Origin of the sequence: Moorena sp. SIO4G3 (assembly GCF_010692305.1) — a bacterium.
Lineage (GTDB): Bacteria > Cyanobacteriota > Cyanobacteriia > Cyanobacteriales > Coleofasciculaceae > Moorena > Moorena producens_A.
Window position 1 is genome coordinate 1 of record NZ_JAAHIG010000032.1, and the last position, 57,671, is coordinate 57,671.

Sequence of the window (57,671 nt, forward strand, 5' to 3'; positions counted from 1 at the left end):
ACCGTAAGATAGTGGAGCCTTGTCTTGATGCAGTCGCTCATGGGGGAAACCCCCAAGACCGCGCTGCATCGCTATTAACAAATATTGAACCCTTTTCTGCATAACCTGCTAACTATAAAGGCTCCACTATCTAAGGTTTCGTCTCCGGGGGAACCCCCAAGACCGCGCTGCCTCCCCAAGACCGCGCTGCATCGCTGTTTTCAGGCTACGTTTTGAATAAATCCGGTAAAAAAAGCTAGAATAGTTGAACAAGTCGTGTGACGCATTCCCCCACCTCGTCCAGGTGGGGGTTAGTCCACGGCAATAACAATAGCCAAGAAAAGTGGGAAGATCAATGGGCGATTGTCGTCTAAAATTTTGTAGACTATAATATTAACTGTAGGAGGATTTGTTAGAAAGCGTGAAGAAGCCAGCTAAGGTGATCAGAACTGACAAGTGGCAGCTTAATCCAACTCCCGATCAGAAGTTATTATTTGGGGAGACGGTTAAGGTGTATCGCCGTGCTTGTCGGTATTTAGTTGGCATCATTTATGCTCACTGGTCTGAACTGGGAGAGTTAACAGCAGATCAGCTGACTCCGGCTGTCGAGAAACTTATGCATCAGACAGCTAAACGTCCTGATGTAAAATACCCCCAATTCAATAAATCCTTTTACAAATTCCCCAGCTATCTGCGACGCGCTGCGATGGCATTTTCTGCGGGGCTTGTCAGTAGCTTTGTTACTCGCTACCGAGAATGGCAATCGGGGAACAGAAACAAAAGAGATGCCAAACCTCCAAAACTAAACGCAGACACTGGTTGTTATCCCTCTTTGTATAAAGGTCAATGCTATAAATTACATGGCTTTGACCAAGTAGAAATTAAAGTTTTTAATGGCTCTGACTGGGTTTGGACAACTATCCAAATCACTGGACTCAGAGAGCGTCATTTGGTGGCAACCAATAAGATGATGTCTCCCTCATTGGTATTCAATGAGAAATGTTGTCACCTATCTGTTCCGTTTACTTGTAAACCAGAAAAAAGAAAACCAGAAGCTAACGTTACTGCGGTAGATCTGGGAATTAATACTACTGCAACAATAGCGGTTGTCACTCATAGCGGCACTGTAATCCACCGCGATTTTATTCATCCGGGGAGAGACATAGACCGTAGGGACAAACGACTGAAATCCGTATCTATGCGGGCATCATTGACCATGGGGAAAGGAGGAAAGCTCCATAAAGGTTTTTGCTCTAGAACCTATGAGAAATGCCGAAGAATCAACCATCAAATCGGCCATATCGTTTCTAAGCGAATTGTTGAGATTGCTGAGCAATTTAATTCTGAAGCTATCGTGTTCGAGAATCTCAAGGGCTGGAAGCCAAAAGGTGGGAAAAAACGATCTAACCTTCGGCAAAGATTCCACGGATGGCTTAAGGCAAAAATTCGCAATTTTACTGAAATGAAATGGGCTGAACTGGGAGGCAAAGTAATAGAGGTCGTAGCAGCTTACACCTCAAAACTTGCCTATGATGGTTCCGGCACGGTTAAGAGAAATTTAAAAAAATACTCCCTAGCGACCTTTCCCTCAGGTAAGCGTTTTAATGCCGATCTCAACGGCGCTTACAATATCGGTGCTAGAGGTGTGTTTAAACTCGTTGGCAGAAATGGCCATGAGGGTCGTTCCAGCAAAAGATCTGGACGACCGCCTAGAAGCTGGGCTTGCTTGTGTGACCTGTGGACTAGATTGGGTAGTTCAAGGTTAGCATAGGACACCACCACCTCGTTCAGGTGGTGGAAGCTTCATGTTTGCTAGAATACCTAACTTTTGCTGTTAAATATGAGCAATCATTGCTAATCACGTAATGGCTAAGCAAGTAACGGTTAAGCAAGTAACCTAATCAGCAACCGGGAAATAAGCGATGTGTTTGAACCGAGTACTCGCTAACCCAAAAAACTACCCGAACCATTACCGAAACAATTATTGATAAACGGCCAACAGCCCAAGCTTCACTTTGTGGCGTTTATGTTTCCAGGACAGGGAGCACAATATGTCAATATGGGGCTGGAACTAACCCATGACCTATCAACTCCTCCTGGGTCAGGAACTATCCTTACCAAGGATTAACGGGCCATCCCAATCGGTTATTTCCAGTCTTAGTGAAGCGAACGCGCCCCGCGTGACGATTCGCGTAGCGTGGCCCAAAGGCCAAGGTCAATCGCGAAGCGGTTCCTTTCCGGCATTGCCCGACGCTGCGCGAACGGAACATCGCATTATCGCGCGCCACACTCTCAGAAAGTGGTTGAGCAGCTGGTGCTCACGTTGGTACATCATCCAGGACAGGAGCAATCCGATCTAACCTTATTTCCCAGATTCTCCAGATTATCAAAACATCTTAGACGTTTAAAACCTCTGCACAACAGCGGCGGGGTTGAAAACAACTGACAGACTTGAGTCTGTCGTGTCTAATTGAGGGATTTTTAAGTTATCAATCCAATCTTCAATGAGTTGAGTGATGGTTTGAGCTGGAATTTCAGAAATTTTACGCAAGCATTTTTTTAAATCTGCTGATATTAATCTATAGTCATAGGTGGCCTATTTGTTTATGTTTTTATACAAAATCTTGACATTTTATTTATTCCTATCTATCTTGTAACTAGATAAATTGGAAAATTATTTCAAATTTAAATTAAAACTAAACGTTCCCTAGACTTTAAACTATTCTATAACTCATCAATAGTTATTAGAAAAAACAACTTATGAAAAAGTTCAAAACCGGTTTTAAGCGAATTGAGCAAGACCTACAGGAACTAGGAAGCCGTTTTTCAAACGTAGATCTAGTTGGGATAGACTTAGATGAGATTCAAAGCCAATTGGAAAGTATTGCCGAGACGGAAAAAAAACTAAAAGAATCTCTAGCAGAAGTCTCACAGTTAAAGTTAGAATCAAAGGAGATAATCAAGGAGATAACCGAAGCCCATAAAAAGTTTGAGCAGCGTTTTACAGAACCGATCAAGAGCCATGAGCGAGAACAGGAAAATTTGGAGTACTTCAAGTCAGAATCAAAGGAGATAATCAAGGGAATCACCCAATCACAGAAAAGTTTTGAGCAGCGTTTCACTGAGCTTACAAACAGCCATGAGCGAGAACAGCAAAATTTTGAGCAGCGTTTCACTGAGCTTAGAGATAATAATCACCTGCAAGTTGAAACCCTAAAGTTAGAACTATTGAAAGCCGAAACTCGATTAAACGTCTATGGTTATCAGATCGAAAAGTTTCAGGATTATATGACTAGTATCGAAACTAATTTTGCGGATATTAGAAATGATTTTCGTAGTTTACCCAACCAAATACAAACTTTAGTTGATCCAGGAGTAGTTCAAAGTCAACAAAAAACTATTAAAAAACTTAACAAACAAATCAGGATGATATGGTCTACTATGATAGGCATATTGATTTTATGCTTGTTTATTGCCGCTTGGGCTGGGTTTAAGTAGCCTCCTGAAGATATAGCGTCAGCTGTCAGCCTAATGCTGTCAGCCTAATGCTAACAACTTAAAATAAACCTTCCGTAGCATGCGCATCCCACAAACGGTCGAATTTAAGAGTTCGAGATTACGCTGTCGCGCATTTAAACCACCTTTGATTCAATCAGACTAAGTCTTGAAGAAATCCTGAAAAAAAGCTAAACCAGTTAAGTTTAATAACTAAAATTTAGTAGAATAGTAAACGTTTGCTGTGAAATATGGCAATCATGGCTAAGCACTTAATGGCTAAGCAAGTAACCCAATCAGCAACAGGGAAATCAGGGATGTGTTAGAACCGAGTACTCGCCAACCCAAACAACTACCAAAACAATTACCCAAACAACTATTCATAAATGGCCAACAGCCCAAGCTTCAGCCGGTGGCATTTATGTTTCCAGGACAGGGAGCACAATATGTCAATATGGGGCTGGAACTAACCCATGAAATATCAACATTTCGTGTACTGATTGATCGATGCTCAGAACTCCTCAAACCCCATCTGGGCATTGACCTGCGCCATGTACTCTACCCAAAGCAGGAACAGACTAATCAGGCCACAGAGCAACTGAAACAGACTAGTATTACCCAGCCAGCCCTGTTTGTGATCGAGTACGCCCTAGCTCAGTTATGGATGTCGTGGGGAGTCCGTCCCCAAGGGATGATCGGTCACAGTATTGGTGAATATGTGGCAGCCTGTGTAGCTGGGGTCTTCTCCTTAGAGGATGCATTATCTCTGGTTGCCCTTCGAGGGCAGATGATGCAACAACTGCCTGCTGGCTCCATGCTTGCTGTTCCTTTACCGGAAGAGGAGGTGCAATCCCTGCTCGGTCAGGAACTATCCTTAGCAGTGATTAACGGGCCATCCCAATCGGTGATTTCTGGTCCTACTGATGCGATCGCATTATTACAAAACCAATTGGATCAACAAGGGCTAGAGTACCGCAGGCTACATACCTCCCATGCCTTTCATTCCAAGATGATGGAACCGATCTTGGACTCTTTCACCGACCAGGTAAAACAGGTTAGTCTCAATCCCCCACAAATTCCCTACCTATCTAATGTTACTGGCACTTGGATTACAGCGGAGCAAGCAGTCAATCCACGCTATTGGGCACAGCATCTGCGGCAAACTGTCCGATTTTCTCAAGGTGTGCAACAGTTGTTGAAACAACCAGAGACCATCCTGCTAGAAGTAGGGCCTGGGCGAACCTTGAGCACATTAACGAAACGACACTCTCAGAAAGCGGTTGAGCAGCTGGTGCTAACGTCGGTACGTCATCCACGACAGCAGCAATCCGATCTAACCTTCTTGCTCACTACCGTAGAACAGCTCAGGGAAGCAGGGGTACCAGTAGATTGGGAGCGATGCAGTCGGCCAAAGGGGGTTTCCCCCATGAGCGACTGCATCAAGAATGGATGCCATAGTCAGACACCTGACCAGCAAGACATCCCAAGACACAAGGGCCAAGAAGATGATACCCAAAAAGACAACAGTACTCTGGAGTCAGAGTCATCCAAGACCTTTGTTGCTCCCCGAGATGACTTAGAACGTCAACTGACCAAGATTTGGGAAAACGTCTTAGGAATCAAATCTATCAGTGTTACAGATAACTTCTATGACCTAGGAGGAGACTCTCTCCTAGCGGTGCGCCTGTTTGCTGAGATTGAGAAGGTTTTCCATAAAAAACTGCCCTTAGCTTCTCTGCTAATGGCTCCCACTGTAGCGCAATTAGTAAACCAGCTGCGCCAAGACCAAGGAGCAGCACCTTGGTCCTCAGTAGTACCGATTCAGCCCAATGGTTCCAAACCGCCTCTATTTTGTATTCATGGAGCCGGTGGTAACATTCTTAGCTTTCGGGATTTGGCACGTTATTTGGGTTCGCAGCAACCCTTTTATGGACTCCAATCATTAGGTCTTGATGGCAAACAGACTCCCCTGACCACAGTTGAAGATATGGCTCGCTGCTACCTCAAGGAAATACGTAGTATTCAGCCCAAGGGTCCCTATTTTCTGTCAGGATACTGCTTTGGAAGTAAGATTGCTCTGGAGATTGCTCAGCTGCTCCGCTTAGACGGTGAGACAGTGGCTCTGCTAGCTCTGCTTGAACCTAGCCCTCTTGAATTCTCCACAAGTGAAAACCAAGTTCCCTATCAACGTAGCTATAGTGATCGATTAAAGGGACTGTTTCACCGATTGATTCATAGAGGTTTTCAAGATGTACTCAAGCAGCAATTCCTAAAGCTTGTTTCTAAGTTATATCAGTCCTTTGGGATTTCCTTACCGCAATCTCTCCAAATCATCAAAGTCCAAGAAGCTAACACCTTCGCGTCAAAAAATTATGTGGCCAAACGCTACTATCCAGACCCAGTAACAATGTTCTTGACCAGTGAGCGAATTGCCCAGTCTCCAGAACTCCAAAAAGGCTGGATAGAGTTAGTTACTGGAAACCTGGAAATCCAGGAAATCTCTGGTAAGCACTTAGATGACCAACCAGGAAGTTTTCTCAAAGACCCCCATGTAGAGCTACTTGCTGAAAAAATTAAGGCTTCTATAGATCAGGTAATTGTTAGTTAATTGTTAATTTCAACCTAAGCATATGCGCTACGCGCACGCTACGCGAACAGCCGTCAGCTGTCAGCGGTCAGCTTTGTGGCACAGGCTTCTAGCCTGTGACTTCACGTGGCCATTGGCCAAGGCAAATAGCTGATAGCTGATAGCTGATAGCTGATAGCTGATAGCTGATAGCTGATAGCTTAAGAATTGATAACTTCCTGATATAAACTCAACATTTGTTCACCGATTATCTCCCATGACCAATTCTCTGAGACTATCACTCGTCCTTTGAGTCCCATAGATATGCGTTTTTCCCCATTAATTGCTAACTGCAACAGTGCTTGATCTAAATCATTGATCACTTGGGATAGGTTATCCACAGGCACTTTAATTCCCCAGTCTTCTTGAACCATCAACGAGGGTCCACCAATATCGAGACAAACCACAGGTCTACCAGACGCCATTGCTTCCAACACCACCGTCGGCCAATGATCATGGAAGCTCGGATGCATTAACACGTCCACCTCTGCCATCCGTTGTAGCACCTGATCACGAGAAAGCTTTCCCCAAAAACGTACAGCATCACCGCATCCAAGCTCTTTAGCCAATTTCTGTAGTCCCTCCTTTTCAGGACCATCACCAATCAGCCAGTATTCACTAGTGGGGTGTTCACGATGGAACTGGGCAAAGGCACGGATGCCCAATGCAAACCCTTTCCAACCCAAAAATCTCCCGATACTAACTACTCGAAAGGGTTCGTCTTGGCGCTGGGGCAGTTGACCTAATCTCTCAATATCCTTTTGATTAAGACCAAAGGGAGGAAAAGCCTTAACTGGTAAATTGTCTGACCATTGGCTCGCTTCCCGAGATAGAATTAATTGGGCGCGAGAAGCAACAGACCACTGGGTAAAGCGACCTAGGGCATTCATCGACACCATCCGAATCCGTTCCATCATGGCCGATTGCAGGGATAATGTCTTCAAGAGTACCGAAGGAATTTTATCTTTAGCGCCACCATTCCAAATGAATGGTACATCTAGCCAGCCTATCGATGTTGGCAACCAGGAATTTTGATAGGTAACATGGTGAACCAAATCAAACCCAATTTCGTCCTGGAGTTTTTTGGCCACAAAAAATGCTCTAATCTGCCAGGCGATATAGTACAAATAATGGGACAATCCTGAATTGCGAGACCCTTCAGACATTGCGACAAAGATAAAGGTGACATTGTCTAAAGGTGAATTAGCCAATTCCTGTTCAATCTGAGACTGATCAGTTGTGTTAGTTAGCACCCAACACTTATGGCTATGATCCTTAGCTATTTGTTTTACGACATTCCAACCTATACCATATTCAGACCCTCTTACTGGGGAACAGCCATAAGCAGAAATCAGGATATTCATGATTTTTTTTCCCTGATTAATTCAGCTGATAATTAGTTATATTTTAACAGACTTAGGCGTATTACTAGGGAGCATGTTACTTTTGTAATTAGGTAAATTGATCCCCTCCCATAACAGGATAGACGATCCTGAAGCACCATAGACAGATCCAAGTGTGGGTCAGTGCTCACGAAAAACAGAGCTAGCCTTGATAACCTGATTGGGCTGTAATGGCTGTATGCCAGACTTGGGAACAGTGAGCGGAGATTAATCTAGGGGTGGTGGGAGTGGAGTTGAAGGAAGTAGATCGAAATTTGGTAGAAATTGATGCCACGATCGAGGGGATTTTGTGATTAGTTAGGGATGGATGGGTGCATGTCAGTTTTGTTAATCCCTGATTCAGATCCCCCATTATCCCCCTTAATAAGGGGGACTTTTCAATCTAATTCCCCCCTTTTTTAAGGGGGGTTAGGGGGGATCTATGTACCTAATTACAAATTTGACATGCTCCCGGGATGGATGCTCCTTAAATGTTTGTTTAGGTAAATCATAGACTATGAAAATCCTTACCATAAAAATCAAAAACTATCGTGTCTTTGAAAACCTGGAAATAAAAAAGATTCCCGCTTTTTTTGTTGTAGTTGGTGCAAACGGTACCGGAAAATCAACCCTGTTTGACATATTTGGCTTTATCCACGATGCCCTCACAAATAATATTCGTCAAGCTCTCCAAGTTCGTGGCGGTTTTAATGAAGTTATCACCCGAGGGAAAGAGCAAGAAGATATCGAAATAGAACTTCAGTTCCGTATGAAAATTCTAGATACTGAGCGCCTGGTTACCTATATTTTGATAATTGGACAGGAGAAGAGACGACCGTTCATAAAACGAGAAATTCTGCGTTATAAACGTGGTAAATACGGTAAACCTTTTCATTTCATAGACTTTGAAGAAGGAAAAGGATACGCTATCATCAACGAAGAAAACTTTGACCAACCTGACACAGAACTAAAACGGGAAGAACAAGAACTTGAATCCAGCGAAAATTTAGCCATAAAAGGCTTAGGGCAATTCCAACGCTTCAAAGCCGCCAGTGCCTTTCGTTCCCTGATCGAAAACTGGCATGTTTCCGACTTTGATATCAATAAAGCTAGAGGCAGCAAAGACGCACTCTATGCCGAACACCTCTCCCCCACAGGGGACAATATGGCAGTAGTAGCCCAATACATCTATGAAGAACATCCCGAAATATTCGAGCAAATTCTCCAGCGAATGCGAGAACGAGTCCCCGGCATTTCCAAAGTAGAAGCCAAAAATACTGAAGACGGCAGACTAATCCTAAAATTTCAAGATCAAGCCTTTAAAGACCCCTTTATCGATCGCTATGTTTCCGATGGCACCATGAAAATGTTTGCCTATTTAATATTGCTCTTCGATCCTAAGCCTCACCCCCTGCTCTGTGTCGAAGAACCCGAAAACCAACTTTACCTCAGCCTTTTACATGAACTTGCTGAAGAATTTGCCAGCTATGCCAATCGTGGTGGCCAGGTCTTTGTCTCTACCCACTCCCCTGACTTTTTAAATGCTGTTCCCCTAGAGAGCATCTTTTGGCTGACCAAAGAACATGGGATCACCAAATGCTCAAGGGCTAAAGATGACCCAACCCTTGTCAATCTAGTCAAAGCTGGAGACTTACCTGGCTATCTCTGGAGTCAAGGCTGGTTTGAAGGAGTTGCCCCTTTATGAATTATGACCTGATTTTTCTGCTAGAAGAACGCTCCATGAAAAATGTTTTAGAGCAACTCCTACCGAAAATTATTCCCGATGAAATAACCTATATTTGTATTCCCCACCAAGGCAAACAGGACTTATGGAAATCTATTCCCAAGAAAATTCAAGCCTTTCAACATAGTCCTGACACTAGATTCATTATCGTCCATGACCAAGACTCCAATGATTGCCAAAAACTCAAATCCGAATTATTAGAAATTTGTCAAACTGCCCGAAAAGACAATAATGTGATGATTCGGATCGTCTGCCATGAATTAGAATCCTGGTTCTTAGGAGAATTAGCCGCAGTCGAAAAAGCCTATAACATGAAACCTAATAGCCTCAGTAAACAACAAAGTAAAAAGAAATACCGTAACCCCGATCAGCTTAACTCTGCCAAAAAAGAGCTTAAAGGTTTAGTTAAGGAATACTATCCAGGAATCCATTCTAAAAAAATTGCACCTCATTTATCTTTAACTGACAATACATCCCACAGTTTTCAAGTCTTTATTAAAGGTATTAAACATCTCCTAGAAGTATCACCATGACTAAATCCGGTTGGGTGCATCTCCTAAAAGCTGTTTGACACTCCCTGCTCCCTGCTCCCTGCTCCCTGCTCCCTGCTCCCTGCTCCCTGCGCCCTAAAACCCAAGACCTTAATAGCAGGGTTACCATCTACAAGCGTCTGCGAATCGCTTCAACAATGTTTCGGGTTCGGTGAAGATTCATTAACAAGGCTAGGGTCAACTTAACCGGTAAAAATGCCCAGCTTAATGCTAACATCAAGGGGTTGGGCTGCATCGAAGCATAGGAGTAACCATGGTTGAGCATGTTAGTATAGGTTACTTGCTGGCAAATATGAATCTCTGTCACAGAAAGTCCCCCACGCCGCCATTTTCCCGTGGTATTGGGGTCAATTCCCCGACGTTTTGGTGTGATTTGCTTATGGGATGAGACACCGCCCTCATTTTGAGGAACGTCCAACATTTGTGATTGGAACTCCAGACCTAGAAACTGGCAAATTTCTGCCACGGTCTGCTCTGGATTTGTTACCAAATCTTCAAATCTCACCGTGCGACATCGGGGATGATTGGCAAATTTTTCAGCAGCGTTAATCGACGCATTCCAAAGTTTTGAGATGGTAAAGGGATGATAATTGCACCAAGACCGGAAGGCTTCTCGATAGGGAATATTCTTGGCACCCAGGAATTTGATTCGCCACTTATATTTTTGTGACAGCAGTACGTCTCGGGGGTCACGAACCATATTAATAATCCGGCTTTCGGGATAAAGTTCGAGGATTTCAGCTATGTATAAGACATTGCGCGGAGTTTGTTCACAAGGAATCTTCTTACCGTTTTTGGCAGCTTTGTATCCCAGAAATACCTTAAAGACATCCCCAGAGGTTAGCCTTTGCTCCGGAAGCTGAGCAATAATTACTTTGGCTTCTTCACTAAAGTCACTTGGATCCCCTGGACGCAGAACATCACTATGCTGAATTGATAAGAGGCGAGCGGCTAGCTGTTCTGCTTCTGCCTGAGTTAGGTAAGAGTCCCGATGCTCCTCGGACCATAACTGCCCAAAAAAATGGAGTTCCTCAAAGGTGAAAACCTCTGAATTTAATCCCAATATTAGACCCATCAGAGTAGTTCCACTACGGGAGTTTCCCACTACAAATATCTGTTCCACTCTGGGTTGATGATCAATCATGATGGGCTGATGGGGTGATAGGGTGATGGGGGAATTGGTAAAAGTATGATAAGTAGTATATCAGCACTAAGGATTAACCATAACAAAAAAATACTTGTTTTTCTTTTATACTGTTCCCTTTTGCCTTTTTCCTCTTGCCTTTTGCCTCTTGCCTCTTGCCTTTTGCCTACTCCCTATTCCCTATTCCCTATTTCCTTGTTGAACAGACCAGGAATTTACTACCAATCCAGCCAGTAACCAAAAATAAAAACTAAAGGGTCGCAGTTTAAATGTCCGTTCCACAAAGGTGTAAAAGAAAGAAACAATAATTATAGTACAAAGCATCACCCCAAGGGATTTGTATTCAAGAGATGAAGAGGATTTAATCAGAGATTGAGAGGTTTGGTAAAGCCGTAGTAATATAATCCAAAAAATTCCCAAACCAACAATTCCAAAATATCCCAAGAAGGCAAACCAGTAGGCATCTTCCAGGAGTTCCACATGCCAGGATAAATGCCGTTGTTCATCTGGGGAGAGAATCACGGAATTTTCTATTCCTCTTTGTAAGGCACCAGGCTCTGGACCAAAGCCAAACCAGCCTCCTGAATTCATTAAACCATTAACAATAGTCTTGGCTGCCCAACCCCGCTGAGCTTCTAAGTTGTGTTGCCAGTAATCTGGAGAAAAAATCGAGAAGAAATAGGAAGTAAGATCAGGTATTTCACCGTCTTCAGAGACTGAAGCGGCTGATGTTTGAAGATTGAGTAATGGGGAAATTAATACTACAGTTATCAAAATTGCTGTAGCAAACCAGAGGATGAGGGCAGTATCTCTTTTTCTATTCAGATGAACTAAGACTATAATAGGAATTAGTAGCGATATCATCAGTCCAGCTCGCTTTTTGGAAGCAAAGTTGGCGAAATAGAGCACTAAAATACTAGCGGAGTCTTTGAAGGTGGGAATAAGATGACTAGAGTGGGTGTAGACATGGCTAATAAATACTGAAATTGCTAACATCAGGAATCCTGAGAGGATGGCACTGTCGCCAAAGGTGCCAATGCTAGCATTTTTTGCAGCCATTGTGCCAGAGTGGATGACTTGCCTGGTGAAGAGTTTCTGACTGATACTGGCGGGTAAAAAGTATTGGATTGAGGCTATACCTGCCTGGATTAAACTGGCTAGTCTAATACTTTTTAATAATAAGGAAAGCTGTTGGATAGAAATGTCAATATTAACAACAGTATAGTAAACTGAGATATACCGAAAGTTAGTGCGTAAGTTTTTAATGCTCCCTGCAATTCCAGCATGATTAACAACAATGGAAATCATGCTACCAATGAAAAAGGCAATAATTAGGATATCTAGGGGGGTTTTTCGTATACCTTTACCAGAGGATAGCCGCAGGTAAATTACCCTTATCATTAGGAAGTAAAGGGTGATTTCGGGAACAAAACGGATTAAGGCGATTAACGGTGAGGGTAAGGGGAGCCAGTTGAGAACAAAGTCTTCAAAGGGTTGGTAGATGGTGAGGGTTAAAATTATCGCAAATGGTAGCTGCCCTGTTTGCATCGCCCATCGATACCAGGCAATTATTTTGTTCATTTGGGAGTAGGGAGTAGGAAGTAGGGAGTAGGAAGTTGAAAGTTGAAAGTTGAAAGTTGAAAGTAGGGAGTTAGGAGTTAGGAGTTAGGAGTTAGGAGTTAGGAGTTGTTATTTGGAAGTTAAAAGTTTTATAAATGTCTGTTACTTTATGGGTTTATTCAGTGGTATTATATCTAAGTTGGTAATTCTGCTAACATCTATAGGGTAAGTAAATGAATTAATTGTGAAAATTTTTGTCCCCGAGTCCTGACTCCCGATTCCCGATTCCCGATTCCCGATTCCCGATTCCCTGTTCTCTGTTTCCGGTGCTATAAACTATGTCTGTTGCCTTAATTGCTCATTATCTTGGTCCTCGCTTAGGGATTGGGCAGTATCTCAATCGATTACTACCACCTCTAGTTGAGGAACTGATCAGCCGAGGCACTAAGGTGAAAATCTTGGCTTCTCCTAATGCGTTTGAGAATACCCCTACCCTACAGGAGTTGGCAGATAGTGTTAATATCCTAGCACCGCTGGATTACTCCCCAGCAAAGCGGTATGGTTGGGTGGCTACTCGCTTTAATGGGTATTGTGCTCAAGCAGGAGTAGAGGCTCTAGTTTGGCTATCTAACCCGATTGTTCTGCCGTGGCATCCACCTACTATTGCAGTGCTTCATGATGTCAATGAATGGAAAGCCGCTAATAAGTATGGCGATCGCATAAAAACGGCTTTGCGATCGCTAATTTACCTGGATGCCTCGATTCGTTTTGCCCAGCAGATTATCGTGGTCAGCAAAGCTACCGAGAATGACCTGCTACACTTTCGCCCTAACCCAAGGCTTGAACAGAAGCTGAAAACTATTCCCAATGGAGTAGACTCACCCCTAGCTAAGTTACCGACCGTCTCGATTCCTGCTCCCACTGGACCATTCTTGTTATCCGTAGGTCGGATCGACCCAGCGGCTAAGCGTTTACCGGAAGCTGTGGCATTAACTACTCAACTTAGAGAGCTTAGTGGTGAACCTTGGGAATTGCATTTAGTGGGAGGGATGAATACTTCCACCCAAGCTAGCGGTGAAGCGTTCCTCAAGTCAATTGAGAGCTTGCCTTGGGTTCAGTATCATGGCCACATAAGCGATCGCATTCTGGCTCAATGGTATCGAGAGGCAACAGCGGTAGTGTTTCTGTCTGACCGGGAGGGATTTGGACTACCGATTGCCGAAGCGGCATCATTTGGTCGTTTCGTGGTGGTATCTCAAGGGAATCAAGCCGGTCTGGAAGCAGGGGGGTCTGCCATTATTACCGTTGATCCTGATCAGCCTAGGGAGGCAGCCGAGAAGGTAATGGGTGGTTTGAAAGAAAAACAACTAGCCGAAATTAGTAGTAATTTGCCCAAGTGGGAAACAGCAGCAATGGCTTATGCTGATGCGATTAATGAACTATAGGGCTGCCCGTAGCCCTATCAATTTTATAGAGATTTTCTATAGATTTACTGCGGAAGTCCTGCTTATTTCCAACTCAGCTGATCTGCCACGACTTGGGGGAACTTTTAACAATTGTTAATATTCTCTTGAGGTGAGTTGGTTTATACTAACTTCTAGTGCATCGAGCTAATCAAACTAATTGTTTAGCTACATTGAAAATTGCTGCTGTATTCTTTACATTTTGATGACAGCACAATTAACTATAGATTCAGGAAACCTATAGATTCAGGAAATCTGTTTAGGTATGTTTTACCAAATCAAACTCAGGGTGCTCGGAATCAACACTTGTCAAGGGATTCCACAGCTTTCAGCTCAGTCGCTACTTGCAGAATTCGGTGATACCGTCACATTCAAAAGAGGGGGAATACCACCCTCCAATTAACACCGATAAACTGGAAAGGTGCTCAATCAAGACATTGAAGTATAAATTTAGATCGTCTGGTTTTGGTAAAGCCCCCGTTGGTCCCCCAACCTTGGGGGACTTTAGAGAGTTTTGTTCCCCCCAAAATTGGGGGGCTAGGGGGGCGGAATCCTACCCAGATATCTGCCTTGCCAATCGTCTGGTTTTGGTAAAGCCCCCGTTGGTCCCCCAACCTTGGGGGACTTTAGAGAGTTTTGTTCCCCCCAAAATTGGGGGGCTAGGGGGGCGGAATCCTACCCAGATATCTGCCTTGCCAATCGTCTGGTTTTGGTAAAGCCCCCGTTGGTCCCCCAACTTTGGGGGACTTTAGAGAGTTTTGTTCCCCCCAAAATTGGGGGGCTAGGGGGGCGGAATCCTACCCAGATATCTGCCTTGCCACTGGAAAATAGTGGCCAATCGATAAGGCTTTTCCAAAAATATTCTTTTCCAAACATCTTCTTTTCCAAACCCATTCAGTCCAAAGCCATTGAAACAGCAGTAGGAGCGAAGCCGGTCAACCTGGATGCATCGCTCCCAATTAGCCAGGGCTTACAAATGCTGAGCTTAGGATTGATCTCATTTGGTTAATTGTTAATTGTTAATTATTAATTGGGTTAATTGGGTTAATTGCCTAATTGCCAATTTTAACTTGACAAACAGCCAAAAATGCTCACTATGGTTTGAAAAGTTGCCGTAAGCATATGCTTACAAGTTATCAAAGACTAATCAAAAAAAAATTGTCACTTATTTGGTGGGGTTTTGAGCTTTTATAGCCACACTCTAATCTGTTGTGGATTTGCCACTAGGTGATACTACGTTTGTTTAGTTTAAAGTAGGGTGGGCAAAGTAATTTAATCGTTAATACTGATTTGAACCAAACGGTTTTTGCCCACCCTACAGGCTGCTCTAATCATTAATACTGATTTGAACCAAACGGTTTTTGCCCACCCTACAGGCTGGTGTCAATTGCAACCGTGAACCGTTGGTTCCGTTCACGATCGAACAATACCAGGACTTACGCATTTGCCCCCTAAATCCCCCAATTCTGGGGGACTTTGACATCATTCCCCCCAAGCGAGCAATCCCTCGCTTGGGGGGCTAGGGGGGCGAAATCAAGTTAACCGCGTAAGTCATGAATACACACGAAGGAAATAATAGTTATGAACAACCAAAGTGTTTTTGATAATTTCATCTTTGATAATTTCCTCAAATCCTATGAGGACAAGACCTACAAGCATCCTACCCTGGTGCGCCATAAAGGCACGGTGATTGCCTTTGCCATGGACAATGAGCGACGTATCTATTACACAGTCCTCGACCTCAGCGACAGTGATGAAAATAAAGGGCCAATAGATGTAGAATACTGGTCTAAAAATCCCAGCCCCCTGCATTTTGCCAATGAAATAGCCCAGGTTGGTTATGGCTTGGTGGGGGCTACCAGAATGCCCACAGTCAAGAAAGGAACACGAACTGAAGACAAGCCAGAAAAATTAAACGCTGATGAAATTGACGACTTCCTCTCAAGCACAGCAAGACTAACAGCAGATGCCCCTTTCCAGGTACTTTCTGACGATCAGTATATCTACGTCTTTCGTCAGTCTATTGCTGATAGTGACTCAGATATAGTCTATAAACTCACCAGACTCTCTGGTGGTGGCTCATCTGGGGATAACACCAGAGATAACTCCGAATTTGTTCTTTCTGGAGGCAATAAAGTCCCCCTAGTCAACAATACTCTGCTATTAGACCGCTTTGTCCTTGCAGGTGCTCAACTGCAGCCCAAGATGGAAGTGCGTTATAAACGCAGCCGCAACAAAACCCAACCAGCTAATGCCAAGGATAGTCTGGGGGCTAAAGATATCGAAAGCAAACCTTTCTATGAGCCTACCCAAGAACTAGATTTCGTGCGCCAGCTTCAGGGAGGACGTTTCCAAGTTCTGTTGTTGCCGACCCAGATAGCTAATATTCAGCGCTGGCAAGTCTTTGCTTATAACAGTGCTACTAGCAAGATTGACTCCTTTAATATTGAGCGGGCTGGTGATGGCTTGTTTAATACTAAAGGCACTATCTATTACACTAGCCCTAACCCAGAATATCAGAATGCCGTTTTCCAACGTCGTAGTGGAGTAGACTCCTTTACGAATGAAGAGTTAGTACCAATTCTTAGTGCCCAGGGTGCAGCAGAATCAGCACTTAGTTTTGATGGTACTGATGATTATGTGGATTTAGGGAATCCCTCGGAATTACAGATTACAGGCAGTCAGACCATCGAAATGTGGGTCAAGCCCTTGTCTTTGGCCAACAGGCAAAGTCTTTTCTGTAAAGCCTATAACGGTGAAGGGGCAATTACCCTAGAAGTAGACGGCAAACTTTCCTATTACTACGGTACTGGTGGTAATAATCCTAGTGAGGCCAATATCAATCATGATACGTTTCAGGGAATTTTAAGTAGTTTTGGACTGCTGCGGGATGAATGGTCCCATATTGCGATCGTACGGGATTGCGAGAACCGAAAGCTGCGCTGGTACATTGATGGTGTAGAAGCGGGAGAGGAAGATCTGGTCTTTGCCGCTGCTACAGCAGGCACAGAGAATGTCTTGATTGGCAAGGGCTATGCAGATAATTTTAACGGTTCCATTGATGAGATTCGCGTCTGGAATCGGGCTCGTAGTACTAAGGAAATCAACGAGGATAGGCATCATCGCTTAGTGGGCAGAGAACCAGGATTGGTGGGTTACTGGCGTCTGGATGAAGGCACGGGTGATACAGTCTATGACCAAACCGATTCTGCCAACAACGGTACGGTTAACGGTGCAACTTGGGAAGTCTCTGATGCCCTCATTGGGGATCATCCAGGGATGAGTCGCGATAGTTTTTCTTTTGAGGGGCGCACGATTGAGTCGGGACTGACGGCGGTGCAATACTTCCAGCAGGAAGATGCTCAGGTGGGTAATGGCCAAGAAAGCAAGCCGATGAAAACTAATGCCCGCGTTATGTTAGCAGTAGCTACAGGTGGACCGGATTTGGATGGTGTGGCGACTGATAAGAAGTATATTGCCGGATTGGATTTTGCTGTTTCTCGTGAAGGGAAACTGGCGCAGGTGCCAGACCAAATAAATTTACCAATCTTGCAAGAGGGGACTAATGAGACGCTGGAGTTACTCCAAGAAAAGGAGAATGAAAGGAGTGGTATTACAGCACAAATTAATCAGCGTCAATTACAAGATTACCAGAAATTTCAGGAAGATGGATCTACTCTTGATCCACCAAAAATATATAACCCCTTTGGGTGGTCAGTATCTATCAATGGAGATACTGCTGTAGTTGGTGATTTTGCAGCTGCTCAAGGAAATAGCACTAACGTTGGCAGTGTAAGTATCTTTAAATTAGAAGAAAATAGCTGGGTAAAGAAGAATACAATTTATCCAGATTCTACTTATTCTTACTTTGGTTGGTCTGTTGCGGTTGCTCAAGATCGACTAATTGTTGGATCTCCTAACATGGATGACCCAAATTACGGTCTCTATGCCTATAAACTGACAGGAGGTGGCTCTCAATATGAGCGAGAATATTTAGAGATTCCTTCTTTTGATATATCTCACAGTGCAAATAATTTTTATGGTGCATCAGTTGCTATTAGTGGCGATCTGACTGTTGTTGGGGCTCCTGGTAAGCAAATATTGAGCGATATTTTCCCAGGATACAGAGCGAGTGGTGAGACGCCAGGTCGTGCCTACATTTTCAGATATATGGGAAGTAGCTGGTCTTATCTGGACAGTGCTAGCAGTGATGCCACATTGATTAGTTCGAGTCGAGCTAATTTTGGTTCCTCAGTTGCAATCAGTGGTAATAAAATTGTAGTTGGGGCTTATGGTGAAGGACTTGAAGCCGGTAGCGCTTATATTTTTCGACTAAACAACAACTTGTTGGAACACGAAGAAACACTTAGATTTTTCAATGTCACTTCCTATGAACGAGAGGGATTTAGAGAGGACATTTTTGAGGCGGCACCTGAGTGGAGCAAGGGTTATTTTGGCTATTCAGTTGCTATTAGTGGAGACCGAGTAATTGTGGGAGCGCCTAACAGTCATGATCGTAAAGGCAGCGTCCATATCTTTGAATTCGACGGTAACTCTTGGAATTACATTACACAACTTGATCAAATTGATAATGACCCATCTATTGAATGGTTTGGCTTGTCAGTTGCTACTAGTGAAAATAGAATTCTTGTTGGATCCACTCAGAAAGTCCATATTTATGAATTGGAGAATGGAGTTTGGAGCCAAACATCAAGCCAGCTCCAGGCTGATTCAGAACAAGATGTCCCCTATCACCGGTTTGGTAAGTCAATAGCTATCAGTGAAGGGAAAACCATTATTGGCTCTCCTGATCCTTATAGTGGCGTTGCTGCTGCCTATATTTTCGATCTAGACCTTTTCAAACTGCGGTTAGAGTTATCAAAGGTAGAATCTAAAATCAGCACTCTTAAAGAAGAAGTTGCTCAGGTAGCAAAACCCATGTCTACCTTGCACACAGACCAATACGGTTTGATAACAACTGGTGGATTACTTGGCTTTGCCGACACTAACGATACTCCGCAGCTCTTCGACAGTGCTACAGGTAAGCTAGCTCTCTACTTCCGAGGAGCTAACCAGCAGTTCTTAACTGCCTATTATGACACCAAAACTGCCCACGCCCAAAGGGAACTGACCATCGGTGAGCAAAAAGTTCGCTTTATTGCCCGTTCCGTTGGCGCGGATTCAAACTCTGCCACCATTACTATTAGTCCCAGTGATAGCACTGATACCTGTCAAGTAACCATCGCCAATCCTCAAACAGGAATGACTGAAACCTGGAAAAATGTGCCGCGAGACCCCCGGATGTTTAGCAAAGTTCTCAATGGACAGGCAAAGCCTCTCTATTTAGGACAAGTCGCAGCAACATCTGGCACAGTCACTGAACTGACTTTGGTGGAAGCAACAAACCGCCAGCTAGCAGCAGGTGCGGTGTTGAAAATTGGTGAGACCAAAGTTATTACCAGTGCGGAGGTTCCAGTCAACTCCAGCAGTATTCCTGTCAACAGTGCATCTCTAGATGTAGAAGAAGAGACTCCAGTTTATTTGGTTTTATACGATTACGCTTCCGATTATGCTGTCAATACTCCTGATGCATCTGCCAATACTTCTGTAACTCTCTCAGCACTGAGTTTTGATGGCTCAGGGGATTATATAGATTGCGGAAACATTGATTTTGGTCGCAACAATTACACTGTTGAAGCCTGGTTCAAGACCTCTGTCTCCTCTACACTAGACATTTTGGCTGGTACTATTTACCGCTATCACGGTATTTTGATTGAAGTCCGTCCTCAGGGAACCTTGCGCTACTTGCATCGCCAACCAACAGGAAGCAGTGGCGGAACTAGCCTTTTCACTACAAATACTTACACTGATGGTCAGTGGCATCATCTGGCAGCGGTTAAGAGCAGCACCAATATGTCACTGTATGTAGACGGTTCTCTACAAGTACAAGAATCTGCTCCAAGCGACTTTACCGACTCCCTAGAAGTTGTCATTGGCAGGCTAAGCAAAAGCAACAGTGCCAGATATTTCAATGGTGAACTTGATGAAGTCCGTATCTGGAATCGCGATCGCACCCTAGAAGAAATCAAAGCTGATATGAACCGCCGACTTAGCGGTAAAGAATCTGGATTATTAGGGTACTGGCATTTTGAAGAAGGTACAGCCAGGGACTATAGTGGCAATGGCCATGATGGAACTATATATGGTAATCCTCAAAATGTGTCATCTCCTCCAGCCTTAATAAACAATAGTGATCTACAACAAGAAAATCTACAACAAGAAAAGAGTTCCCGACAATTTCTGGTCTATTCGGAGGCAACCGCAGGCACAATTCCTAATGGCACAGTCACAAGTTTAGGGGATGCTCCTTCTTGTCGTTGGGTAGCTGATGCTCCTGGCTTGGCTTTAGACTTTGATGGACAAAGTCAATATCTAGCTATAGGTGAGGATGAAATACCTCAGATGGATGCTACTGCTAACCTAACTCTGGAGGCATGGGTTAAACCCAAAGTAGTCAGCACTGCAGCTCGAATAATAGTTTATAATGACAGATCCAAAAATAGTCAATATACTCTGGGGTTACTAGAGCAAGGCTCCTCAGCACTAGAGTTTGATGGCTCCAATGATTATGTAGACTGCGGTACCCAAATCCAAATTACTGAAGCCATTACCGTAGAGGCATGGGTAAACAAAATTAGCAATCAGGATGGTTTGATCCTCTATACAGGAGGTGGTTGGAGTGATTATGGATACAACCTATTCTGGTATCAAGGCAAGATACGTGTTGAGCTGCAAAGATCTGGTGAAAAAGTTACACTCGACAACAATCCTCCTAGTTATGATGAGTGGCATCACATTGCATATACTTGGGATAACACCTCAAATACAATAACTGTTTACATTGACGGTAACCTACAGCCTTCGACAAGAACATTTACAGGTCCGATTGGAACTCCGAACCAACCATTGAATATTGGTAGGAGCCAAACTAGAAATAACTACTTCCGAGGTGCAATTGACGATGTCCGCATCTGGGACTATGCCCGTACCGAAGAACAAATCCAAGCCGATATGAATCGCCGACTCAGTGGCAACGAATCTGGATTAGTAGGTTACTGGCACTTTGAAGGTGGAACAGCCCAAGACTATAGTGGCAATGGCAATGATGGAACGATACATGGCAGTCCTACTAATGTCTCTTCTCCCCTCCAGGAAGGCTACAAAGTCTTTGCCGGAGTAGGAGATCGCTACCTCAAAACTAAGGATGTCTTCCCCCTTGATAATTGGAATCATTTGGCTGTGAGTTATCACCAGTCTTATGCTCTAAATTTCGATGGTAACGACTATCTCGACTGCGGCAAAAACCGGGCACTCAATCTGTGTGAAGACTTGACCATAGAAACAGTAATACAGGTGAGTGACAGCAACTTACGGGGTATTCTCAGTAAAGGTCAGATAGGTTATGGGTTAGAAAAAGAAAGTGTACCCTATGCTTTGCAAGTAGAAGCAGGTCAACTGACTTTATCCTTTGAAGACAGTCAAGGCAGGATTCATAAATTAGAGTCTCCTGCAAACCAAATTCAGACCAATACAGTTCACAAAATCGCTGTTACTCGTCAAAAAGTTACTCAAACTACTGACAGTGGAGCAGACCCTGATGCTTGGGGCACTGGAGATGTAGCAGATATTGATGCCAAGACTGGTGATTTTACCTCTAGTGAAAATCAAAAAATTGACAAGGCAATGAAAGCTGATTACGTTGCCTCCAAAAAACGAGGTAAAAAACTCAAGCAAGGGTTGAGAGACCAGGATACTGCAACTACCTCCGAGCAACCCACATTCATCACTGGTCAAGGAACTGCTCAGTGGCTAGAACTGAAAATGTATATTGATGGTTTGCTGGTATGCAGTCGAGTGATTGAACCTGCTGTTAGTCCTGAAGGTAATAGTCAACCCCTAGAAATTGGCAGAACAGGTAACAGTTATTTTCAAGGTAAAATTTCGGAAGTTAAGCTTTGGAGTCGGGCACTAGAAAAAGGTGAAATTCACCAAAAGCTTACCGGCCAGGAAAAAGGTTTAGTTGCCTGGTGGCAGCTAGAAGAAAACGAAGGAAATCTAGCCAATGATTTCAAAGGAGGCAACCACGCTCAAATCAAAGGTGCCACTTGGTGTAAAAATCCAGATGTGGAAGCTTCCGAGTTTCTCCTCTATAGTAATGGTGTTGTCCTAGGAACAGAATCAGTAGAATCCAATGATGCTCTGATTTCCTGGGGAGATAATCAATTCACCCTTGGTGGTCGCCAAAATGGTGCAAGTTACCAAGACTATTTCAATGGCATTATGGAAGAAGTACGGGTTTGGAAAGTCGTACGTAGCCAAGAGCAGATTCTCGACAATCTCTTTACCCGCCTCAAAGGAGAAAAGCAAGACCTAATCGCTAATTACACCTTTGATGAAATTTTTGATAATGAGTTGAAAGACAGCAGTTTGATGGGAAATCATCTGCCTCTGGGGGCAGATGCTAACAAACCGACATCTGTTTTTTCTGATGCTCCGATCAGCAACGATATTCCTCAAGTGCGTTCAGCCTTAGCAGCAGTTGAAACCGTATTCAATGCCCAGATAGATAGTAGTCCTGCTGTCACCGAGTACGGGGATATGCAATATGACAGCCAGCAGAATTTAACTGGAGTCTTCAAACGCTGCTACACTTACATTAAAGATGGTAAATGGCGGTTAATTACTGGTTACAAAGTTGGTAATTTGATTACTGAATGGGTCAGTCAGGTACAGTTCGACCCTCAAATTATTGGTTACATCGAAGGCGCACCACCAATACCTGGTGAAAACATGACCGTCGGCCCCGTATCGCTTGGAGACACTGACACTTACAAACAAGCTAGCACAGTAGAATTAATTGAAGCAGAAGATGTCAATTATAACTTCTCCAGTTCCAAAGAAAATGGTTTTGACTCTTCCTTTGAAGCAGCAATGTCTACAGGTGTAGAGTTAGACCTACGGACTCTACTTGCTCCCCTTGGTTTTGGTGTCTCCTTCAAAGCTAAAGTAGAATTAAAGGTCTCAGGTAGTGGCAAGTTTCAATCCTCCGGCGGTTGGACTGATGAAAGCAGAATCACTAGTGGGCGAACAGTGACCAGAAATATGCGGGCAACTGCCGTAGGTTATTGGGAAGATAAAAATAATCTGCTCAATCCCCGCTTGGGGCAACGATATGTTCCTAATAATCAGGGATTTGCCTTGGTGCAATCAGAAACAGCCGACGTTTTTGCCTTGCGTTTAGCTCATAATAACGCTCTGATTTCCTATCGTTTTCAGCCCAACCCTGATATTCCCAAAGATTGGAACATTATCTCGTTCCCCATCAACCCCCGCTATACTAAACAGGGAACCCTAGATGGCAAAGTTGGTTATCAACCTGATGGCAGCGTTCAAACTGACCCAGATTATCCCCAAGCCACTCAGTATGGAGAATATAGCTACTTTAAGCCCATAGAAACCTATGCTCTGAAGCGACAAATTGAGAGGGAAGCAGCGGAGTTGAAAAATTATTATGATAACTACGATGCCTCACCCCTATCTAATAGCATTCTCAAAAATGTAATGAGCACCAATGCAGGACTTTTAGCCAGTGCTGCTGGAGCTATTCCTATTGGAGGAATAGGTTTAGGAGCTGCTAGCACCTTTGGCAGTCTTGCTGATGCCCTGACCAAAGACCAAAGCTTACCAGAAAAATTTGCTACTCGCAATATTGCCAATACCTATGTGTGGACAGCAGACGGGGGATTCTATGCTGAAACCACTAATACTATGGATGTCAGGCAAGAATCGAGTAGTGGTTCCTATTCTTTTAATACCAATTTTACTGGCGGTATTTCTGTAAATGTATCTGCTGCTGGCTCTTTTGGATTTGATTTGAATGGTAGTACAGGCGGTCATCTGAACATGACCCAATCTAAAAGTGCGGAAACGTCTGAATCTTTCCGAGTTGAAGTTCAGGTTAATCCCCAGAACAACTTGTACAAATATGAAGTTCCTGAAGATCAAAAAGATTGGGAGTCAACCTATGTAGATTACTTGCTCCAGTATGATACTGAGGGTAATCCGATTAAAGTTCCTGGCAAGGTCGATGCCTATCGGTTTATGACTTTCTACCTAGAGCCTAAAGCAGAAAACTTTGAAGACTTCTATGGTAAAGTAGTAGACCCGATCTGGATTGAGCAGAGCAACGACCCTAATGCCCAAGCCCTACGGGAAGCCAAGCAAACTGAGAAAAAACCAGCCTGCTGGCGGATTATGCACCGAGTTACTTTTGTCAGCCGTCTGCTACAAGATTTTAATGATGATGCTGCTTCTCAGTTAGCTAAAGATGCCAGGGCATTGAATATTGAAAGTAACTGGCAACTGATTAAAACATTGGAGCCTTTTGTGAAGAACAAAACAGATAATTTTGTGCAGTTTGCTGATGCAGTGCGGGATGCTTTAGAAGAGCATTTACCAGAATTGCAGCCCCACTCACCAGAAATTATCGCATACATGGCTCAATACTACGGTTTACCTGAGGATGCCTAATCCTCTTTAGGTTGGGTTTTGCCTCTTAACCCAACCTAACTGTGGCTTCAAGGGGTAGCCTCAGCTATTACTAGCAGGAATCTACACCTTGAAGCCCAACCTTATAAAAGCTATTTCTTTACTACCACAAATATTTAGGAAATAATCATCATGCCAACTGAAACAACTCAAATCGATATTTCTGATTTTGACCAATTTAAAAATTTGATGCAGACAGTTATCACCAAGTTAGACAATTTTCAACCAGGTGAACTGAATAAGATCAAAGCCCAAATTGCAGCAGAGGATAGACAGATTGTAGGGCTAGAATCAGAAATATCTGATTTAAGCTACAAACTATCCTATATCTCAACTGTACAACGATTAGACGACCTTGAGGGCGCAAGCGATCCAGACTCCATAGCTGAGAGATCAGAACTGAACACAGACGCTCAAGGACTTTTGACAGCACTAGGATTAACCAGAGATACATTACTCGATGGTAAAACCTTAGAGGAAGCGAAGGCTCAATTTGAACAGGAACAAGAGTCGAAAATCTCTCTTGTAAAGAAGTACAAAAATGACAGGCCAAAACTAGAAAAACAACAAGATAAATTAGTTTCAAAAATTAACCGAAAACTGCAAAAGTTCAACACAGTAAAACCAACAATTCAAACCCAATTGAACAGTCTGAGCAGTCCACCTACAGAAGAACAAAAAAAAGCTTTATACAAGTCTCTGCAAACTCTGTCTAAAACAGTTCCAGATAACACATATCAAAGAACTCTCACACTTTTAGACCTCAACGCCCGTGCTAGTTTATCAGAGAAAATAACTCAGCAAATACGGGAACAGCTAAACCAGCAATTTACCCCTCTTTTAAGCAAACCAGGAAATTCACAAAAAATTCAAGTTAACTTAAGTTTAGGAGCTGAGTTCGGTATCTTATCTGCTCTCACAGGTGGTGTCACCCTTGGTGGTGAATTATCTTACTCAATTACCGTCAACAACGATCGCCGTATCCAGGTAGAAAATAGCAAACTTGTCTCTTTAAGTTTAGGTGGAAACCTAGGGTCAGATGACGAAGAAACCTTATCTGCATCAGCAAAATTGACAGGAGACATACAATCTGGACAGAAACGTACTTATAACAGAATCGAGGATTTTGTACAGGCAGAAACTAGCCGTATTAGCACCGCTATGATACAATACAGTGCTAACAAAAATCCACTCAATCTAACTCCTTTCGAGAAATTATACCGTCAGAGGCAAGCTCTTAATCTCCGTGAGGAAGCACGTCAAAGGCAATCAGAACTGAATGACAATGCACAACTTCTAGGTTTGATAGATACAAGTGACAGTTTTACCATACCCCCAGAATCAACGGTTGACTACCGAACTACAAATTTTCGTGCAGTATCCGGTAGCAGTGAATTGGGTCTCAATACAGGTTTCCTAGAATTGGGTATCGGCAGAACGGATAAACTGAAGTTAGAGACCAGCTCCCGTACGATCAACTTTATCGACAATATGTTAGAGCACAGATCGCCTTCAGTAATTTATAGCATCAAAAAACCAGAGTATGTTAATTTTACTATTCAGGAAGGAGATACCGAAACTGTATATCAAGGCCGTGAGGGTGCTGAAAAACTTGAGAATTTACAGGTTGGTATTAATGCTCTGAAAACAGACATCAAGTCAAATCCCACTTTGGAAAACCAATACGCCCTCCGAGAATTGCGTCATGAACTCAAAGATGCCCTGCGTCATTTGTACTGGGAATATCAGGAATTTACCCAATTAGCGAACCGTAAGGATAGTCCAGATTCACCCCCGGAAGTTAAAGAACGACTAGAAAAATTCAAGAAAGACCGAGGTATATCTGTTAAAGCGAAAATATTTAAGGGTGATAACGTAGGTAGTCGTGCCGAGTATCTCAAAGCTATCAGTGTACAATATTCACAGTTAGCTAATTTGTATTATGACAGCTTTCCTGAGGGACAAACTCCTTTGAACTGGGATTATGAGTTTAATGATTATTTGCAGGATTTTAAAACGTTACTCAAAACTCCTCAATATTTTATTCCATCAGATGACCTTAATCAAGTATTTAATGCTAAACAAATTGCCCTAGGTAAAGAAATTTCTCAGGCAGCTTCCTTTACTGTCGGGGGGGATGTAATTTCCTCCATTGCTGGTTCTTTATCAGTAGAAGCAACCTATACCGAGATTCTCAAAGCTGATAACGAGTACACTGAAGGTAAGGGGATTTCAGTAGAAATTAAACTTTCAAGTACCGAATCTTTACAGGATACAATTAAAGGAGTTATTCAACAGCTGAACAGCAGGACAAACCTGAATATTGATGAGTCGATAGTAGACGCAACTATTGGCAACGATACAGTTCGATTAGAACCTAGTTTGGAAGATGGCGAAACTAACAAAATAGAGTTTAGTTTAGCCGAGAATGCTGGTTCATACTATCTTCAGTATATACGAATTTCTGATGAGTATACCCGCGACTTGAGTGCTGAAGTACCAATTGAGACTGGGCAAGGTGTTACCCTCAAAATAGGTGGCGGTGTAGGTCGGACCGCTACCCGTAACCGCTGGGAATTTATTGCTAATAACACAATTACCTATATACGTGATATCTATACTGGCTTCAAATTAGGAGAACGGAACGAAGACTGGGAAAAATTTAAGACAAAGGAAGAATCCTTTTTACGGAGGTTGTTTGACCAGTTGAGCAAAGAGAATACTAATGCAGCTCACGAAATGACTGACAATCTTAACAAAATTAACAAATCGGCAGTGACCCAAGCCTGGAATACAGCGTTGGCAAATTATCGCAGGGATCCACAAGGCAAATACGGAGAACTTGTGAGTGCTTTCGATCAAGTGATGAACGAGCGTTATCTAGTATTCAAACAAAACTCTGACGAACGCTTTGTCAACAACTTCAGAACTCGAGATTTGAAAGAATATGTGAACATGGTACTGTCTAGAGCAGCAACTGAGTTTGCCATAGAATACAGAGTCCCAGCAACAGTTAATCAAGATATCAATAGTTTGCGAACATGGGCAGAAGCAGAATATGCTAACAGACCAAGTCCAAATAAGCTTGACATTCTCAAGCAAGTCTATGCCCTAGATTATGCTAGCAATTCTTTAAATGACCTGCTGCAATCTCCGGATGAGATTAAGCGCAAAGGAACTACACTACAACTGCTCGATGATAATTACATTGATGAATGTCGCCGAAATCCCAAGGTTTACCTCCAGGATGGTGTAAGTGGCCAAATTGTGGTCAATCGACGAGACCCTCGCTTGATTTCCTTGGATGTCACCATAGGGAGTGATGTTACTAGGCAAGGAAATTACCAGCAACTAATGAACAATAAGTTCAGCAATATTACTGCCAATAATATCGCTGTACAAATGGGTAAAATCACAAGGGAAGGAGAATCAGACCAAGATAAATCTCAACTACCTGATAGTTATCCTAAAGTACTTGCTCAAATTCTTCAGAACTACGGACTGGGTAGTATCACTCGCAACGAAACTGTTAACAAGATAGCAGAAGGAAAAGCGACGGCAAATGAGCTCGACAGATATACTAATCAGATAGTAGAAGTTTTTCAAAATGCTCTCAGTAAAAAAGACCCATCAAATTACAGCGACAGTGATCTGGAAATTATTACTCGTCTGCTCCATGAAAATTCTACTCGCTTGCAACAAGCTTCGGATACTGAAACTTATATGAAGGTCATCTCCAAAGCCGAAATTGAAAATCTGCTCAAAAAAGAATCGGGAGACCCAACATTGACTGGGTTCAGTAATTTTAATCAGTATTCGGAAACATTACCTGCCAGCGATGTAATCAGACAATTTGGACTAGATTACCAATATCAAAATGATTCTGGAGAAATGATCAAACCTTATCTGATGTCAGCAGCTGGACAAGATCGAACACTTCCCTTCGTTTACTATGTCACCACACCCATGACAGAGGAGATCAAAAATAATGCCAAGATACCCCTCGACCGCAAAGTGAAAGCGAAACTAGAAGCGATCGCCAATGACCCCCGAAGAAGCGACGACGATGAAATCAAAACAATGGCAAAAGAACTCACTGCTGTAGGAGTTTATCATGAACTTACTCCTCAGTATACCTATGATCAACCCAGATATGGTACTCAAACTGATGGCAAAAGCTCCTATGCAGGTATGCTGCGAGCAACTTATTCCACTTCCAACTCTCAACTCTCACCAGGAGCTACGATTCGAGCCAAAGGACCTAACGGCGAAGATTTTAAAATAGCTGATTGGAATGGTTTGGCATGGACTGTATCTCCTCAAAGTTCAGTAGATTTACCAGATTGGCTCAAGGATCGGGGACGACCAGAAGACCAACTCAATGTTGAGGCAGAGTTAAAACCATGGAAGATAGTAGGTGACAATAGAGTTACACCACCAACCAATCTTCCAGAACCAGTAAGAGCCTTTATGGCGCACCATTTCCAAATGAGTTTAGATGATATCACCATCCAAAGAGTTAATAGTACAGATAATGATGATTCAACGGCTACATTAATTAAATTTAAGCCTGGAGAGTATAATGATACTTCAGAAGAAGGGTTGAATAAAATTGCTAACAAATTGGGTGATACACTGAAGCTTAAATTTACCAGTCATGACAATCAATCTAATATTCCCAGAGCCATAGCTGCAATCAATAGTGAGTTAACTACCAGGTCTGGACCTATGAAGACTGATGTAATGATGGGACGCCGACCAAAAGCTCCGGTTAAACCGAGGAAGAACAACAACTCTAAGCACTATACAGGTAAACCATCCCTTGGCTCTACACTAAGAAGAGGAACTCGCCCGAAATAAACCAAAGTTTGATCATAGCTTGTTAGGCTATCCTCAAACCACAGAAAATGTAGATTTCTGGAAATGGATATAGCATTCCTATATCCTGATCAAAGTCCAAAGCAATTTTAACTAGCTCAGGACTTACGCAAAGACACTATATCTAGTAGGCAAAAACTATAAGGTCACTAATTAGTGGTAGGCGTTGATGAGGGTTTTAATCGCCCATCATACGCCGCTAAATTGCTGATTGCTGATTACTGACAGCTATTCAATTAGGAGATTAAGAATTATGCCTGAAGCTAACGTTGCCAACAAGACAATTATTTCTCTGGAAAACTTTCTGGAAAAAATGACAGAGAAATATAAAAATGATTTTATTGATAAAGTTACAGAACACCCAGGTGGAAGTATAAATCAAACTAGAGCTGACGACTATTTTCGGACCTTTGTTAAAGCTTTATACAACAATCGAGTCGAAGGCATAGGACCAGGTTACGGTTATTTCTATGAAGGTGGAGCAGCAGGGGAAAAAGGAAGACAAAACTTAGTTGAAGCCTTTCACGCAGAAGTATCCGAGTTTATTCGAGCATTTGGTCCAGTAGCTGCTCAGGGTTCAACTCTATTGTGGAGTTCCTATGCCATTGGTCGGTTTGCTGCTGAAGACAAAGAAATTCTCAGAAGTGCTGGAGTTACGGATGAAAATGCCGAAACTCTCAATAAAACAAAAATTGGTGAACTTTGGGATAAACTGAAGATTACCACTGAAATGGATGAGCAAATTGGTTATATATGGGACAATCAATATCATGTCTGGGCTAGCGTGTCTAAAGAATTTGCTTCTAATGCTGAGGGTGAAGTCCATGTCTTTCTTCCGAAAAATATTGCTGCATCCACAGTTTTCTGGAACGTAGAATTACCTGAGCTGCGTCAGCGGATGCAACCTTTTACCAATGACCCTAAGGTTGATAAAATCACTATTCATCGCCTGACTGATCAAGCACTTGCAGACGTGAACGAGATCAATAATAGGCAATGGGAATGGCAAAAACAACTCAACGAAGCCACTGATGATAGTGAGAGGAACAAGTTTCAAGCAGAGATCGATAAGTGCAATGAAGAAAAGAAGCAAGTTATGCTCAAAACCGACAACACTAATAACTATATTAGTTGGCAAAATTTAGACTTTTCAGAAGCTACTTTAGAAGTACCGAAGTTTTCCGATAAACAAAATAAACTGTTAGAGGATTCCAATCCTTTATTGCTTGCCCGAATGGACAACTACGTCAGAAGTAATCACAAGAGTAGCGAAATTACTATTAATAAGCTTACTGAGATTGCTCGACGCTGGAAAGATAAAGCTAACACCCCGAGCACAGATATTGAGGTATATCGACAAATTGCGGACAAGTACGGTCACTTTGCATCTGTTCCCTTTGACACTGCTCAGAAGATAGCCAAAGGTCAAGGGACAAATAGTGAGATTAAACAATACGGTGACAAGTTAGTAAAAGCTTTTCAAAACGATCTCAGTACAAAGGAACCACAAAATTATAACGACAGTGATATAGAAATTATTACTCGTTTGCTTTATGACAATTATACTCGCTTGCAGCAAGCTTCGAGTATTGAAATGTCTACAAAAGTAATCTCCAAAACCGAACTCGCAAAGCTGGTCAGAACAGACCCTGGAGCTCTAACATTGGGTGGCTTCAGTAACTTTAATCAGTATTCTCAACAATTATCTGCCGGAGAAACCATCCAGCGATTTGGACTAAATTACCAATACCAAGATGCTTCAGGACAAACAGTTAAACCTTATTTAATGTCAGTAGGTGGTCGAGATCAAGCATTGCCCTTTGTTTACTATGTCACCACACCAATAACAAACGAGATCAAAGATAATGCCAAGATACCTCTCGATCCTACAGTGAAAGCCAAGCTAGAGGCGATCGCCAATGATGCCAACAGAGATGACAACGATGAACTCAAAAAAATGGCAAAAGAACTTACCACTCCTGGAGTTTATCATGAATTGACTCCTAATACTAATAACAATCTACCCAGATATGGTACTCAAACTGATGGCAAAAAATCCTATGCAGGTATGCTGCGCACAACTTATTCCCCAAGCAGCTCTGAACTCTCACCAGGAACAATGATTCGAGCAAGAGGGTTTAACGGCGAAGATTTTAAAATCGCCGATTGGAATGGTTTAACATGGACTCTATCTCCTCAAAGTGTAACAGATTTACCAAGTTGGATCCAAAATCAGGGAAGACCAGAAGATCGACTCAACTTTAATAACGATTTAGAACAATGGAAGATGATCGGTGAAAGTAAAATGATACCACCAACCAGGATTCCAGCACCAGTAAAAGGTTTTATGGCACATCATTTCCAAATGAATTTATCTGATATCACCATCCAAAAAGTTAACGCTACAGATAATGATGATTCAACGGCTACATTAATTAAATTTAAGCTAGGAGAGTATAACGATAGCACAGAAGCAGGGTTAACTAAAATTGCTAACAAGTTAGGTGATGCACTCAAGCTTAAATTTGCTAATAATGGCAATCAACCTGATATTTCCAAAGCCATAACTGAAATCAATAAAGAGTTACCTACGAAGTCTGTATCTATTAAGAATGATTTGATGATACTACGCCGGGTAAAAATGATCTCCGACAATGTTACTAAGAAATCAAAGCCTAAGTACCCTACAGGTAAAAACCCCTCTTCCTCTGTGTCACCGGGTACAAGAAGACCGGTCTCAAGACGATCCAGATGATGATCATGGGGTTTTGAAGAAATACGTGCAAAATTGAACAAGATGTAAACATTTGTAAGCAAGAGCAGATTAGATCAATAGAAACGTTGCCTAATTTGAGTTATTCTAGGCAAAGTTTCTCCCCTTTATAGGCTTTGTTCCATGAATCGATGTCGGGTTGACACGGCTGGGCATGTTGGCGGGGGGGAATGGTTGCCTTGGTCTGCGGTTGCTCAGCTGAAAAGTATTTCTAATCCTGACATGATATAGCAGAAGTCAGAAGTCAGAAGTCAGAAGTCAGAAGTCAAACTCTTGCGCTTATTTAGGTTTGAGACTTTTGTCATGTCCTAACTGCCCTGGCGACTGCTATATCAACTCTGATATCATGTCGGGATAATTACCCTTAATAAAAACCTCCCCCATCTCCCCATCTGGCCATCTCCCCATCGGGTGCATCTCATATTTGTAAAAAAGATCGGAAGTGTGGGGCCCTCACAGGGGTAGGTTTTTTACATTTGGGTAAAACATGGGACGACCTAGAGGGAGAGGAAAAGGAAAACAACGAAGAAGCGATGCATCGCTTTCTTATCCCCCACACCCCACACCCCACACCCCACACCCCACACCTGAGGTCAAAGTAAAAAACCTACCCTTATGAGGGGCGCGGGGCCCGGGCGCAGGGAGTGTGGGAATTTTCGCCCGAATTTTTGCCTAATTTCAAAAGCGATGCATCCCTTTGCGTCAATTCTTGTCCACTGTTCCGGTGATCCGCTGTTCCCTGTTCCCGACTTCTGCCAGAAGTCTAATGATGAAACCAAGAATCACTCAATTAAGCGCGTCTCAGTTTTGTGCGATACATCAGATAATAAAATGAAGTAAATAAAATCAGGGCAAACAATCCAGCCGAAACTACGGATGTCGTGAGCGGAATCAACAGTAAAGAAGTCAGCAATTCAATTACAATTAAACTAATCAAAATCCAAACCACCATTTGGCGTTTCATCAGACTACAAAGAATTGCTCCGGTTGGCGCACCCACTACCACAACCGGAACCGCCGCTAACCAATAATTACTGACTGGAGTGACAAAATCCCCCAGGATAAAGTTATGAATTAAAAAGCCTGTGATGGCATTAATTGCCATCAAAATCACCGAAGTTGGAGTGCTAATTTTCTCACACAAGCCAAACAGTAACACCATTACAGAGTAGGCAAAAACATCCATTCCACTCCCAACTAACCCACTAATCATACCGCCCATTAATCCGACGACTAGAGATAAACTTTTTTCTCGTTTCCCCCAGTGTTCAATCCTCAATTTCCGTTCAGTATTAGTTAAATTTAAGTGAATTAAAATGAGGGCAAAACTGCTCACCATCATTGTAAATGAAATTTTAATCACTTCGGGAGGAAGTAAAGGAGCCAGAAAAGCTGTTCCCATAAAAATACCTGGAATTCCCCCTAAACTCACCCAACGAATTAACTTCCATTCTACTGGAGTTTTCATAGCCACAATCGTAAAAGATGCCGCACTCATGCCAATACTTTGAATAGCTAAAGAAAAGAGTTTTGCATCGGGGGGAGAGACGTGAAGCCACTTTGTTAAAGCTGGAAAAGCAACTGCCCCTCCTCCCATACTTGTCGCTCCTGCAACCATGGAACCAAAGACCATTGTGAAGGCAAATTCCCAGTTAGCACACAAATTGGAAAGTGCTCGACTAGGTCCAATTGCAGTTAACCATACAGTCCATATAAAGATAGTGCATAGTAAACTAAAGCGGATGGAACGGCTCGAAAAAATAACCTTGGCAACCAGACAAAACAACTGGCAGATCAATTTGATTTGGTTCTTGATGTTGCTTTTTACGGTTCGTCGATTTCGTTTTTGCTCAAGCATACTCGGGCTACTCGGGGTTTAAGTCGTAGTGGAACAGTTGCGTAACATGAGTCAGAGAATGCTAGGGTTCTTCTCCTGTGCTTGTCACGGTTGGGGTTAGGTTTGGATTGCCAATGCTCCTGTCTCAGTAGAGTTGAGAGAATAAGAGGCGATTGTCAACGGTCCCTTTTGGCATTGCTGAGGGGCGGAATTAATATGAGTGGGGTGGGCATCCTGCCCGCCTGGGAATTGTAACGGGCAAGATGCCTGTTACACGGCAAGATACCCATCCCACCAAGATGCCCATTCCACCTCACTCTTAAAATCATTCCATTATTAAGCAACGCCTCTGTTTTAAGACGTTAGAATTTTTTGAGAATTGCTCACTGGGCATTCATCCCTTTTTGGGGATGAGTGCTCGATAAAGCTAAACAATACTGAAGTCAGTACTGGTAATGGTGCTAGCTTCTACCCCAGTCAAAATTGCCAATAATTCATTGCTGGTCGTGAGACTGACCAAAGTATCATTTGCAAGCTCGTGAGTGCCCTGAGTAATCTTCAGCTCCGCAAACCCTAGACCAGCGGAGAGTTCAATCAGATCCTGATCACTAGTAAAGTCAGTAATTGTGTCAGTCCCGGCTCCAGCGGCAAGCACAAAGCGATCGCGGCCACTGCCGCCTGTCAGGATATCGTTACCAGTACCGCCCCGAAGCAAATCGTCACCCCTGCCGCCTGTCAGGATATCGTTACCAGTACCGCCCCAAAGCAAATCGTCACCCCTGCCGCCTTTCAGGATATCATTACCAGTACCGCCCCGAAGCAAATCGTCACCCCTGCCGCCTTTCAGGATATCATTACCAGTACCGCCCCGAAGCAAATCGTCACCACTCAACCCTTTCAGTTTATCATTGCCACCCTGGCCGTTGATGACATCATTGGAGTCATTAAAGCCTTGGGTGTTATTGTCAAGGTCGTTGAGGAATGTGACCGAGTTTTTATTGAAAACTTTGCCCCTTTGTTGGTTCGCATTAAAGACATCAAAGCTATCTTCAACTTTAGTCTGTCCGTCAAACAGAATGTTGCCGATATCCTCCGACGCACCTGTAGCTTTAGTAAGGTTATCTAGGTTTTCCAGGGCAAAATCCTGCAGGATGACCCCAGTGTTCTCAACCCCTTCAAAGGTGATGATCAAATCATTTTCATCCTGATTCAGAAGCATGTTCTCTGCACTCAGCGATGGCCCCTCAAACTTCAGTGTATCGACTTCTGCAATCACGGCATCCGAGGGAGTAACTCCTGTGCCTACACCGCCGAAATCAGTGATGGTGTCTGTGCCTGCACCACGACGAACTATAAACGTGTCTTGATCACCACCTCCTGTGAGGGTATCATTCCCTTCGCGACCTGAGAGGAGATCGTCCCCCTCACCTCCATAGATTAGATCTCGACCAGTTCCGCCGATGATTGTGTCATTACCCTGCTCCCCATAAAATCGATCCTCACCATTTCTGCCGATGATGAGGTCACTACCTTCACTTCCGATCAGGATTTCACTCCTTTCATCTCCGTATAGAGTAATGCCGCCATCTTCAATGATAGGCTTACCAATCAGTGCAGCCTCTGGATAGAGTTCTAGACCGAAGTTGGGGGCAACTGCCACTACTTTTGGGATATTATCTACTGGTATATTCGACGGGTCTGAAACAGGCTGACCTGCTTGCCTGAAAAAGTTTTCAAGTCCTGCAGGAGCAGCGATTACCAACATTCTTGCTGGTTCCGTCCCCAGGTTTTTGAATGCGTGGACTTGACCTCTGGTATAGGGGATAAAGTCTCCGGCGGTTCCCGTAAAAACCTGGTTCCCCACCTGAAAGTTGATTTCCCCATCCACAACATAGAATACCTCATCTTCTCTGGTGTGTATATGGGGTGGAGGTCCAGCTTGGGGCGGAACCAGAAAATCGAATAGAGCGTACTGCCCGTAGGTATCTTCGCCAGTTGCAAGAAAAGTATACACACCCCCCGATATTGCGATTGACTCCAGGCTACTGTCTGGTGGTGTCTCTGGAGAAATCTGCTGTTGTTCAAATAATGCTTTGACTCTTTCAAGCCCTGCCGGACTCCTGACGTCAATCCCTGCCGGCTTATTGATGGTTTTTAAATCTTGATTGTTTTTCATTTTCCCTAATTTTATCTTGTTCTTTTAAGTCGCTCGGCAAATTTTTGATTGCATCTTTTTTTCTTGTGTGCACCGGAAAGCGGATCTGTGCTACGCGCAGGTCGCTGTTAAAACCACCTTCCCAAAGCCTGATTTTGACCTGATCTATTTGTATTTAGGACTTACGCAAATCCCTCAATTTAACTCTACCTGTAGGGTGGGCAAGGTTTTGCCCACCCTACCCATGGATTGTGTGCGTAAGTCCTGTGTATTAATTCAGAACTATCGATAATCAAGCTTTGGGAAAAAACCCAGCTATTTGGTGGTTTCAGAAATTACCGTAAATAAAATTACACCTCCGTCCATCCGCCATCGACCACTAGTTCCTCACCAAGCACGAATGACGATTCTTCGGACGCAAGGAATAGGACTGCCTTGGCAATTTCATCAGCTTCTCCGAACCGCTGCATTGGGATTTTCTGCTGAAGCTGAGTGGCAAACTCTTTAAGGTGCTCCTGCGGTACTCCGAGTTTGCTATAAATGGGCGTTTGAATTGGTCCTGGGCTAACCGCATTTACCCTGATGCCCTTCTCGATCAGTTCAGCAGCAAGAGTGCGGGCAAGGGATCGCAGTGCTGCCTTCGATGCCGCATAGATACTCGACCCAACCATTCCCATCTGGTTGTTGACCGAGGTATTGAGCACTATGCTGCCTGATTCACCCATAATCGGCGCAACTTTCTGCACGGTGAAGAAAGCACCTTTAAAGTTAATCTTGAATATCTCATCAATCAAAGCTTCGTCAACCTGCATCATCGGCTCAAGTTTCGCGATCCCCGCATTAACGAACAACACGTCAAGTCCTCCAAAGTGTTCCTTGACCTCAACTACCATGGCATCAATGTCAGCAACTTGACTCACATCGGCTCGAATCGCGAGCGTATCCGGGCCAATCCGAGTGCACGCTTCCGAGAGCCGACCCTCGTGCTGACCGATAATCGCAACTCGGGCACCTTCCTGAGTAAAGAGTTTTGCTGTTGCAAAGCCAATTCCGGTGCTTCCACCAGTAATCAGTGCTGTTTTTCCTTCTAGTCGTTTCATTGTTACCTCCATTTCATTCACTTTAAGTACAAAACCTTGACAATTCCATACAGTTTGGACATCCAGGATATCCTAAGCTCTGTATTGAAAGCTTTTTTACTCTGGCTTCCCTGGTTGGTGAGCTTAAATAGGGCTTGCTGATTAACTCTCAAAGCATTGACAGATAAAGGTTTTAGCATTTTCTGGTCGAAAAAAGTGCCAGCTTTTCGGTCCAAAAAGCTCAAAAAGTTAGGATTTTGGGCAGACAAGGGCAGAAAAATCAAGGGATAATTCTTCCTCCTACCTCCTATATAATTCCCATTTCTCCTAACTCCTGACTCCACACTCGCTGACTCCTACCAATACCAAAAGACTTTTTTAGCAAACCCTAAATATGCTCACCATTGATACGGTTGAACTGACTCAACCTGTCTACAAAACTGCCGCCTTTTGTGTCTCTGTTTGTGTCTGTGTATTAATTGATTCAAGAAAATCTTCTGGGGGTGTAAAGCTTGCTGGATCTGCAGCTTTGTAATGAGTATCTGGATAAATCGGGCAATCGTAAATGCGCTCAAAAGGCTGCTCGAAGGTATCCCATTCTTTTTTAGAACGTAGGTAGCTCAATACAGGCTGGTCTCGTTCAGCCCAGAAATCCCCGGCAAACGTTTGAAGTACAAAGCGGAAACCGCCGGGTAAGTTTAGACCCATCTTATTCATGTCTCTGTTGAATTCATAGTAGTAAGAGTAGACCACTCGGAAGTAGGAGTCGTACCCTGTTTTGCATAAGTTTTCAAAGTCTTGACATGCCTCCAAATCATCCTTACCCTCAAAAATTTCGTGTATTGCCTCAGCTGCTTTCAGTCCACAGAGCATGCTGAGAAAAACACCCCCAGAAAATACTGGATCTACAAAGCAAGCTGCGTCGCCAACAATAAAATATCCAGGTCCAGTGAACTGCTCCGAATAATAGCAAAAATCTAATTCTACTTTCGGTTTATTAAACAAGGGAGTTGCGCCTTTTATCGCACTCTTAATGCGGGGAGAGCGATCGCAATGTGCTTTGAAAATTTCCTCGGGATTGCTCTGTTTTAGAATGCTTAATGGCATCACAGCTCCAACACTCATCACGTTGGTTTCAATAGGTATCCCCCAGAGCCAACCATCTTCATGACAGCTGAAGAGCACGTCACCTTCAACACCTGGATTGTTTTCAGCAACCACATCCTTATAGTGTTGAAAAACGGCAACATTTTGCAGCTTATTATTCATTTTCCTTAGGTTAAAATGCTTGGCAATTAACCCAGCCCGACCACTAGCATCTACCACAAAGTTCGCTCGGGCTTCATGTCTGCAACCTTGATACTGATATTCGACTCCGGCAAGTCGTTCGCCATCGAATATGAGTTTCTTGACATCTGCTTCCTGTAATACTTGAGCCCCTGTATCCTGAGCATGATCCAAGAGAATTTTGTCAAAACGGGCACGATTAAGGTTGTATGAAAAGGGGGTTTGCCCTTTTGCCACATTGCCAAAATTCTGCCGCCTCAAATCTCCAGTTGTCCCAGTTAAGAATTCAACTCCGTTTTTCTGCACAAACCCACCTTCCTTGATTTTGTCAGAGATATCTATCATCTCAAACAGCTTATACAGGTAGGGCACCATCGACTCGCCGATATGAAATCGGGGAAACTTTGCCTTTTCCAATAAAAGAACTGAGTGACCATTCGCTGCTATCTTGTATGCACAAGTTGCTCCAGCAGGTCCGCCGCCAATGACAATTGCATCAAACATTTTGAAAGTATCTGAATTATTAAGTGTCATAAAAACCTCCTAAACGAAATACTTGGACAACTAGTTTACGATTTGATTTATCTAACAAGAAGTGTCGTACAACCTGTTAAATTTAGAGTGGCTGAATGCTTGCATCAATAGTTTCCAAAGAAACGCGATGAATTATTATTAGCATGCCATTTCCAGCTCATTATAGTCAGATAAACTCCCAACATATTTTCTGGAAAAGTCTGCTGCAAATGTCTTCAAACTCATCAGTTGAGATATCTTAGACTGTTGGAGCTGCTTCATGAAGCGGTCATTCTCTGAATTTTGTTCATCTATATTCACCATATGAAGCAGCGAGTGGGAAAACTCCTGGGTTTGCCAGATCTCTGGCAGACGAATAGCTGAGTATTGTTGAAGGATAGAGTCATTGTGGCTGATTAGATAGTAGTTCACCATTAATTTGCCCAAAACCTCAGCATCCTGAATGGCTAGGTTCATGCCTTTGCCACCTGAGGGAGTGAGAATGTGGGCAGCATCTCCTGCAAGAAAAAGGTTCTTGTACTGGATTGGGTTCGAGACATAGCTCCTCATCCTCAGCACTTGCTTGTCAGTAATCTTACCTTCGGTCAGTGACCATCCATCTTTGGCAAGTCGAACATGGAGTTCTGACCAAACACGTTCATCGGGCCAATTGTCAACGCTGTCGTCTAATGAGATTTGCAGGTAATAACGGGAAATTTTTTCGTTCCTGAGCATATGACCGGCAAACCCATAAGGATGTATTGCATAGATAATATGCTCGGTTGAGGGAGGTGCTGCAGCCGTGATTGCTAGCCAAGAAAAATTGTAATTTTTGTAGTAGATATCTACGGCTTCTGAAGGAATTGATTTTCGGGCAATACCATGAAAACCGTCACATCCAGCAATGAAGTCGCAATCAATAACAATCGTGCTTTGTTTAATCTCGTCGTAACACGAGACTTGCCCAGGATAGCTATTCTTAATCACAAGACCTTTCGTGCTGAATCGTATTTCTCCGCCAGCCTCTTGAAACTTCTGAATCAGATCGACCAACAACTCCTGCTGAGGATAGGTATAGTGCGTTCGACCCTCACACATCTTGGAGTATTCGAGTAAGAAGCTGTATTCCGGGCTTCGGAATTCACACTTCCCATGGGGCTTTCCTTCTCTCAACAAGCGGTCGGCGAGTCCATACTGCTTCAGAATACTTACTGCCTTGTGATCGATTAGTCCCGCTCGGGCACGGGAAAAGACCTCCTCACGACTGCATTTTTCGACTACTATACACGGGATATTATTTTGCTGTAGGATGTTTGCCAATAATAGACCTGCCGGTCCAGCTCCTATAATGCAAACCTTCGTTGAGAAATGATTGTTAAGCATAGTGCCCTCCTATGAAATCTTAAAATTTCAGAAGTTCTTCAATAAAATTAACCAATACTATTAGAGCTTTCGCATAAAATTATTTTCCGGAAACTTCTCTGTAATCATCATGGTGTACTGATTATTGGAGATGACGCAGTAGGTTCTATACAGGAGATTGTCTTCGGGTTCAATCTGGAAATAATCCGCTAAATCACCTGCATCTTCTTTGCCAAGTTCGACATTTTCTTTGAAAATTTCCACTTTGTTCTCGACCCAGAGTTTACCAATGGGAGTTTTGGTATCTAACAGTTGGGTTCGCATTTTTTCATTCAGTCTGTCGAGAACTAAAATTGAATCGGCATAGACATAGTTGCGGTCACTCATCTTACCTTGAAGTAGCACTTTGCGAGCGATAACTTCTGTGCCTTTTTTGAGGTTCATCGGCAGGATATCTTCTTCAAGCTGAATCTTGTCTTCAAACAGCTTTTTGATTTTGATTGCTTCCCCCGAATAGGCTTCAATCATATCCGTAACAGTGCCGTTTGTCGTCAGCAATATTCGCTGGAATGGGCTGAGTAATACAGGTTGAATATAATTCCGTTTTCTCGGAAAGTTTTGGGAAAAAATTGGCCTTAAGACTAGGGTTTGAGCGTTCATTTGCATTATTTCTCTAGAATTGGACAAAAAGACCTGTTTGATGAGATATTGTGAGTTGAATCAATCTCAGTTAGCCTTCAATTTTTACTTCAACTCACAACAAAATTTAAACAATGGCACTTAATTTTTGGGTAGCTTGAGGGGATGAAGGGGTGAGGGCTAACTTTTCTGGCCAACGACCCACTGTTTCACCAATAACTGCCATTTCTTGCATCAGTTCTTGATAGCGATGAGGCGTCAAGGATTGAGGGCCATCAGACAGGGCTTGGGAAGGGTTGGGATGAACTTCTATCATCAGAGCATCAGCTCCTGCTGCAATTGAGGCCATTGCCATTGCCGGGACGTATTCGGCTTTACCAGTCCCGTGACTGGGGTCAATCATAATGGGAAGATGAGTCAGTGTCCGCAAGACAGGAATCACGGATAAATCGAGGGTATTGCGGGTATATTTGCGGTCATGGGTGCGAATTCCCCGTTCACACAAAATAACATTAGAATTTCCGGCTGCTAAAATATATTCAGCCGCCATTAACCATTCCTCAATGGTTGCGGACATTCCCCGCTTCAGCAGAACCGGTTTCTCTTGAGCACCAACTCTTTTTAACAGAGAAAAGTTCTGCATATTACGAGCACCAACTTGGAGAATATCTGCAACAGCTGCTATCTTTTCAATGTCGGCTGCATCCATTACCTCGGTGATAATTCCCAAGCCGGTTTCTTGACGTGCAATGGCCAGCAATTCCAAACCACTCTCACCATGTCCTTGAAAAGCATAAGGAGAAGTCCGAGGTTTGTAGGCTCCACCACGTAGGAAATGAGCACCTGCTGCTTTAACTTGTTGGGCGGTTTCGACAATCATCTGTTCATTTTCAACCGAACAAGGACCGGCAGTTTGAACGATGGGACTGTGTTCGCCAAAAGCAACGGAACCGTTGGGTGTTTCAACAATAATTTCACTGGGTTCACCATGTCGGAAGTCTCGACTTGCCCGTTTAAAGGGATGTTCAACTCGTGAGACTTTTTCAATAAAAGGACTGACAGCCTGAATTTTTAAGGGATCGAGTTCAGCCGTTTCACCGACTAAACCAATCACCACTCGGTGTTTGCCGATGATTTTTTCGACGCTGACTTTGTATTGAGACAGTTCGTGTTTAATGTGTTCAATTTCGACTGTCGGAGTGGCTGCTTTGAGGACAATTATCATGCTTTATTTCCGTTGAGATTGAGTTTTATGATTTGGGACGTGATTAACCGGATTTGATCTAACATCAACTTAGTTTGGACGAAGATCAGAATTTGATATGTAGAGTTTGTAGGTCTTGGTGTGCATACTGAAAACTCCTTGATTGTTAGCTTCTAAAAACTTATCGGTGGTCAGCTTAAGTTTTATGCCGAAGAACGATTTTTTTTTTCGAAACTTCTCAAAACTTACCTAGATATAGGGGTGAACAATATTCACCGAAGCCTTGCTCCACTTGAGCTCAAACCAATTTCCACACAATGGTCTGATCAAGGCAACAGGACTTACCCAAAACTGGACTCCAAACTCGATAAGTGGTAAGTTTAGTTAGTAACGCACCCTACCAGTAGTCGTTGAGATTGGGTTGTCTGATTTGGGAAGTGATTAACCGGATTTGATATAATATCAACTTAGTTTGGACGAAGATAAGAATTTGATATGTAGAGTTTGTAGGTCTTGGTGTGCATACTGAAAAACTCTTAATTGTTAGCTTCTAAAAACTTTTCGGGGGTCAGCCTAGGTTTTATGCAGAGGAACGATTTTTTTTCGAAACTTCACAAAACTGACCTAGACCATTGGGTGAACAAGATTATGGAAGCCTTGCTCCACTTGAGCTGAAACCAATTTCCACACCTAGGTCTAATCAAGGCAACAGGACTTACCCAAAACTGGACTCCAGGAAAATTGCCGTACACTAATTACTGATCACCAACTAAACTTGGTAAGCCCTAGCAGGGATTAATACTTCGACCCAAACTAGGGGTGAAGCGTTCCTCAAGTCAATTGAGAGCTTGCCTTGGGTTCAGTATCATGGTCACATAGTGCGTTCGCGTAGCGTGGCCTACGGCCAATCGCATAAGCGCGGAAGCTGAGGCGGTAGGCCACGCTTTGCGTTCGCGTAGCGTCGGCTTTGCCGAAACGCTTCATCGCATTCTGGCTCAATGGTATCGAGAGGCAACAGCAGTAGTGTTTCTATCTGACCGGGAGGGATTTGCACTACCGATTGCCGAAGCCGCATCATTTGGTCGCTTCGTGGTAGTCTCCTTCAAGACTTTTCACTCTTCATTCTCTCCTAACTCTTCTTAATTGTAAAAAACCTACCCTTATGAGGCTACCGTCCCCCCCCTTGCGATCAGCTTTGCTGCGCTAAAAGCGATTGGCCTACGGCCACGCTACGCTATCCCATCAGTAACAAAAACCAACATCCCAATCCAAGGGCGGGTTAAATGAGATAAAGAAATTTTCAACCACTTTACCTGAACCTAATCAATAGTAGCTGTGTATATCCAGCACATTCTTTCCTGATTTTTTACAAATATGAGATAAACCATTAGCAGCTGTGTATACCCGCACAGCTGATCACACAGGTGCATCTTACTGATTAGTCAATTACTATGTTGGACTTCTTTTTCATCCGCGACACCAAGTGGCTGTTTGAAACTGCCATGGAAAACCCCGAATTGGCTCCGTCCGTGGTTGAACTGCTCTTCTTACAAGAGATTAAGTACAACGTTCGTGACAGCTCAATCTTAAAACACGACTATAATCTGACAACTTTAAGACAAGCCTATGTTGACACTCTCCGGTCTAAAGACGGGGGGCAGGATAGTAGTTCTCAATAGTGCTCAACTAATAAGTTGCGCAATACTAGGTAATAATTTCAGCCCATAAGTAGCCCCAATCCGAAGCTGACTGCTGAGTGCTGATAACTGTTCGCCCAGCGTGCCCGTAGCGCATATGCTTACAAAAAAAATAGCCGTAGAAATACTATCCACGGCTATTTCAGTGCTACAAACGCTATGTCATGTCTATCAGTTTCCGAATCAATCCGGATGTGATCCTACCCGAACAAACCCGAGCCTTTGACCGGGGGGGAAACCCCCCATAAATTTAGCGATGCAGCGCGGTCTTGGGGGTTTCCCCCATGAGCGACTGCATCAAGACAACCTATTAACGCCAAGTCGAAGACTTGGTTACAAAACTAATTACTTGCCCTGGAATGCCCGTGGGCTGCAAAGGGCTCCACTCGGAAACCTCTGCATACCCCAGTGCATAAAGGCTGTAAATAGTATTAATTACGGCTTCAGGAGAGCCCTTAATGTACTTAATACGTTTTTTCTTTGGGTTAGAATCTTCATGATTGTTGTCGTGATTCGGAATAAAGTCTGTAGACATGATTAAAAACATCACTTGTGTTTACAGTAATTATTATAATGATTATATATTGAATTGTCAAGGGTTTTAAAAACTTTTTTTTGGGGAGGTAATTTGAGAATAAATTTTAAAAAACCGAATGCTAAATTGATAGGTTATGGGCTACGCCAACAGCTATCAGCTATCAGTTATCAGTTCATGTAGGGTGGGCAGTGCTTAATACAAATCAGATCAGCTGAAAAAGCCCGTTAGCAGGCACTGCCCACCCTAGGATTAATCTCAACTACCGATTGCGGAAGCCCAATCATTTGGTGGCTTGCTGGTGGTCTCTTTTAGGAATCAAGCCGGTGTGAAAGCTGGGGGGGTTCTGCCATCATTACCGTTGACCCTGATCAGCCTAGGGAGGCAGCCTTTGAAGGTAATGGCTGCCTTGAAAGAGAACTAGCCGAGATCAGTACTAATTTGCCCAAGTGGGAAACAGCAGCGATCGCTTATGCTGATGTAATTAATAAACTCCATAGGGAGTAGGGGTAACTATCTCGAATGTACCTCATAACTATGATTAACACTATAGATAGTGTGCCAATCCCCTCATAACTTTTCAGGATTCCAAAGTCAAGCATTAGCGTCTAGTTTGACCTTGGCAGTGATTAGGGTTTTTACTCAAAAACTATGCTGAAAACGCACGAAACAGCCCTGAAGGCTCAACAACGTCTTAACAAAAGTTTAGGGTTTGCATTCCCATACTCTTAGGAGTATGTTAAGATTTTGACGGCTTGTTAAAGTGACAAGGCAATTATAGAATGAAGGTGCAATGAGGCGAATTATCTTATCTGAGCAACTACAATACAAACCATTGCCACGAGCACTAGCAACTTGGCCATAGATGAGGCAATCGCAGAAGCTTTGCGAACCCAGCAATTGACTGCCTTAAGCATCTAAATTGACCGGGAATCCATATCTTCACCGAAAGCAATGTCTTAGCTATACAATTGCGATCGCTAACCGTTGGTTTTAATCAAAGCTTAACTAATTTTGCCCTTCACAATTATCCGAATGACGTGGTAGATAAAGATAGAATCATGAAGTCAATTGACCTGGGAAAGTGAACGAATTTTGGGTAGCAAATCCTAAGCAACTATAGACACTAGAAACAGATATGCAAAACGTTGATTTTGAGATAAAACTACCAGAAATCGATAGTGCTCGCAATTTACCGATCCATGAAGAATACTTTTGGTTAAACCAAAATGGAACGAAACGCAAGCTCCGGTTACACGACTATGTTGATGTGTACCAAATTCCCTATTTGTACGAGCATCTGATGGAAAAGTTGGACAGCCAATCCCATATTGTGCTGACTTCTTTACTGGTTGAACAATTTACCCAAGCTGGCGGCACGGTTGAAGATATGGTGGTGCTAGATATGGGTGCAGGAAGTGGCTTGGTTGCCAAAACTCTAGCTGACTTGGGGGTCAAATCAATTGTGGGGATTGACATTATTCCCCAAGCAGCAGAAGCTGCTCAACGTCAGTATCCTGGGGTTTACGAGGATTACCATGTGGGGGATTTGGCTAATTTAACCGAAACCACTAAGGAGGCATTAAGTCGTCGAGGGTTTAACTGCCTGATTTGTTGCTCCGCTCTGAGTAATGGTCATGTTCCGGCGGATGCTTTGAGTGTAGTATATAATCAGATTGCCCCTGATGGATGGATTGCCTTCAACGTAGCTCAGTATTTCTGGAAAGATGATACTGAGACGGGATTTCAGCAGCAGCACCCTTGGGTAACAGATACAAACATTTTTGAGGTGGTTCAGATACAACCCTACCGACACCGATTTTATACCGATGGACGTCCCCTAGAGTATGTAGCCATCATCGGGCGTAAGCGGTCTAGTATCCTATAAAGCTAGCTATCGAATAGCCCAAATATCGGTCGGTTGGGACCGAGCGGTAGACTTAAAGGGATTTTATAACACTAAAAATGGAGCAATAATGCTAGTAGCACAAAAGAGTCGGATAGATTGTGACCAATTCAATGACTTCTTTGTAGAAGAAATTGCATTAGAGGAGGTGTTGGTTGGCAAAGATACAATCGAGTTTATCTATAGCATTGAAGGCGAAAATATTCGCTGTTCCATCCGTTACAATTCCGTCGAGTTTACCGATCCAGCCTTAAAGTCGCCAGAAGAAACTAAACGTTTTGCAGTGGTTCTAGCAGTGATTTGCTCTGTGCGATTTGGTCCGTTACTTCCGAGACGATTAAATTTTACAAAGTACAGCCGCTACATAGATCAGGAACTGCTGGAATTCCTCAAGGTTGTCATGGTTGGACACTGGAGTCAGCATCGCTATCAAGTGGGACAATTGAGTTACAAGTTTCCCGAGTTTGTAGTCACAGCTTCAGAACTAGGGAAAGACGCAAGTTATCCACTGTGGTCCGCTGCCAAGGTTGACGGTAAAGCAAAGATTATTTTAGGGTCTGGCTCGGGTAAAGACAGTCTGTTGTGCAGCCGGATTTTGGAAGCTGCCGGGATTAACTACGACATTGTAACCTACTTCCACGATATTTATGGGGAGGATGTGGGCCAAGAAACATTGTTCGAGCAGGTAACGAGCCATCTAAAATTTACAAATAAACACGGTGTTTACTTTTATGATCAGTATTACCCGTGGCTGGAAAATCGGTTAAGCAGAACGAATATCATTGCGAGGGCAAAGGATTATTTCGGGAACAATCGCTTTCGCTCGGAAGCGGGAGAAACGCTGCTGACCACAATGGCTATGATACCGGTTCAAATTGTACATGGTATTCCCCTTTTGGCATTGGGACACGAGAAGAGCGCTGATGCACCCAATCTGATTGAGCCGGAATCAGGGGAAGCGATCGCCCACCAATGGACTAAAAGTTTTACCTTTCATCAGACAATCTCCAAGCTCATAGCACGGATGTTTGAGGGAGTTAATATGGTAAGCCTGACCAAACCCATCCATGATATCAAAATCTTTGACCTGCTCTTTGGGCTTGACAACCAGCTACCTTATGGGACAAATTCGTGCAATGTACAAAAGCCTTGGTGTTGCAGATGTGAAAAATGTTGCTACGTCTTTGCCGGTTTTTGCGCCTATGGGGATGTGAGCAAAACGGTTCAAGCTTTTGGCAACAATCTGTTGGAAATGGAAGAAAACGTACCTATTTGGGAAGATTTGCTCGGCCTGAACGGGTACATTGCCTGGGAGTGCGTAGGGCTTCCCGAGGAAACCCAGTGGTATTTTTACAAGCTCTATCTCAGGGGAGTCAAAGGTCGGGCAATGGATTTGTTTGAACAAGAAGTTCTGAATCCGTTGAGACAAAAAGGAGAAGAGCATGTAAAACAATATTTCTCAGCAATCGAGAAAAACTATTCTCAAGTCTATGAAAACCACCATACGATGCCCGAGTGGTTGTGGCAAAAGATTCAGCCAGTCTTGGAACAAAAGTATTGAGTTTAACCCAAGGGAACCGGATATAGCTTTTGCTAGTAAGCCTCAGGTACATCTAAATTTTCTTCCAAGTCTCTGTTGATGCAAAATGCGAGCCGCTTCAATTTCCAAAATAATCGACGGTTGAATGCCTTCGGTAGGTTCGTCTAACACTAATATAGCACTACGCATTAAGGTGTTTGACATTGATAAAACCTGAAACGCTGTTGTAGTAAACTTTTGCCTCTTGACTCTTGCCTCTTGCCTTGGGCGTAGCGCTATAGCTGAGGACGTCCCATTAATGCCCGTGCGTTCCCATTCTCGCTCAATGGTATCGAGAGGCAACAGCGTTAGTATTTTTATCTGATCAGTATAATCCATGTATCAAAGGTAATGCAAGACCCATTGGTCAGATCTAGCCCAGGACTAAAGTCCTAGAAGAATTCAGGTCTATTGCCTCATGTTGTTTCACCCTCCCTGTTTTTAGGATAGAGACATCACACAGAAATCAGCTTATAGCGTTTCTAGGACTCATGAGGTACACATTATTTTTCACCTCTTCCCTCTTCCCTCTTCCCTCTTCCCTCTTACTTCTTACCTCTTCCCTGCTCCCTGCTCCCTGCTCCCTGCTCCCTAAAAACCAGAAATTTGTACCTCACAAGTCGTAGAATTGCTATACATCAAAACACTTAGAAATAGCTAAAGGGTGAACACCATGAATATCAAGCACTTTTCCCTATTTGCAGGTCTTGCAGCCATTACCCTCACTAGTTTTCCCATGGCAGCTAATGCCCACAAAATGCATCGATCTTTCTCCAAACTTAACCTCACTGACCAGCAGGAACAGCAGATTGAAAACATCCGTAACAATACATACTCTGAAATTGAGGATATTCTCACTCCCCAGCAACAAGAGCAATTTGAAACTATAAAAACACTACGCGGTCAACTACGAGACGCAAAAGAGGCTACGAATCTTTCTCAAGAGCAGCGAGACGAAATCCGAGAAATTAAAAAGTCAGTACGAGAAGAGATGGAAAGTATGAATCTCTCTCAAGAGCAGCGAGACGACATCCGGGAGATTAAAAAGTCAGCACGGGAAGAGATGATGGGTATTCTCACCGACGAACAGCGCCAACAAATTCGTCAAGAAATGGGCTCACGTCGAGGTAAGCGTGGATTTAGAAGAGGATCATTGTGACATACTCCTACACTGACCTTTTCAGGTTCAGTGTAGGCTTCTTACCAACACCACCCAACGGTTCGGTTACTCGGTAAGCTTTACTGCTGACGGAATGCCCCACCGCCAAATTTAATACATTAATTGCCGCATTTACATCTCTGTCAGCTACATAACCACAATGAGGACAAGAATGAGTGCGGTCTTTTAGTTTTTTCGGCACTTTTTTGCCGCAGTTAGAACAGTTCTGGCTAGTATTTCGGGGATTCACTGCTTTCGTTACCAGTCCAGCATTCAAGGCCGTAGGCCACGCTACGCGAACGGCTTTGACTGATAGAATTGAGAGGAATTGACCCCACCCAGCATCTAAAACTGATTTTGCCATTTTGGTCTTGGCTAGACTTTTGATATTGAGTTTCTCATGAGCTACCAGATTCGCCGAAGGCGACGCTACGCGAACGTGAACATCTAGTAAACCTTTTGCGGTTTTAAAGTGAAAATCCTTCCTGGTATCAGCTACTTTTTTGTGAGCCTTCCCTAATTTAGTGACAGCTTTCCTTCTATTATTACTCCCATTCTTGGATCTGCTGACAGCTTTCTGGATTTTCTTTAATCGTTTGTGAGCCTTTCGATAATACTGAGGAATTGGTACCTCTGAGCCATCAGACTTAACCAGAAAAGACTTGAGACCCATGTCTATTCCAATAGGGTTTTTAACGCTATCTACTGGAATAACATTTGGCACAGTATCATCTTGGATTGACAGCGTAACATAATAGCCATCAGCCTTTCGAGTGATAGTGGCTGTCTTAATCTTAAAACCTTCTGGGATAGGTCTATGGTAAATAATTTTAACTTTTCCAAATTTTGGGAGAGTTAAAATGTTGCCATTTATTGGGATTTTTGATAGAGAGGGAAAAGTAAATGACTTATATCTATTTTTACTTTTAAAGCGAGGTCTCCCGCTCTTTTTGCCATTGCTATCCCCTTTGAGAAACCGTTTAAAAGCTAGATCGACTCTTTTGACACAGTCTTGGAGGACTTGGGATTGAACTACACTGTACCAAGGTCTGTCCCTCTTCAACTGGGGGAGAGTCTTTTTTTGAGAAAAATAGTCTGGATTATTCCTTAAATCTGGTAGATAACAAACAAGAGGACAAGCGTTAATAGAACAGCGATTTTGTTTGTACCAGTTGAATCTATCAGCCAATAGATAGTTGTATTGGTGCCGCAGCATATCAAGCCATCTTTCTATTTCTGCTTCCTGTGACTTGGTTAGTCTTAACCGATACTGGTACGCTGATCTCATTGTTGCCGTATCCGGTTTTTCGACCTATTATTAGGATAGCAAACGTATTCACAAATGTCAAGGCGTAATAAAAGATAAAAACTTAATGATCAGATTGACTAGTTTTGATAAAAAGCAACTCAAGCAAGAAGCTGACCGGAGAGGAATGACTTGCTCGGAATTACTTAGAAGCTTGATAGCTCGCTTCCCTATACCGAAAGACTCTGTGTAAAATTCATCCCACGCCGACTTTCAGTTCGGACGTGGGGCTTCTTTTACCGGACAGCTAAGACCAGATATAGCGCTACGCGCAAGTCATAAGTCAGAAGTCATAAGTCAGAAGTAAACTATGACTAAGTAGGGTGGGCAGTGCTGAATAGAAAACACCTTAAAAAGTCCGTTACTAGACACTGCCCACCCTACGATTAATTTTGTTGCTCTTGTTGTGTTCCTGGATCTGGACTAAACCATTCCATTACCTTTTCATTAAGAAGTCCGCCAAACAGCCATGCCCCTAATCCTACAAATAAGGTCGCTATTATGCCGATCAGAGCAAGTTTATTTGAGAGATTCCATTTCTTCTCTGTTGGTGACTCATTGACGGTAGCGTTGATAGTATTGTTTTTAGACTCTCTACCTCCTGCTACTATTCCAGTATTCCCGTCTCCAATCTTGATTTCGCTTTTTTCAGACACAGTGTTCCTCCCTGTAGCATTAATATTATTATTAATAGTAATAGATCTATCAGCTTTGTTTGGCTGTCGATAGATATCTGGTTGTTCATCTTTCTTGAACTGCTTTAAACCTATCACATCATCAATTAAACGTAATACTTCAACTGTATTATAGGGAGGACTACCACATTCAATCGTATTCTTACGATAAGCAATCCGCTCTCTTAATTTATCAAATTCATAGAAATGAGGATTTTGACTGTTTTTACAACTAGAACAATTACAGGGGATTAACTTACTACACCTCAATCGGTTATAAGAATCATGGATCTGATCTAGTTCGTAAGTAACAGTAGTCAACAAGTCTCGTTTATGTCTACCAGTAACTCTAATTTTAATTTCTCGCTGTTCGTAATCTTCAATTACTTCTGCTTTGGTGTTCTCTTTGTTTAAAATAACCCCACTTCTCCACACATATTGCTGCTGGTAAATCCACTTATGCATTATCACAATAAACCGAGTTATAATACCTTTGGGCATGAAATCATAGGTATAGCGGAGAATTAGATTGTCAGATTCATCCCAATCATACTCAGGTTGATTTAACGTTAGTAGTTGTGGCGCGATGTAGCTATCTTTCCTCCCAGGGATTAGATAGCAAAGTTTAAACTTTATCATCAATTGTAGCAGTTCATCCTGCATATAAGCATAGTTTTCTTCAGACCAAATTTTTTCTAAATCAGCGCGGTTAAAGCAACCTAGATTGCGAATAACGTCATCGTTATCCAGCACTTTATAGACAGCATAAGTCCCCCATTCCGGTTTGAGAATCACCGTTTTCTTTAATAGAGGGTCATCTTGAAAATGCAAACACACTCCCAGATCGTGTAGGTACCCGCTTAACTGTAATTTATCGTTGTATAAAGTAAACCCATTATTTGAGCAGATCCTTAGATATTCATCCAGACTGATGTGATTACGGCTATCTTCTTCTAAAGCTTCTCTGACTTGTTTCCATGTTCTAGGTAAAGCTGCTTCTTTGATGTGGGGGAGGTTGCTAATATAAAATTCAATTTGGGTAAGAATATCCTCTAAACCTCGGTTAGTCGCTAGGTTTGTTGCTAGGGTTTCTTTCAAATTGGTAAACTGTCCCCGTAAGGCGCGTTCGTTTATTTCTCTATGACGATCTTGTTTCTCATTTTTGATAATTAATAGAGGACTGTTGTCGCTTAATAGTTCTACTATATTCAGCCAGTAGTAGAAATCTGTGTCTTCTTTCCTGGTATCTGCCACTAGGGCGTAAAGGGAACGTTTGGTCAGGAAGAATTGATGGGTGGCGTGATAAATTTCTTGTCCCCCAAAGTCCCAGATATTAACCCGAAAGTCTCGACCGTTCTCCAGTGGAAATTCCCATTGAATAATGTCAATTCCTTCTGTAGATTCTTCGTTTTTATGTAATTGATAGTTTGGGTTCTCTATCTTTTTTGCTAGTGTTGTTTTTCCAGCACCTGCTTCACCGACAATGAGGAGTTTTGCTTCATAGATATAATCTTTTCCTTCTTTCAGTTGTCGGAAATAATCTCTGATTGCTTCAATACCATTTTTTACAATTTCTATTGGTAGAGTTTCAATGGGATTGTAGCTTAAATCAAGCTGGGTTAAGTTGCTAAGCTTTCCGATGAATTATGGGACTGTTGTTAATCGATTTCCGCTTAAATCAAGCTGGGTTAATTTGGTAAGCTTTCCGATGGATTCTGGGACTATTTTCAATTGATTATTGTATAAATCAAGCTGGGTTAATTTGGTAAGCTTTCCGATGAATTCTGGGACTGTTTTTAATTGATTTTCTCTTAAATTAAGCTGGGTTAATTTGGTAAGGTTTCCGATGGATTCTGGGACTGTTTTTAATTGATTTCCGCTTAAATTAAGCTGGGTTAATTTGGTAAGGTTTCCGATGGATTCTGGGACTGTTTTTAATTGATTTCCGCTTAAATTAAGCTGGGTTAAGTTAGTAAGCTTTCCGATGGATTCTGGGACTGTTGTTAATTGATTTCCGCTTAAATTAAGCTGGGTTAAGTTAGTAAGCTTTCCGATGGATTCTGGGACTGTTGTTAATTGATTTCCGCTTAAATACAATACTTCCAACTGTGATAACTGAAAAACTTCAGTTATAATTTCAGTTAACTGGTCACCATCGTACGACAAAAAAATACGGCTTAAATTTAACTGTTTAAGCTGCTTCTCTTTTGCTTCTCTTATTATCTTAACAAAACGTTCTGGTAAAGCCATTTTTATTCAATTAAAGCGGTTTTAAATTAGGCGAGGTACATTTTTTTAGGGAGTAGGGAGCAGGGAGCAGGGAGCAGGGAGCAGGTAAAAGGCAAGAGGCAAGAGGCAAGAGGGAAAAAATCCTGTGTACCTCATTAAACTAAAAACTACTATACTTATCAAGTTCGTAGGGTGCGTTAGGGACGGGGGAGCCATGATTGTAGTGTTAGGATAATCCCTCCCGTAACGCACCATCTGGTCAAACGGCAAAAATGAGATGCACCCTTTCAATAATAGCAAATTTTAGCACATAACTAATGTCAGAAGTCACAATTAACTTACCTGAAGACGTTTTTAGTGCCCGTCGCCTTCCCCCAGAAGAATTTGTGCAGGAAATGCGGCTTGCTGCTGCTATCTACTGGTATCAAAAGCGGGAAATCTCCATGGAAAAAGCAGCCTCCGTGGCTGGGTTAAACCGTAGGGACTTTCTTGCCGCCCTAGCCCGCGAACAAATTGATGTCTTTGCTGTTGACTTTGACGATCTAGAGCGCGAGATGAACCGTGGCTGAACTTCCGGCGTTGCTGAATTAAGGAATGAATTCGCGATCATCTGGTTTTGTTAAAGCCCCCTAAATCCCCCAACTTTGGGGGACTTTGAACGTCTTATTCCCCCCAAAATTGGGGGGCTAGGGGGGCAAAACCATACCCATAATCAGCAACGCCGAACTTCCTGCTACCAGCACCTGCTCACAGATAAAAAAGTTATAATTTGAATCGAGTAGTAACTCACTAAAACGGGATTTGTCTCTGAGTAATGCTGAGAACAAAATGTTGGTATCAACTATAACTGCTTGGTTTTGTCCGATCACAATTTACTACTTATCAAGTTTAGATTTAACCTTAGACCAAACCGTAGAGTCAATCTCATCAGCTAATTCAGCCGCCACCTCTTCTGTGAATTGACTGCGCTGGCTGATTGAGTTGAGTTCAAGATAGTTGAGGAGTTGGGTCAGTTGCTGATAATCAATTGCTGTCTTATCAATCTTGATGATGATCGTTTGGTCATCAACACTAAGATTGTAATAAGGATTGTTAGACATAAGTTATAGCAATTCTACGACTTGTGAGGTACAAATATCTGGGTTTTAGGGAGCAGGGAGCAGGGAGCAGGGAGCAGGTAAGAGAAACCCACCCCTAACCCCTCCCAGGAGGGGAAGGCAAGAGCCAATTGTCAAACAATTCTGTGTACCTCATGAGTCCTAGAAACGCTATATAAGTCAATACAGTAGTATTGTAATATATTGTATATAATATCTATAGCGGTTTTTGCCATAATGAGGTACACAGTTTTTTTACCTGTTCCCTCTTCCCCTCCTGGGAGGGCTTAGGGTTGGGTTAATCTTCCCTGTTCCCTGTTCCCAGATCCGCTGTTCCCTAAAACCAGAAACTCTGTACCTCACCAAATTAAAAACCGCTATGTAACGATTCAAACCGCTAAGAATTGCTGAATAACATCCTGACTAAGTTCACTAGTTGCCCCGGATGCCACAATTCCACCCTTCTGCATGGCATAGTAGCGGTCAGCTTGTCGGACAAAATGTAGATGCTGCTCCACCAAGAGCACGGAAATCCCAGTGGTTTTAATAATCCGGCGCACAGCCGCTTCAATTTCCAAAATAATCGACGGTTGAATCCCTTCGGTGGGTTCGTCTAACACTAATAACTGAGGACGTCCCATTAATGCCCGTGCGATCGCTAATTGTTGCTGTTGTCCACCACTCAAGTCACCACCCATCCGGGACAACATTGATTTTAAGACTGGAAACAGCTCAAAGATAGTGTCTAGGATATCGTCTTCAGCCTTTCTACCCCCTCGACGTGCTTCTAAACCCAGCAACAGATTCTCTTTCACCGTTACCCGAGGGATAATCTCCCTCCCCTGGGGAACATAGCCAATCCCTAATCTGGCTCGTTTATCCGTCGATAGTTTAGTCAGGGGTTGACCAGCAAAGGTAATGGTGCCAGTGCGGGGTTTGAGTAATCCCATAATCGTTTTGAGTAGAGTAGTTTTGCCCACACCATTCCGTCCAATCAGGCAAACCATTTGTCCTGCTGGTACATTCAAATCTACATTTCTGAGAATGTGGCTTTCACCGTAGTAGACATTTAAATTGGAAATTTGCAGCATAAGAGTTTTTTAGAATTTAGAATTTAGAATCGGGAATCGGGAATCGGGAATCGGGAATCGGGAATCGGGAATCGGGAATCGGGAATTGGGAATCGGGAATCACAAAAATCCCGATATAGTGGATTAACTATTGCCTATTGCCTTTTGCCTATTGCCTATTGCCTATTACCTATTGCCTATTGCCTATTGCCTATTGCCTATTGCCTATTACCTATTGCCTTAAATGCTATAACACTTTACCCTTTACCCTTCTCCTACTTCTGCTTCCAAGCTTTTTACCACTTCTGCTGGCACATTCAACAAGTTCACTAAGTTTTGGTAAGCTGCTGCTTCAGCGTCGTTAATCTTTGGTTCGGTAGGTGTACGGGAACTTGATTTAATCACTTCATAAGCCAGCTTCACGATTAGTTTTCGTTCTTCAATACTTTCTATTTCAGTAGTCAACTCTTCGATAGGAACATTAAGTGCTAAATAATTCTGTAATTCTTGTCGCAATTGTTGCTGTTGTTCTGCATCTGTCGCAAACACTTGGCTAAAGCGAGATATCATCACATCAACTTCTTCTCGTGCCAGATTACCATCAGACCAAGCCATAGCAGACACAATCCGTAGCATTTTCATTTGCTCTGCTGTAATCGATGGCTTTTGTCCTAAATACACTTCAATCACCCTGGGGTCATTTTGGACTTGATCCATTGTGCCTTCACACAACACTGAACCCTGATGTAACACCGTTACTTTACGAGCAATCTGGCGCACGAATTCCATATCGTGTTCAATCACAATAATCGAATGACTCTTGGCTAGAGCTAACAGCAAATCTCCTACATTTTCTGTCTCTTCATCGGTTAAACCAGCCACCGGTTCATCTACTAGTAATAAATCCGGAGCCTGAGCCACTAACATCCCAATCTCTAACCGCTGTTTTTCGCCATGGGAGAGTAACTCGGCCAGTAAATTCGCTTTTTCCACTAAACCAATGGTTTGCAGCAAACCAGCTACTGTCCGTTTTTCCCCGGGTAATGTACGTCCAAACAGGGTGGAAAAGACATTTTTATCACGATTGCAAGCTAAATCTAAGTTTTCTCGAACCGTTAGATTTAGGTAGACTCGTGGTGTCTGAAATTTTCGACCAATGCCGAAGCGGGAGATTTGGTGTTCCGATAAGCCTCGCAAATCCTGTCCCTTAAACAACACCCGTCCCTCCGTTGGCTGTACTTTCCCAGTCACCACATCCAGAAAGGTAGTTTTACCAGCACCATTAGGACCAATCATCACTCGCAATTCCCCAGCATCCATACTAAAGTTAAACTGGTTAATTGCTTTGAAGCCATCAAAACTTACGGTTAAGTGATCAATTTCAAGAATTTTTGAGTTCATTAGAAGTTATCAATTGGGTTAGGTAAAAAGTCCTGGATTTTAGGGAGTAGGGAGTAGGGAGTAGGGAGTAGGGAGTAGGGAATCGGGAATCGGGAATCGGGAATCGGGAATCGGGAATTGGGAATCGGTAATCGGGAGTAGGGAAAAAATCCTGTGGGGTGCATCTCATATTTCTAAAAAAGAAGGGATGTTTAGGAAGTGTGCAGCCCGGGCGCGGGGAGAGTTGCGACTCCCTCGGTGCGCTTTCCGTAGGCGAATTAAATTCGCCACGGGTCGCACCGCTCCCGACTCCCGACTCCCGACCCAAATGTAAAAAACTTACCCCTGTGAGCCCCTGCTCCCTGCTCCCTGCTCCCTGCTCCCTGCTCCCTGCTCCCTGCTCCCTGCTCCCTGCTCCCTTGTTCTGATAACCATACAATGGAAATGAAGACCAGCTTAACGAGTAATCTCTTCTTTTTCCCGTTGGACTACCGGGTCTTTTTCTAGGCTGGGGTAAGTTGTTATCACTGGTTTTTCGGCACCAAAAAGCGATCGCATTTGTTCAATTCCCTCGTCTCGCAACCAGCCGACAATACCATTCGGCAGTACTGTCACTACAATTAGGAACAGTGCGCCCTGGAAAAATAGCCAAACTTCAGGAAATTGCTCACTCAACAAGGTTTGAGCTAGTCTGACTAATAAAGTACCCAGAATTGCTCCGACTAGAGTTGCTCGTCCTCCCACAGCCACCCAAATCACC

Annotated in this window: 38 protein-coding genes and 2 pseudogenes (1 of these 40 running past the window's edge); 19 read left to right on the top strand and 21 right to left on the bottom strand. The window is 43.1% G+C overall.

What is annotated here, in order from left to right; translation table 11 throughout:
- Window positions 1–400 precede the first annotated feature (400 nt).
- Window positions 401–1,750: a transposase gene (locus tag F6J99_RS08210; protein WP_293112548.1), complete on the top strand. Its 1,350-nt coding sequence runs from the start codon at window positions 401–403 to the stop codon at window positions 1,748–1,750.
- Window positions 1,751–2,093: 343 nt separating this feature from the next.
- Here F6J99_RS08210 and F6J99_RS08215 read toward each other — a convergent pair whose 3' ends face one another.
- On the bottom strand, window positions 2,094–2,267 hold the full coding sequence (locus tag F6J99_RS08215) for a hypothetical protein (protein ID WP_293112506.1): 174 nt from the start codon (window positions 2,265–2,267) through the stop codon (window positions 2,094–2,096).
- A gap of 472 nt (window positions 2,268–2,739) precedes the next feature.
- Between F6J99_RS08215 and F6J99_RS08220 the strand changes: the two genes are divergently transcribed.
- Both F6J99_RS08220 and F6J99_RS08225 read left to right on the top strand, forming a co-directional pair.
- Window positions 2,740–3,477: a hypothetical protein gene (locus F6J99_RS08220; protein ID WP_293112507.1), complete on the top strand. Its 738-nt coding sequence runs from the start codon at window positions 2,740–2,742 to the stop codon at window positions 3,475–3,477.
- Window positions 3,478–3,793: 316 nt separating this feature from the next.
- Window positions 3,794–6,082, top strand: coding sequence for an alpha/beta fold hydrolase (locus tag F6J99_RS08225; RefSeq protein WP_293112508.1), 2,289 nt, complete (start codon window positions 3,794–3,796; stop codon window positions 6,080–6,082).
- A gap of 179 nt (window positions 6,083–6,261) precedes the next feature.
- Here F6J99_RS08225 and F6J99_RS08230 read toward each other — a convergent pair whose 3' ends face one another.
- Window positions 6,262–7,464, bottom strand: a complete 1,203-nt coding sequence (locus F6J99_RS08230; protein WP_293112509.1) for a glycosyltransferase — start codon at window positions 7,462–7,464, stop codon at window positions 6,262–6,264.
- Between the two features lie 535 nt (window positions 7,465–7,999).
- On the opposite strand from F6J99_RS08230, the gene F6J99_RS08235 reads away from it, so the two are divergent.
- Both F6J99_RS08235 and F6J99_RS08240 read left to right on the top strand, forming a co-directional pair.
- Window positions 8,000–9,187 (top strand): AAA family ATPase, encoded by a 1,188-nt coding sequence (locus F6J99_RS08235; protein ID WP_293112510.1) that lies wholly within the window; start codon window positions 8,000–8,002, stop codon window positions 9,185–9,187.
- Window positions 9,184–9,759 (top strand): DUF4276 family protein, encoded by a 576-nt coding sequence (locus F6J99_RS08240; protein WP_293112511.1) that lies wholly within the window; start codon window positions 9,184–9,186, stop codon window positions 9,757–9,759. Before F6J99_RS08235 ends, F6J99_RS08240 begins: the two co-directional genes overlap by 4 nt.
- Window positions 9,760–9,886: 127 nt before the next feature.
- Here the strand turns inward: F6J99_RS08240 and F6J99_RS08245 are convergent, their stop codons facing one another.
- Window positions 9,887–10,921: a sulfotransferase gene (locus F6J99_RS08245; protein ID WP_293112512.1), complete on the bottom strand. Its 1,035-nt coding sequence runs from the start codon at window positions 10,919–10,921 to the stop codon at window positions 9,887–9,889.
- 180 nt (window positions 10,922–11,101) lie between these two features.
- Window positions 11,102–12,502, bottom strand: a complete 1,401-nt coding sequence (locus F6J99_RS08250; protein WP_293112513.1) for a hypothetical protein — start codon at window positions 12,500–12,502, stop codon at window positions 11,102–11,104.
- Window positions 12,503–12,819: 317 nt separating this feature from the next.
- Here F6J99_RS08250 and F6J99_RS08255 point away from each other — a divergent pair, with 317 nt between their 5' ends.
- The 6 genes from F6J99_RS08255 (at window position 12,820) to F6J99_RS08280 (ending at window position 32,805) form a co-directional block, all read left to right on the top strand.
- Entirely contained in the window at window positions 12,820–13,926 is a 1,107-nt protein-coding gene (locus tag F6J99_RS08255; RefSeq protein WP_293112514.1) for a glycosyltransferase, read from the top strand.
- 832 nt (window positions 13,927–14,758) lie between these two features.
- Window positions 14,759–14,953, top strand: coding sequence for a hypothetical protein (locus F6J99_RS08260; RefSeq protein ID WP_293112515.1), 195 nt, complete (start codon window positions 14,759–14,761; stop codon window positions 14,951–14,953).
- 572 nt (window positions 14,954–15,525) lie between these two features.
- Window positions 15,526–24,534 carry a LamG-like jellyroll fold domain-containing protein gene (locus F6J99_RS08265; protein WP_293112516.1) on the top strand — a complete coding sequence of 3,003 codons (9,009 nt, stop codon included), beginning with the start codon at window positions 15,526–15,528 and terminating at the stop codon, window positions 24,532–24,534.
- Window positions 24,535–24,684: 150 nt separating this feature from the next.
- The gene (locus tag F6J99_RS08270; protein WP_293112517.1) at window positions 24,685–29,412 is read left to right on the top strand and encodes a hypothetical protein; all 4,728 of its coding nucleotides are present in this window, start codon (window positions 24,685–24,687) and stop codon (window positions 29,410–29,412) included.
- Window positions 29,413–29,683: 271 nt separating this feature from the next.
- Complete coding sequence (locus F6J99_RS08275; RefSeq protein WP_293112518.1) at window positions 29,684–32,185, top strand: hypothetical protein; 2,502 nt, start codon at window positions 29,684–29,686, stop codon at window positions 32,183–32,185.
- Window positions 32,186–32,679: 494 nt separating this feature from the next.
- Window positions 32,680–32,805: a hypothetical protein gene (locus tag F6J99_RS08280; RefSeq protein WP_293112519.1), complete on the top strand. Its 126-nt coding sequence runs from the start codon at window positions 32,680–32,682 to the stop codon at window positions 32,803–32,805.
- Window positions 32,806–32,993: 188 nt separating this feature from the next.
- Here the strand turns inward: F6J99_RS08280 and F6J99_RS08285 are convergent, their stop codons facing one another.
- From F6J99_RS08285 to aroF, 7 genes are all read right to left on the bottom strand, one after another.
- On the bottom strand, window positions 32,994–34,061 hold the full coding sequence (locus F6J99_RS08285; RefSeq protein ID WP_293112520.1) for a sulfite exporter TauE/SafE family protein: 1,068 nt from the start codon (window positions 34,059–34,061) through the stop codon (window positions 32,994–32,996).
- A gap of 406 nt (window positions 34,062–34,467) precedes the next feature.
- Window positions 34,468–36,216 (bottom strand): cupin domain-containing protein, encoded by a 1,749-nt coding sequence (locus F6J99_RS08290; RefSeq protein ID WP_293112521.1) that lies wholly within the window; start codon window positions 36,214–36,216, stop codon window positions 34,468–34,470.
- Between the two features lie 329 nt (window positions 36,217–36,545).
- Window positions 36,546–37,295: an SDR family oxidoreductase gene (locus F6J99_RS08295; protein ID WP_293112522.1), complete on the bottom strand. Its 750-nt coding sequence runs from the start codon at window positions 37,293–37,295 to the stop codon at window positions 36,546–36,548.
- Between the two features lie 411 nt (window positions 37,296–37,706).
- Window positions 37,707–39,095, bottom strand: a complete 1,389-nt coding sequence (locus F6J99_RS08300; RefSeq protein ID WP_293112523.1) for an NAD(P)/FAD-dependent oxidoreductase — start codon at window positions 39,093–39,095, stop codon at window positions 37,707–37,709.
- Window positions 39,096–39,233: 138 nt separating this feature from the next.
- Window positions 39,234–40,457 carry a 4-hydroxybenzoate 3-monooxygenase gene (locus F6J99_RS08305; RefSeq protein ID WP_293112524.1) on the bottom strand — a complete coding sequence of 408 codons (1,224 nt, stop codon included), beginning with the start codon at window positions 40,455–40,457 and terminating at the stop codon, window positions 39,234–39,236.
- Window positions 40,458–40,517: 60 nt separating this feature from the next.
- Complete coding sequence (locus tag F6J99_RS08310; RefSeq protein ID WP_293112525.1) at window positions 40,518–41,102, bottom strand: chorismate pyruvate-lyase family protein; 585 nt, start codon at window positions 41,100–41,102, stop codon at window positions 40,518–40,520.
- 100 nt (window positions 41,103–41,202) lie between these two features.
- The gene (gene aroF / locus F6J99_RS08315; RefSeq protein ID WP_293112526.1) at window positions 41,203–42,300 is read right to left on the bottom strand and encodes a 3-deoxy-7-phosphoheptulonate synthase; all 1,098 of its coding nucleotides are present in this window, start codon (window positions 42,298–42,300) and stop codon (window positions 41,203–41,205) included.
- Window positions 42,301–43,224: 924 nt separating this feature from the next.
- Between aroF and F6J99_RS08320 the strand changes: the two genes are divergently transcribed.
- Together F6J99_RS08320 and F6J99_RS08325 are read left to right on the top strand one after the other, a co-directional pair.
- On the top strand, window positions 43,225–43,422 hold the full coding sequence (locus F6J99_RS08320) for a hypothetical protein (protein WP_293112527.1): 198 nt from the start codon (window positions 43,225–43,227) through the stop codon (window positions 43,420–43,422).
- 359 nt (window positions 43,423–43,781) lie between these two features.
- Entirely contained in the window at window positions 43,782–43,958 is a 177-nt protein-coding gene (locus F6J99_RS08325) for a hypothetical protein (RefSeq protein ID WP_293112528.1), read from the top strand.
- A 328-nt stretch (window positions 43,959–44,286) separates the two neighbouring features.
- Here the strand turns inward: F6J99_RS08325 and F6J99_RS08330 are convergent, their stop codons facing one another.
- Window positions 44,287–44,511, bottom strand: a complete 225-nt coding sequence (locus F6J99_RS08330) for a hypothetical protein (protein WP_070396630.1) — start codon at window positions 44,509–44,511, stop codon at window positions 44,287–44,289.
- A 1,138-nt stretch (window positions 44,512–45,649) separates the two neighbouring features.
- On the opposite strand from F6J99_RS08330, the gene F6J99_RS08335 reads away from it, so the two are divergent.
- Together F6J99_RS08335 and F6J99_RS08340 are read left to right on the top strand one after the other, a co-directional pair.
- Complete coding sequence (locus F6J99_RS08335) at window positions 45,650–46,399, top strand: class I SAM-dependent methyltransferase (RefSeq protein WP_293112529.1); 750 nt, start codon at window positions 45,650–45,652, stop codon at window positions 46,397–46,399.
- Between the two features lie 88 nt (window positions 46,400–46,487).
- The gene (locus F6J99_RS08340; protein WP_293112530.1) at window positions 46,488–47,978 is read left to right on the top strand and encodes a hypothetical protein; all 1,491 of its coding nucleotides are present in this window, start codon (window positions 46,488–46,490) and stop codon (window positions 47,976–47,978) included.
- 90 nt (window positions 47,979–48,068) lie between these two features.
- On the opposite strand, the pseudogene F6J99_RS08345 reads toward F6J99_RS08340, so the two are convergent.
- Window positions 48,069–48,173: pseudogene (locus F6J99_RS08345) on the bottom strand (ABC transporter ATP-binding protein); the annotation flags it as partial.
- Window positions 48,174–48,487: 314 nt separating this feature from the next.
- Between F6J99_RS08345 and F6J99_RS08350 the strand changes: the two are divergent.
- Window positions 48,488–48,622 (top strand): hypothetical protein, encoded by a 135-nt coding sequence (locus F6J99_RS08350; RefSeq protein ID WP_293112531.1) that lies wholly within the window; start codon window positions 48,488–48,490, stop codon window positions 48,620–48,622.
- A gap of 47 nt (window positions 48,623–48,669) precedes the next feature.
- Window positions 48,670–49,155 (top strand): hypothetical protein, encoded by a 486-nt coding sequence (locus tag F6J99_RS08355; protein WP_293112532.1) that lies wholly within the window; start codon window positions 48,670–48,672, stop codon window positions 49,153–49,155.
- 7 nt (window positions 49,156–49,162) lie between these two features.
- On the opposite strand, the gene F6J99_RS08360 is transcribed toward F6J99_RS08355, so the two are convergent.
- The 3 genes from F6J99_RS08360 to F6J99_RS08370 all read right to left on the bottom strand — a co-directional run bounded on the left by F6J99_RS08360 (window position 49,163) and on the right by F6J99_RS08370 (window position 53,385).
- The gene (locus tag F6J99_RS08360; RefSeq protein ID WP_293112533.1) at window positions 49,163–50,443 is read right to left on the bottom strand and encodes a transposase; all 1,281 of its coding nucleotides are present in this window, start codon (window positions 50,441–50,443) and stop codon (window positions 49,163–49,165) included.
- Window positions 50,444–50,847: 404 nt separating this feature from the next.
- The gene (locus F6J99_RS08365; RefSeq protein WP_365972886.1) at window positions 50,848–52,776 is read right to left on the bottom strand and encodes a COR domain-containing protein; all 1,929 of its coding nucleotides are present in this window, start codon (window positions 52,774–52,776) and stop codon (window positions 50,848–50,850) included.
- 3 nt (window positions 52,777–52,779) lie between these two features.
- On the bottom strand, window positions 52,780–53,385 hold the full coding sequence (locus F6J99_RS08370; protein ID WP_293112534.1) for a leucine-rich repeat domain-containing protein: 606 nt from the start codon (window positions 53,383–53,385) through the stop codon (window positions 52,780–52,782).
- A gap of 296 nt (window positions 53,386–53,681) precedes the next feature.
- On the opposite strand from F6J99_RS08370, the gene F6J99_RS08375 reads away from it, so the two are divergent.
- On the top strand, window positions 53,682–53,933 hold the full coding sequence (locus F6J99_RS08375) for a UPF0175 family protein (protein ID WP_293112535.1): 252 nt from the start codon (window positions 53,682–53,684) through the stop codon (window positions 53,931–53,933).
- Between the two features lie 306 nt (window positions 53,934–54,239).
- Here the strand turns inward: F6J99_RS08375 and F6J99_RS08380 are convergent, their stop codons facing one another.
- The 4 genes and pseudogenes from F6J99_RS08380 to F6J99_RS08395 all read right to left on the bottom strand — a co-directional run bounded on the left by F6J99_RS08380 (window position 54,240) and on the right by F6J99_RS08395 (window position 57,096).
- Window positions 54,240–54,464 (bottom strand): hypothetical protein, encoded by a 225-nt coding sequence (locus F6J99_RS08380; RefSeq protein ID WP_293112536.1) that lies wholly within the window; start codon window positions 54,462–54,464, stop codon window positions 54,240–54,242.
- A gap of 386 nt (window positions 54,465–54,850) precedes the next feature.
- The gene (gene urtE / locus F6J99_RS08385; protein WP_293044592.1) at window positions 54,851–55,552 is read right to left on the bottom strand and encodes an urea ABC transporter ATP-binding subunit UrtE; all 702 of its coding nucleotides are present in this window, start codon (window positions 55,550–55,552) and stop codon (window positions 54,851–54,853) included.
- Window positions 55,553–56,194: 642 nt separating this feature from the next.
- Window positions 56,195–56,932: pseudogene (urtD, locus tag F6J99_RS45485) on the bottom strand (urea ABC transporter ATP-binding protein UrtD); the annotation flags it as partial.
- The gene (locus tag F6J99_RS08395; protein ID WP_293112538.1) at window positions 56,932–57,096 is read right to left on the bottom strand and encodes a hypothetical protein; all 165 of its coding nucleotides are present in this window, start codon (window positions 57,094–57,096) and stop codon (window positions 56,932–56,934) included. The pseudogene urtD and the gene F6J99_RS08395, both read right to left, overlap by 1 nt.
- 36 nt (window positions 57,097–57,132) lie before the next feature.
- Here F6J99_RS08395 and F6J99_RS08400 point away from each other — a divergent pair, with 36 nt between their 5' ends.
- Window positions 57,133–57,339, top strand: coding sequence for a hypothetical protein (locus tag F6J99_RS08400; RefSeq protein WP_293112539.1), 207 nt, complete (start codon window positions 57,133–57,135; stop codon window positions 57,337–57,339).
- A gap of 28 nt (window positions 57,340–57,367) precedes the next feature.
- Here F6J99_RS08400 and urtC read toward each other — a convergent pair whose 3' ends face one another.
- Window positions 57,368–57,671, bottom strand: partial view of an urea ABC transporter permease subunit UrtC gene (urtC, locus tag F6J99_RS08405; protein ID WP_293112540.1) — the final stretch only. Its footprint extends 863 nt past the window's final position; only the last 304 of its 1,167 coding nucleotides appear in the window; its start codon lies beyond the right edge, outside the window — the gene reads right to left on this strand; it ends in the stop codon at window positions 57,368–57,370.

Coding starts and splice junctions, on each gene's coding strand:
- F6J99_RS08220 (WP_293112507.1), top strand. CDS start 2,740: ATGAAAAAGTTCAAAACCGGTTTTAAGCGAATTGAGCAAGACCTACAG.
- F6J99_RS08230 (WP_293112509.1), bottom strand. CDS start 7,464: ATGAATATCCTGATTTCTGCTTATGGCTGTTCCCCAGTAAGAGGGTCT.
- F6J99_RS08235 (WP_293112510.1), top strand. CDS start 8,000: ATGAAAATCCTTACCATAAAAATCAAAAACTATCGTGTCTTTGAAAAC.
- F6J99_RS08240 (WP_293112511.1), top strand. CDS start 9,184: ATGAATTATGACCTGATTTTTCTGCTAGAAGAACGCTCCATGAAAAAT.
- F6J99_RS08245 (WP_293112512.1), bottom strand. CDS start 10,921: ATGATTGATCATCAACCCAGAGTGGAACAGATATTTGTAGTGGGAAAC.
- F6J99_RS08250 (WP_293112513.1), bottom strand. CDS start 12,502: ATGAACAAAATAATTGCCTGGTATCGATGGGCGATGCAAACAGGGCAG.
- F6J99_RS08255 (WP_293112514.1), top strand. CDS start 12,820: ATGTCTGTTGCCTTAATTGCTCATTATCTTGGTCCTCGCTTAGGGATT.
- F6J99_RS08265 (WP_293112516.1), top strand. CDS start 15,526: ATGAACAACCAAAGTGTTTTTGATAATTTCATCTTTGATAATTTCCTC.
- F6J99_RS08270 (WP_293112517.1), top strand. CDS start 24,685: ATGCCAACTGAAACAACTCAAATCGATATTTCTGATTTTGACCAATTT.
- F6J99_RS08275 (WP_293112518.1), top strand. CDS start 29,684: ATGCCTGAAGCTAACGTTGCCAACAAGACAATTATTTCTCTGGAAAAC.
- F6J99_RS08285 (WP_293112520.1), bottom strand. CDS start 34,061: ATGCTTGAGCAAAAACGAAATCGACGAACCGTAAAAAGCAACATCAAG.
- F6J99_RS08290 (WP_293112521.1), bottom strand. CDS start 36,216: ATGAAAAACAATCAAGATTTAAAAACCATCAATAAGCCGGCAGGGATT.
- F6J99_RS08295 (WP_293112522.1), bottom strand. CDS start 37,295: ATGAAACGACTAGAAGGAAAAACAGCACTGATTACTGGTGGAAGCACC.
- F6J99_RS08300 (WP_293112523.1), bottom strand. CDS start 39,095: ATGACACTTAATAATTCAGATACTTTCAAAATGTTTGATGCAATTGTC.
- F6J99_RS08305 (WP_293112524.1), bottom strand. CDS start 40,457: ATGCTTAACAATCATTTCTCAACGAAGGTTTGCATTATAGGAGCTGGA.
- F6J99_RS08310 (WP_293112525.1), bottom strand. CDS start 41,102: ATGCAAATGAACGCTCAAACCCTAGTCTTAAGGCCAATTTTTTCCCAA.
- aroF (WP_293112526.1), bottom strand. CDS start 42,300: ATGATAATTGTCCTCAAAGCAGCCACTCCGACAGTCGAAATTGAACAC.
- F6J99_RS08325 (WP_293112528.1), top strand. CDS start 43,782: ATGGAAAACCCCGAATTGGCTCCGTCCGTGGTTGAACTGCTCTTCTTA.
- F6J99_RS08330 (WP_070396630.1), bottom strand. CDS start 44,511: ATGTCTACAGACTTTATTCCGAATCACGACAACAATCATGAAGATTCT.
- F6J99_RS08335 (WP_293112529.1), top strand. CDS start 45,650: ATGCAAAACGTTGATTTTGAGATAAAACTACCAGAAATCGATAGTGCT.
- F6J99_RS08340 (WP_293112530.1), top strand. CDS start 46,488: ATGCTAGTAGCACAAAAGAGTCGGATAGATTGTGACCAATTCAATGAC.
- F6J99_RS08350 (WP_293112531.1), top strand. CDS start 48,488: ATGAGGTACACATTATTTTTCACCTCTTCCCTCTTCCCTCTTCCCTCT.
- F6J99_RS08355 (WP_293112532.1), top strand. CDS start 48,670: ATGAATATCAAGCACTTTTCCCTATTTGCAGGTCTTGCAGCCATTACC.
- F6J99_RS08360 (WP_293112533.1), bottom strand. CDS start 50,443: ATGAGATCAGCGTACCAGTATCGGTTAAGACTAACCAAGTCACAGGAA.
- F6J99_RS08370 (WP_293112534.1), bottom strand. CDS start 53,385: ATGGCTTTACCAGAACGTTTTGTTAAGATAATAAGAGAAGCAAAAGAG.
- F6J99_RS08375 (WP_293112535.1), top strand. CDS start 53,682: ATGTCAGAAGTCACAATTAACTTACCTGAAGACGTTTTTAGTGCCCGT.
- F6J99_RS08380 (WP_293112536.1), bottom strand. CDS start 54,464: ATGTCTAACAATCCTTATTACAATCTTAGTGTTGATGACCAAACGATC.
- urtE (WP_293044592.1), bottom strand. CDS start 55,552: ATGCTGCAAATTTCCAATTTAAATGTCTACTACGGTGAAAGCCACATT.
- F6J99_RS08395 (WP_293112538.1), bottom strand. CDS start 57,096: ATGCACCCCACAGGATTTTTTCCCTACTCCCGATTACCGATTCCCAAT.